General features: G+C 40.5%; 46 protein-coding genes and 7 pseudogenes (1 of these 53 running past the window's edge). 18 read left to right on the top strand and 35 right to left on the bottom strand.

Going from position 1 to position 57,671, the window contains the following annotated elements:
- Positions 1-562 precede the first annotated feature (562 nt).
- The 5 genes from PRIP_RS03140 (at position 563) to PRIP_RS03120 (ending at position 4,635) form a co-directional block, all read left to right on the top strand.
- Positions 563-1,732, top strand: a complete 1,170-nt coding sequence (locus PRIP_RS03140) for a betaine/proline/choline family ABC transporter ATP-binding protein (protein ID WP_036099417.1) — start codon at positions 563-565, stop codon at positions 1,730-1,732.
- A gap of 19 nt (positions 1,733-1,751) precedes the next feature.
- A complete protein-coding gene (locus PRIP_RS03135) occupies positions 1,752-2,405 on the top strand; it encodes an ABC transporter permease (protein WP_036085325.1) in 654 nt (217 codons plus the stop codon).
- A gap of 1 nt (position 2,406) precedes the next feature.
- Positions 2,407-3,327: an osmoprotectant ABC transporter substrate-binding protein gene (locus PRIP_RS03130; RefSeq protein WP_036099415.1), complete on the top strand. Its 921-nt coding sequence runs from the start codon at positions 2,407-2,409 to the stop codon at positions 3,325-3,327.
- 15 nt (positions 3,328-3,342) lie between these two features.
- On the top strand, positions 3,343-4,014 hold the full coding sequence (locus PRIP_RS03125; protein WP_036099413.1) for an ABC transporter permease: 672 nt from the start codon (positions 3,343-3,345) through the stop codon (positions 4,012-4,014).
- 114 nt (positions 4,015-4,128) lie between these two features.
- Positions 4,129-4,635 carry a kinase gene (locus PRIP_RS03120; protein ID WP_036099412.1) on the top strand — a complete coding sequence of 169 codons (507 nt, stop codon included), beginning with the start codon at positions 4,129-4,131 and terminating at the stop codon, positions 4,633-4,635.
- A gap of 15 nt (positions 4,636-4,650) precedes the next feature.
- On the opposite strand, the gene PRIP_RS03115 is transcribed toward PRIP_RS03120, so the two are convergent.
- Entirely contained in the window at positions 4,651-4,938 is a 288-nt protein-coding gene (locus PRIP_RS03115) for a hypothetical protein (protein WP_036099410.1), read from the bottom strand.
- A 341-nt stretch (positions 4,939-5,279) separates the two neighbouring features.
- Here PRIP_RS03115 and PRIP_RS03110 point away from each other — a divergent pair, with 341 nt between their 5' ends.
- The 7 genes and pseudogenes from PRIP_RS03110 to PRIP_RS03080 all read left to right on the top strand — a co-directional run bounded on the left by PRIP_RS03110 (position 5,280) and on the right by PRIP_RS03080 (position 11,939).
- Positions 5,280-6,119, top strand: a complete 840-nt coding sequence (locus PRIP_RS03110; RefSeq protein WP_036099408.1) for a hypothetical protein — start codon at positions 5,280-5,282, stop codon at positions 6,117-6,119.
- An 80-nt stretch (positions 6,120-6,199) separates the two neighbouring features.
- Positions 6,200-7,063, top strand: a complete 864-nt coding sequence (gene murB / locus PRIP_RS03105) for a UDP-N-acetylmuramate dehydrogenase (RefSeq protein ID WP_052008693.1) — start codon at positions 6,200-6,202, stop codon at positions 7,061-7,063.
- A gap of 144 nt (positions 7,064-7,207) precedes the next feature.
- Entirely contained in the window at positions 7,208-8,248 is a 1,041-nt protein-coding gene (locus tag PRIP_RS03100; RefSeq protein ID WP_036099406.1) for an AI-2E family transporter, read from the top strand.
- Between the two features lie 65 nt (positions 8,249-8,313).
- The gene (locus PRIP_RS03095; RefSeq protein WP_149023743.1) at positions 8,314-9,582 is read left to right on the top strand and encodes an alkaline phosphatase family protein; all 1,269 of its coding nucleotides are present in this window, start codon (positions 8,314-8,316) and stop codon (positions 9,580-9,582) included.
- Between the two features lie 18 nt (positions 9,583-9,600).
- Positions 9,601-10,867 (top strand): annotated as a pseudogene (locus PRIP_RS03090) (MFS transporter).
- The gene (locus PRIP_RS03085; RefSeq protein WP_036099402.1) at positions 10,868-11,344 is read left to right on the top strand and encodes an SRPBCC domain-containing protein; all 477 of its coding nucleotides are present in this window, start codon (positions 10,868-10,870) and stop codon (positions 11,342-11,344) included.
- A gap of 7 nt (positions 11,345-11,351) precedes the next feature.
- Positions 11,352-11,939: a hypothetical protein gene (locus PRIP_RS03080; protein ID WP_036099400.1), complete on the top strand. Its 588-nt coding sequence runs from the start codon at positions 11,352-11,354 to the stop codon at positions 11,937-11,939.
- A 306-nt stretch (positions 11,940-12,245) separates the two neighbouring features.
- Here PRIP_RS03080 and PRIP_RS03075 read toward each other — a convergent pair whose 3' ends face one another.
- The 22 genes and pseudogenes from PRIP_RS03075 to PRIP_RS02970 form a co-directional block, all read right to left on the bottom strand.
- Positions 12,246-13,130: a polysaccharide deacetylase family protein gene (locus tag PRIP_RS03075; protein ID WP_036099398.1), complete on the bottom strand. Its 885-nt coding sequence runs from the start codon at positions 13,128-13,130 to the stop codon at positions 12,246-12,248.
- A gap of 176 nt (positions 13,131-13,306) precedes the next feature.
- The gene (pflA, locus tag PRIP_RS03070; protein WP_036099396.1) at positions 13,307-14,053 is read right to left on the bottom strand and encodes a pyruvate formate-lyase-activating protein; all 747 of its coding nucleotides are present in this window, start codon (positions 14,051-14,053) and stop codon (positions 13,307-13,309) included.
- Positions 14,054-14,149: 96 nt separating this feature from the next.
- A complete protein-coding gene (gene pflB / locus PRIP_RS03065; RefSeq protein ID WP_036099394.1) occupies positions 14,150-16,381 on the bottom strand; it encodes a formate C-acetyltransferase in 2,232 nt (743 codons plus the stop codon).
- A 372-nt stretch (positions 16,382-16,753) separates the two neighbouring features.
- The gene (locus PRIP_RS03060; RefSeq protein WP_036099392.1) at positions 16,754-17,602 is read right to left on the bottom strand and encodes a ribokinase; all 849 of its coding nucleotides are present in this window, start codon (positions 17,600-17,602) and stop codon (positions 16,754-16,756) included.
- 10 nt (positions 17,603-17,612) lie between these two features.
- Positions 17,613-18,158 carry a glycerol-3-phosphate responsive antiterminator gene (locus tag PRIP_RS03055; RefSeq protein WP_036099390.1) on the bottom strand — a complete coding sequence of 182 codons (546 nt, stop codon included), beginning with the start codon at positions 18,156-18,158 and terminating at the stop codon, positions 17,613-17,615.
- Positions 18,159-18,174: 16 nt separating this feature from the next.
- A complete protein-coding gene (gene mutL / locus PRIP_RS03050; RefSeq protein ID WP_036099388.1) occupies positions 18,175-20,016 on the bottom strand; it encodes a DNA mismatch repair endonuclease MutL in 1,842 nt (613 codons plus the stop codon).
- A gap of 18 nt (positions 20,017-20,034) precedes the next feature.
- Positions 20,035-22,626 carry a DNA mismatch repair protein MutS gene (gene mutS / locus PRIP_RS03045; RefSeq protein ID WP_036099485.1) on the bottom strand — a complete coding sequence of 864 codons (2,592 nt, stop codon included), beginning with the start codon at positions 22,624-22,626 and terminating at the stop codon, positions 20,035-20,037.
- A gap of 124 nt (positions 22,627-22,750) precedes the next feature.
- Positions 22,751-23,107 carry a YlbF/YmcA family competence regulator gene (locus PRIP_RS03040; protein WP_036099386.1) on the bottom strand — a complete coding sequence of 119 codons (357 nt, stop codon included), beginning with the start codon at positions 23,105-23,107 and terminating at the stop codon, positions 22,751-22,753.
- A gap of 18 nt (positions 23,108-23,125) precedes the next feature.
- Positions 23,126-23,923 carry a TIGR00282 family metallophosphoesterase gene (locus tag PRIP_RS03035; RefSeq protein WP_036085353.1) on the bottom strand — a complete coding sequence of 266 codons (798 nt, stop codon included), beginning with the start codon at positions 23,921-23,923 and terminating at the stop codon, positions 23,126-23,128.
- Between the two features lie 62 nt (positions 23,924-23,985).
- Complete coding sequence (locus PRIP_RS03030; RefSeq protein WP_036099385.1) at positions 23,986-24,483, bottom strand: GNAT family N-acetyltransferase; 498 nt, start codon at positions 24,481-24,483, stop codon at positions 23,986-23,988.
- 103 nt (positions 24,484-24,586) lie between these two features.
- The gene (gene rny / locus PRIP_RS03025; protein WP_036099383.1) at positions 24,587-26,149 is read right to left on the bottom strand and encodes a ribonuclease Y; all 1,563 of its coding nucleotides are present in this window, start codon (positions 26,147-26,149) and stop codon (positions 24,587-24,589) included.
- A gap of 228 nt (positions 26,150-26,377) precedes the next feature.
- A complete protein-coding gene (gene recA / locus PRIP_RS03020; RefSeq protein WP_149023742.1) occupies positions 26,378-27,403 on the bottom strand; it encodes a recombinase RecA in 1,026 nt (341 codons plus the stop codon).
- Positions 27,404-27,708: 305 nt separating this feature from the next.
- Entirely contained in the window at positions 27,709-28,974 is a 1,266-nt protein-coding gene (locus PRIP_RS03015) for a competence/damage-inducible protein A (protein WP_036099381.1), read from the bottom strand.
- Positions 28,975-29,088: 114 nt separating this feature from the next.
- Positions 29,089-29,667, bottom strand: a complete 579-nt coding sequence (gene pgsA / locus PRIP_RS03010) for a CDP-diacylglycerol--glycerol-3-phosphate 3-phosphatidyltransferase (protein ID WP_036099379.1) — start codon at positions 29,665-29,667, stop codon at positions 29,089-29,091.
- 95 nt (positions 29,668-29,762) lie between these two features.
- Positions 29,763-30,715 (bottom strand): annotated as a pseudogene (locus tag PRIP_RS03005) (helix-turn-helix domain-containing protein).
- Between the two features lie 31 nt (positions 30,716-30,746).
- On the bottom strand, positions 30,747-31,481 hold the full coding sequence (gene ymfI / locus PRIP_RS03000) for an elongation factor P 5-aminopentanone reductase (RefSeq protein ID WP_036099377.1): 735 nt from the start codon (positions 31,479-31,481) through the stop codon (positions 30,747-30,749).
- Between the two features lie 87 nt (positions 31,482-31,568).
- Positions 31,569-32,852 (bottom strand): EF-P 5-aminopentanol modification-associated protein YfmH, encoded by a 1,284-nt coding sequence (yfmH, locus tag PRIP_RS02995; RefSeq protein ID WP_036099375.1) that lies wholly within the window; start codon positions 32,850-32,852, stop codon positions 31,569-31,571.
- Positions 32,845-34,129: pseudogene (gene yfmF, locus PRIP_RS02990) on the bottom strand (EF-P 5-aminopentanol modification-associated protein YfmF). The gene yfmH and the pseudogene yfmF overlap by 8 nt, the downstream one beginning before the upstream one ends.
- A gap of 215 nt (positions 34,130-34,344) precedes the next feature.
- A complete protein-coding gene (locus PRIP_RS02985; protein WP_036099374.1) occupies positions 34,345-35,295 on the bottom strand; it encodes an ABC transporter permease in 951 nt (316 codons plus the stop codon).
- Entirely contained in the window at positions 35,292-36,347 is a 1,056-nt protein-coding gene (locus PRIP_RS02980) for an ABC transporter permease (protein ID WP_036099372.1), read from the bottom strand. The genes PRIP_RS02985 and PRIP_RS02980 overlap by 4 nt, the downstream gene beginning before the upstream one ends.
- Positions 36,340-37,875, bottom strand: a complete 1,536-nt coding sequence (locus PRIP_RS02975; RefSeq protein ID WP_036099483.1) for an ABC transporter ATP-binding protein — start codon at positions 37,873-37,875, stop codon at positions 36,340-36,342. Before PRIP_RS02975 ends, PRIP_RS02980 begins: the two co-directional genes overlap by 8 nt.
- 383 nt (positions 37,876-38,258) lie before the next feature.
- The gene (locus PRIP_RS02970; RefSeq protein ID WP_036099371.1) at positions 38,259-39,326 is read right to left on the bottom strand and encodes a BMP family lipoprotein; all 1,068 of its coding nucleotides are present in this window, start codon (positions 39,324-39,326) and stop codon (positions 38,259-38,261) included.
- A 315-nt stretch (positions 39,327-39,641) separates the two neighbouring features.
- On the opposite strand from PRIP_RS02970, the gene proG reads away from it, so the two are divergent.
- The gene (gene proG / locus PRIP_RS02965) at positions 39,642-40,451 is read left to right on the top strand and encodes a pyrroline-5-carboxylate reductase ProG (protein WP_036099370.1); all 810 of its coding nucleotides are present in this window, start codon (positions 39,642-39,644) and stop codon (positions 40,449-40,451) included.
- A gap of 223 nt (positions 40,452-40,674) precedes the next feature.
- On the opposite strand, the pseudogene PRIP_RS02960 reads toward proG, so the two are convergent.
- Together PRIP_RS02960 and PRIP_RS02955 are read right to left on the bottom strand one after the other, a co-directional pair.
- Positions 40,675-42,948, bottom strand: a pseudogene (locus PRIP_RS02960) (DNA translocase FtsK).
- Between the two features lie 140 nt (positions 42,949-43,088).
- Positions 43,089-44,006 (bottom strand): annotated as a pseudogene (locus PRIP_RS02955) (YitT family protein).
- Between the two features lie 207 nt (positions 44,007-44,213).
- Between PRIP_RS02955 and trhO the strand changes: the two are divergent.
- Positions 44,214-45,173, top strand: coding sequence for an oxygen-dependent tRNA uridine(34) hydroxylase TrhO (gene trhO, locus PRIP_RS02950; RefSeq protein WP_036099368.1), 960 nt, complete (start codon positions 44,214-44,216; stop codon positions 45,171-45,173).
- A gap of 43 nt (positions 45,174-45,216) precedes the next feature.
- On the opposite strand, the gene fni is transcribed toward trhO, so the two are convergent.
- Together fni and PRIP_RS02940 are read right to left on the bottom strand one after the other, a co-directional pair.
- On the bottom strand, positions 45,217-46,275 hold the full coding sequence (fni, locus tag PRIP_RS02945) for a type 2 isopentenyl-diphosphate Delta-isomerase (RefSeq protein WP_036099367.1): 1,059 nt from the start codon (positions 46,273-46,275) through the stop codon (positions 45,217-45,219).
- A gap of 37 nt (positions 46,276-46,312) precedes the next feature.
- On the bottom strand, positions 46,313-46,672 hold the full coding sequence (locus PRIP_RS02940) for a DUF1033 family protein (RefSeq protein WP_052008692.1): 360 nt from the start codon (positions 46,670-46,672) through the stop codon (positions 46,313-46,315).
- Between the two features lie 160 nt (positions 46,673-46,832).
- Here PRIP_RS02940 and PRIP_RS02935 point away from each other — a divergent pair, with 160 nt between their 5' ends.
- The 3 genes and pseudogenes from PRIP_RS02935 (at position 46,833) to yidC (ending at position 48,346) form a co-directional block, all read left to right on the top strand.
- Positions 46,833-47,114: an acylphosphatase gene (locus PRIP_RS02935; RefSeq protein ID WP_036099365.1), complete on the top strand. Its 282-nt coding sequence runs from the start codon at positions 46,833-46,835 to the stop codon at positions 47,112-47,114.
- A 66-nt stretch (positions 47,115-47,180) separates the two neighbouring features.
- A complete protein-coding gene (locus tag PRIP_RS02930) occupies positions 47,181-47,459 on the top strand; it encodes a hypothetical protein (RefSeq protein WP_052008691.1) in 279 nt (92 codons plus the stop codon).
- Between the two features lie 43 nt (positions 47,460-47,502).
- Positions 47,503-48,346 (top strand): annotated as a pseudogene (gene yidC, locus PRIP_RS02925) (membrane protein insertase YidC).
- Between the two features lie 39 nt (positions 48,347-48,385).
- Here yidC and PRIP_RS02920 read toward each other — a convergent pair.
- The 4 genes from PRIP_RS02920 to PRIP_RS02905 form a co-directional block, all read right to left on the bottom strand.
- A complete protein-coding gene (locus PRIP_RS02920; protein WP_036099364.1) occupies positions 48,386-49,873 on the bottom strand; it encodes a HAMP domain-containing sensor histidine kinase in 1,488 nt (495 codons plus the stop codon).
- Positions 49,870-50,553, bottom strand: a complete 684-nt coding sequence (locus tag PRIP_RS02915) for a response regulator transcription factor (RefSeq protein WP_036099362.1) — start codon at positions 50,551-50,553, stop codon at positions 49,870-49,872. Before PRIP_RS02915 ends, PRIP_RS02920 begins: the two co-directional genes overlap by 4 nt.
- A gap of 224 nt (positions 50,554-50,777) precedes the next feature.
- On the bottom strand, positions 50,778-52,196 hold the full coding sequence (gene gndA, locus PRIP_RS02910; protein ID WP_036099360.1) for an NADP-dependent phosphogluconate dehydrogenase: 1,419 nt from the start codon (positions 52,194-52,196) through the stop codon (positions 50,778-50,780).
- Positions 52,197-52,326: 130 nt separating this feature from the next.
- Positions 52,327-53,409, bottom strand: coding sequence for a M20/M25/M40 family metallo-hydrolase (locus PRIP_RS02905; protein WP_036099358.1), 1,083 nt, complete (start codon positions 53,407-53,409; stop codon positions 52,327-52,329).
- Positions 53,410-53,524: 115 nt separating this feature from the next.
- On the opposite strand from PRIP_RS02905, the gene prli42 reads away from it, so the two are divergent.
- Positions 53,525-53,620 carry a stressosome-associated protein Prli42 gene (gene prli42, locus PRIP_RS16920; protein WP_114982877.1) on the top strand — a complete coding sequence of 32 codons (96 nt, stop codon included), beginning with the start codon at positions 53,525-53,527 and terminating at the stop codon, positions 53,618-53,620.
- Between the two features lie 442 nt (positions 53,621-54,062).
- Here the strand turns inward: prli42 and PRIP_RS02900 are convergent, their stop codons facing one another.
- The 4 genes and pseudogenes from PRIP_RS02900 to lpdA all read right to left on the bottom strand — a co-directional run.
- Complete coding sequence (locus PRIP_RS02900) at positions 54,063-55,301, bottom strand: dihydrolipoamide acetyltransferase family protein (protein WP_036099357.1); 1,239 nt, start codon at positions 55,299-55,301, stop codon at positions 54,063-54,065.
- Positions 55,302-55,314: 13 nt separating this feature from the next.
- The gene (locus PRIP_RS02895) at positions 55,315-56,298 is read right to left on the bottom strand and encodes an alpha-ketoacid dehydrogenase subunit beta (RefSeq protein ID WP_036099355.1); all 984 of its coding nucleotides are present in this window, start codon (positions 56,296-56,298) and stop codon (positions 55,315-55,317) included.
- 40 nt (positions 56,299-56,338) lie between these two features.
- On the bottom strand, positions 56,339-57,325 hold the full coding sequence (locus PRIP_RS02890) for a thiamine pyrophosphate-dependent dehydrogenase E1 component subunit alpha (protein ID WP_036099353.1): 987 nt from the start codon (positions 57,323-57,325) through the stop codon (positions 56,339-56,341).
- A gap of 21 nt (positions 57,326-57,346) precedes the next feature.
- Positions 57,347-57,671: pseudogene (gene lpdA, locus PRIP_RS02885) on the bottom strand (dihydrolipoyl dehydrogenase); it runs 1,102 nt beyond the window's last position.

Raw genomic sequence — 57,671 nt, 5'->3', positions numbered from 1 at the left:
GACGCGCTGAGGTTTGGAGAAACGGAAAGGTTTTTTCTTTTAAATATAGGTTTGCTATTGTCTGATGCGTAATTAGTTCCTGATTTCTCCAGAATATTACTCGTCTCTAGAGGTAGACGGTCTCATTATTATACCATACAAGTCTGGAAATTCCGTGCAAAAACACCCTAATATTTAACAGTGATTTACGTTTTTTTAACCCCTTATTATGCGGTTTTAGAAAGAAATTTTGAAACTTCCCTAAGTGCCTATGGGTAGTGCATTTGGGGGAGTTTTTTTATGTCTCATTTAGGTACTTATGAGGCTCACCTGTTCGCTTTTTTATTTTTGTTACGTTATAATAGTTGTCAGAGAGAACTGTGTTATTCGAAATGGAATCATTACTTTTGATTTTTGACTCAAATATAACGTCGGTTTCGAATATACACCTGTGAAAAGTTGAGAACTTCTGATGTCCCAACTTTTATTTCTTTTTTTAATAAGTTTTTCTGTTGAATTTGAAATCTTTCGTTATTTCAATGGAAATACATATTGCTGTTAACTAAACTCGGAGGTGTCTATATTGCTAAGATTTGAACATGTTTCAAAGATTTACAAGGGAGGTAAAACGGCGGTCAATGATCTGAACTTGGATATTGATCGTGGCGAATTTATTTGTTTTATCGGACCAAGTGGTTGCGGGAAGACAACAACGATGAAGATGATAAATCGCTTGATTGAGCCTACAGAAGGCCAGATTTTTATCAATGACAAAGATATTATGAAGGAAGATCCGGTAAAACTGCGTCGATCGATAGGCTATGTCATTCAGCAAATTGGTTTGATGCCACATATGACGATTCGCGAAAATATTGTACTCGTTCCGAAACTTTTAAAATGGTCGGAAGAAAAGAAAAATGAACGTGCAAAAGAACTGATTAAACTGGTAGATTTGCCAGAGGAATACTTAGATCGTTATCCGTATGAATTAAGTGGTGGGCAGCAACAACGGATAGGTGTGCTTCGTGCGCTGGCCGCTGAACAGAACTTGATTTTGATGGATGAGCCTTTTGGTGCGCTCGATCCGATTACGCGTGATTCTTTGCAGGAGGAATTTAAGAACTTGCAACGCGAACTTGGAAAAACGATTATTTTCGTAACGCATGATATGGACGAAGCGATAAAGCTTGCGGACCGCATTGTCATAATGCGCGGTGGTGAGATTGTGCAATTTGATACGCCTGATGAAATTTTGCGTAACCCAGCTGATAAATTTGTAGAAGACTTTATTGGGAAAGATCGCTTGATTGAAGCGCGTCCAAATGTGACGAATGTCGAACAAATTATGAATAAGGCGCCCGTTTCGATTACGGCGGATAAATCATTGCAAGCTGCGATTCAACTCATGAAGGATCGTCGTGTGGATACATTGCTTGTGACGGATGATCAGAATGTGCTAAAAGGTATCATTGACGTAGAGGCTATTGAGCATAATCGCCGGACTGCGACGTCTGTTGTTGATATTTTAGATAAAAATGTTTTTTATGTAAGAAAAGACGCGTTGTTGCGTGATACGATGCAACGGATTTTAAAACGTGGCTTTAAATATGTACCAGTGGTCGACGAGAAAAGGCGCCTTGTTGGCATCGTAACTCGCGCCAGCTTGGTTGACATTGTATATGATTCCATCTGGGGCGATTTAGAAGAGACAGAAGCAACTGCGGAACAACAAAAAGAGGAAGTACACGAATAAAATTAGGAGGTTATTTTAAATGGACGCGATTACGCAATTTTTTCAAGACAACGGCCATGACCTGCTAGTAAAAACGTGGGAACACCTGTATATCTCGCTTTCGGCGGTAATATTAGGTATTGTTGTGGCTGTGCCAGTCGGAATTCTTCTGACACGCTCGCCAAAAATCGCAAATTTCGTTATTGGTATTGTTAGTGTCTTGCAAACCGTACCTTCACTTGCGATATTGGCTTTCATCATTCCAATTCTGGGCGTTGGTAAAATACCAGCGATTGTAGCACTGTTCATCTATTCTGTGCTACCAATCATGCGTAACACTTTCATCGGTGTGCGTGGTGTGGACAAAAACTTAATTGAATCAGGGCGCGGTATGGGCATGACTTCTTGGCAACTCGTCAAAAATGTCGAACTACCAAATTCAATTTCGGTCATCATGGCAGGTATTCGCTTGTCTGCTGTATACATTATTGCTTGGGCAACGCTTGCTTCTTATATCGGCGCTGGCGGACTCGGTGACTTTATTTTTAATGGTTTGAATTTATACCGTCCGGATTTAATTCTCGGTGGTGCGATTCCTGTTACTATTCTAGCGTTATTAGTAGAGTTCTTCCTAGGTAAGCTAGAAGTTAAAATCACACCAAAAGCGATTCGCGCAGCAAAGGAGGGGCAGTAAGATGACATTCAAACTTGTAACAAAAATCACTGCCATCTTGCTTAGCATCTCTCTTTTATCTGCATGTTCCTTACCAGGACTTGGTGGAAGTACAGATGGCACTATCAAAATAGGAACGATGTCCACAACCGAATCACAAATTGTCGGGAACATCGTAAGGCAAATGATTGAACACGATACAGACTTAAAAGTAGAGATGGTCAACAACCTCGGTTCGTCTGTCGTGCAGCATCAGGCTATGGTAAACGGCGATATTGATATCTCAGCCACACGCTACACTGGCACAGATTTAGTGGGACCGCTTGGCGAAGACCCAATTAAAGACCCTGAAAAAGCTTTAGAAGCCGTGAAAAAAGGATTTGAGGATAAGTTTAATCAATATTGGTTTGATTCTTACGGTTTTGCGAACACATATGCCTTTATGGTACGTCAAGATACAGCGAAGAAGTATCATTTAAAAACAATAAGTGACATGCGCGCGGTAGAAAATGAGTTAGTTGCTGGTGTCGATAATTCATGGATGGAACGTGCTGGAGATGGATACAAAGCGTTTTCAGAGGAATACGACATCACCTTCAAAAAGATTTTCCCGATGCAAATAGGTTTGATTTACACCGCTTTAAAAAATGACCAAATGGATGTGGCCTTAGGTTATTCCACAGATGGTCGGATTCCAACATATAACTTAGTCGTTTTAAAAGATGATAAGCAATTTTTCCCACCATATGATGCATCGCCAATGGCCACCGACAAAATTTTAAAAGAGCATCCAGAACTGAAAACAACCATTAATAAGCTAGTCGGTACGATTTCTACGGAAGAAATGCAGAAACTAAACTACCAAGCAGATGGCGAACTTAAGGAACCATCCATCGTCGCTGAAGAATTTCTAAAAAAACATAATTACTTTGAAGATAAATAAGGAGGTGTCGACAAAATGGAAACATTCAAGCAACTCATAGACTACTATCAAACAAATGGAAGCTACGTAATGGAAGAATTCTGGCGACATTTCTTAATGAGTGCTTACGGCGTCATCTTTGCGGCTATCGTCGCGATTCCACTAGGCATTTATATCGCTCGCAAGAAAAAGCTAGCGGGCTGGGTCATTCAAACTGCGAACGTTATTCAAACCATTCCAGCTTTGGCATTACTCGCAATGCTCATGCTTGTGATGGGACTCGGCACCAATACGGTCGTGCTATCGTTGTTCTTATATTCGATCTTGCCCATCTTAAAAAACACATACACTGGTATCCAAAATGTAGATGGCGCACTCTTAGAATCAGGAAAAGCGATGGGAATGACAAAATGGCAAGTATTACACATGATTGAAATTCCGCTCGCATTATCCGTTATCATGGCAGGTATCCGAAATGCCCTCGTTATTGCTATCGGTGTCGCAGCAATTGGAACATTCGTTGGAGCAGGTGGCCTAGGAGACATTATCGTACGTGGAACAAACGCTACAAACGGTACAGCTATTATTCTAGCCGGAGCAATTCCGACCGCGTTAATGGCAGTAATGGCCGACGTATTACTAGGCTGGGTCGAACGAACATTAAACCCGGTGAAAAACAAAAAGAAAAGCCTGACAGAGGTCTTATAAACAAAAACGAACTATTATCCATATTAATGGCTGATAGTTCGTTTTTAATCTACATAAAATACTATTTCCCGTTTAAAAATAATATTGGTTCGCTTTTAGAAGGAGGAGAGAAAAATGCAAGCTATACTTATTATCATTCGAGGAAACTCGGGAAGCGGCAAAACAACCATTGCCCAGCAGCTACAAAAAGAACTTGGCCCAGGCACCATGCTCATTTCACAAGATGTTATCCGTCGAGATATCATGTACACTAAAGATCGAGAAGGCAATCCGAGCATCCAGCTCATTCAAAATATTGCAATTTACGGTAAAGAAAACTGCAAACACGTAATTATTGAAGGTATCCTAGGAAATAAAATCTATCAAGCCATGCTTCACGAATTAATCTCATTTTTCAACAATCGAGCTATTGTCTGCTATTTCGATATCCCATTCGAAGAAACCGTCAAACGTCACTTAACAAAACCTAATGCACATGAATTTGGCGTTCAGAAAATGGAAGATTGGTGGCTAGAAAAAGATTATCTGGGTGTTCCAAACGAAATCATCTGTACTGAGCAACACACACAAACAGACATTCTCCACACTCTCCAAGTACAACTAAAAAAACCATTCCAATAAAGGAACAGCAAGGTACTAAAACAACGCAATAAGGTAAACAATCACATAAATTACGCCAATAATGGCAGGAATAATTGAAGCCATTAATAAGAAAATCTGATACATTGGCTTGCGCTTCATCTGCATACCTTTAATACTTAGATAAAACCCAAGAAAGCCAGCACTTCCCATTAATATAGCAACAATAAATAGTAAACTTTCCGGCCAGCTAAAATTATATATCACATATAAACAAAGATAACCAAAAAGAATAAATAAAATAGCAACATCGACTAACGCTTTCCATCGTTCATTTTTAGGCATGTAACTTCCAACTCCTTACGTCACTTAGTATAGCTGATATAGAGGCAATTATGCAAGTGAACTTTTTTAGCTAAGGGCAGGGAGGAGACTCCTGTGATAAAAAAGAACATAATGCAACAAGGATAAGGTTATCATGTTTTGTCACCAAGAGACTTGTCTTGCTGAAAGATATTCAAGGGTAAGTTTATTTATCTAACAATGGCTATTCGCTGGTCTTTTTTTAATTACAATAATTTTATTATGTAAACTAATGCGACGTTTAATAACTTTCCCCTGACAATTTGATTATTTTCCTTTATAATAGGAGACAGGAATATAAATGCCGAATGAAGGTGATATAGATGGTAAACAAAAATCCAAAAGAATATAAAAAAATGCTCGAAAATAATCATACATTACCATATAAAGTTCGCATTGATAACCAGTGCTATAATGTCATCGTGTATTCGATGCTTGGCAAAATTACTGGTGTCATTGTAACAAATGAAAATGGTCTCACTGTAAATCGTGCAATTGCTGAAGAAGTCATCGCACAAGTGCAGAAATACAGCTTTTATTTTGATTACTTGAAAAAAAGAACGCAATTAGTGAAAGAAAGAGATAGTATTACTGCGGAAAGAATCGACGGTGTTCAGCGCATTTTAAATGAGAAAGGCTTGTTCGGTGAGAAGATGCAACTAGAAATTGACCAGCTGAACTTGGCATTAGAAGTTTACAAGCAACAACAACGCAAATTAGATATTTATCAAGAAGACATCGCACTACTTAATGAAAAAATTGAATCACAGCATGAAATATACGAAGAAGATTGGCACTACGCGGAAGATTTATCCCTTGCTTATGCGATTGCGGCTTATGGGCAAAGTCTTTATTTAGAGAGGACACGTGATACTCGCCGAAAAATGCTAAAATGGACCCAACTACATGGTAAAATGCTGTCATCCGAACATCGCAAAGCGCTGACAAAATTAGCATTTGTACTAAGTGATGCGCATGCTGGACACATTTTTGAGCAAATTATTTCACTTATTCCGATGCTTGAAATTGGTTTAGCACTGAATAAAGACCAAGAAATACCAGCTCAAGTAAAAGCATTTGGCAAAGCGTATGAGCTCCATCTGCGAAATTACGAATCACCAATGGAGCAAATTGCACCATTAATCCGAAATAAACAACGCTAAACAAAGCGAAAGAAAGGTTTTTAGACGTATGCAAACAACAGAAATAGAAGAACGATTAACGAAAGAAATACCGACACTTATTGTTAAAAAAAAACGAAGACTTGGCGCCCTATACATTCACAAAAACAGGGGGCTCAGCTGATATTTTTGTGATACCTACATCTCATGATTTAGCGGCTAGAACAATCGCTTTTACACAAGAACATGGCGTACCATTAACGGTACTTGGAAACGGCTCTAATTTAATTATTAAAGATGGTGGCATTCGTGGCATTGTCATGTATTTAGACGCCCTGCATGCCATTAAACGCGAAGGCACGAAGATTGTCGCTGGTTGCGGAGCTAAAATTATTGATGTATCCCGATTTGCCTTAGAATCATCACTCAGCGGATTAGAATTTGCGTGTGGCATCCCAGGGTCTGTTGGTGGTGCATTATACATGAATGCAGGCGCATATGGTGGCGAAATTTCCGACGTCTTAATCGAGGCAACCATCATCACACCATCCGGAGAAATCAAACAGCTCCAAAAAGACCAACTAGAAGCCAAATACCGCAAAAGCTCGATTGCCGATAAAAACTATATCGTATTAGAGGCTGTATTCGAATTACAGCTAGCAGAATCACATACGATCGCTCTTAAAATGGAAGAACTAACAACATTACGCGAAGAGAAGCAACCATTGGAATACCCATCATGTGGCAGTGTTTTCAAACGCCCACCAGGCCATTTTGCGGGAAGACTCATTCAAGACGCAGGACTTCAAGGGCATCAAATCGGCGGCGCACAAGTATCCACAAAACACGCTGGTTTTATTGTAAACATCGACAATGCGACGGCAACCGATTATATGAATCTTATTGATCATGTTCAAAAAACAGTCCTGGCACATTCAGGGGTCTTGCTAGAAACAGAAGTAAAAATTATTGGTGAAGATAAGTAAAATAAAAAAAGGCTAAATCAGCACTTATGGCTTTCTGATTGAAGAAGTCATAAGTGCTTTTATTTGTACCGGTTAAACGGTGCAACACGAAGCTTTTTTTGATACAATAGAGGAAGATTTAATACATAACTAGGAGGATTGATTTTGGAGGCTTTTATTAATTTGTTTTACAATCGTAGTTTTCGGCGAGTGCTGGTCTTTGTGCTAGTTGCCTTTGTACTATACTTACTGCGGAGTATGATCGACATTATTTTGCTAACATTTATTTTCTCGTTTTTGATTAATCGCTTAGAGAACTTTATTTTGAAGCGGATATCGATTTATCGGAAAATTATCGTTATTGTCTTGTACGCATTAATTGCGTTGGGCATTACGCTACTTATCGTGAAATATATTCCGATGCTAATTGAACAATTAGACCAGTTGATTCGCTCGATTAATGGTTTTTACACGAAGCCTGGGAATAATGAGACCGTCAATTACATTATGAATTTGCTAAAAGAGTTCGAAGTGACGAAATATGTGAATGATGGCGTGCAATTCTTATTTGCATACTTAGCCAATATCGGCGTTGTAGCGATGAATATATTTATTGCTCTGATACTAAGCTTGTTTTTCTCACTAGGAAAAGAAAGACTAGTCTTGTTTACTAGCAAATTCGGACATAGTAAGGTTGCTTTTATTTACGAAGAATTAAGTTATTTCGGTAGAAAATTCAACGAAACGTTCGGGAAAGTAATTGAAGCACAATTTATGATTGCATTGGTGAACTGCGTGTTAACAACGATTGCCCTATGGATTATGGGCTTTCCACAATTGTTCTCACTAGCCATTATGGTGTTCTTGCTAGGCTTGATTCCAGTTGCAGGGGTTATCATTTCAATGGTGCCGTTAACGATTATTGCCTATACGATTGGTGGCGTGAACTATGTCTTAATTATACTGGCGCTCGTCGTTGTGATTCATGCTATCGAGTCTTACATTCTGAATCCGAAATTAATGTCAGCTAAAACAGATTTACCTGTATTTTATACGTTCATTATCCTCATTTTCTCAGAACATTTCTTTGGCATTTGGGGACTGATTGTTGGTATTCCGGTATTCATGTTCTTGCTAGATGTATTAGGCGTAATTAATGAAGACGAAGTACTGGTGCACCCAGATAAAAAGGTGCTTGATAAATAATATGGAAGCTGAGAAAGTTGATAATGCGATTTTCTCAGCTTTTTTAATCAAAAGGGGATATGAGTGTGACACATTATTTAGTAGTTGTGTCATTAGACGCGTTGGGCGCTAGTGACTTGGATGATTTAGGTGAATTGCCAACGCTTGCTTTTTTGAAAGAGAATGGGGCGCATGTGAAGCGGGTGACGTCGATTTATCCTTCGCTTACTTATCCAGCGCATACGACGATTGTGACGGGGCATTATCCAGCAACACATGGTATCGTTAACAATACGAAGATACAGCCCGAAAAGGAATCACCGGACTGGTATTGGTATCGCGATGCTATTAAAGTTCCAACTTTATACGATATTGCTAAAAAGGCTGGATTAAAAACGGCAGCATTTCTTTGGCCAGTGGCGGCGCGAAGTTCGATTGATTATAATATTGCAGAGATATTCCCAAATCGGTTCTGGTTGAATCAGATAATGGTGTCTTTGTGGGGAAGTTCTCCAGGATTTTTGATAGATATGAATCGGAAATTCGGCCATTTACGGCGTGGGATTGCCCAACCAGAACTCGATGATTTTTTGATTGCGGCAGTAGAGGATACCATTGTTCGTAAAAAGCCAAATCTGACATTGGCGCATTTTGTGGATATGGATAGTATGCGGCATGCTTATGGTGTTCAGTCGAATGAAGCAAAAGCAGCGTTGAAGCGCCACGACGCACGATTAGCTAGAATTATTGCAGCGACAAAGCAGAATGGTACCTATGATGAAACAACATTCATTATATTAGGTGATCATTATCAATTAGATGTTCACACAGCGCTTCAATTAAATGTCTTATTTGCTGAGAAAGGTTGGCAAACTTTGAAAGAAACACAAATCGTGGCGTGGCACGTATATGCTAAAAGTTGTGACGGCTCTTGTTACATATACATGAAGGAGCAAGGATTGGCATCAGAGGTACACGAGCTTTTGAAAGGAATAGAAGGTATCGAGACGATATACAGCCAAGAAGAGGCTTCGCAATTAGGTGCAGACCAAACATGTTCCTTTATGTTGGAGGCAAAAGCAGGATACTATTTTAAAGATCAAGCAGTTGGTTCGCTCGCACAAACGATTAGCAAAGAAGCTATCGGGAGTCCTGATTATTATCGCGCGGTACACGGTTATTCGCCACAGAAATCAGACTATGCCACGACGCTTATTGCTTTTGGGAAAGGCATTCGAGAAGGTGTATCGATGGAGACGGGAAGGTTAATCGATGAAGCACCAACTTTTGCCCGAATTTTAAATATTGATTTACTTGATACAGAGGGGCAAGTACTTGAGGACATCTTGAAATAAAAAAGGGGAGACGTCACGATGAAACTAACAAAACAAGAGAAAAGCTGGGTTTTACAAGATTGGGGAAATTCGGTATATTCTATCATGATTACGACGGCCATTTTACCAATTTATTTTTAAAAGCGTTGCATCTAGCGCTGGCATTGCAGATAATGTCTCGACTGCGTACTGGGGTTATGCTAATTCGATTGGGACTTTATTGATTTCATTGCTCGCACCAATTTTAGGAACGATTGCAGATTATCAATTTTTCAAGAAGCGATTTTTTAGTTTGTTTACATGGATTGGCGTAGCCTTTACAGTTGCATTCGTATTTGTGCCAGGGGATCAGTGGCTATTATTGCTTGGATTTTATGTGTTATCTTTAATCGGCTTTGCTGGTGCAAACATATTTTACGATTCGTTCTTGGTTGATGTAACAACAAACGAACGAATGGACAAAATTTCTTCGTATGGCTACGCATTCGGGTATTTAGGAAGCTGCATCCCGTTTATCGCCTTCATTGTGTGTCAAGCAACAGGAATCTTACCAGTAAGTCAGACAACCTTGCTAAACGGTGCATTCTTGCTAACTGCTATTTGGTGGGTAGTATTTACGATTCCGCTGTGGCGCAATGTTCAGCAAGTTTACTACATTCCACATGACAAAAAGCCCGTTCGCAGTAGTTTTCTTCGTCTAGGCAAAACTTTGAAAAACATGAGGCAGTACCGAAATATTGTGTTGTTCTTAGTCGCGTATTTCTTTTATATCGATGGTGTTGATACGATTTTCCGGATGGCTTCCTCCTATGGGGTTGATTTAGGAATTTCGGATACTACGCTTATCATCGTACTTTTAGTCACGCAACTCGTTGCCTTTCCGTTCACGATTATTTACGGGCAACTCGCCAAAAGATTCGGTGGAAAATCGCTTATTCTCGTCGCAATTTCGATTTATATTATTATTTGTATTTACGCGATTTTCATGAAAACAGCTGCTGATTTCTGGATTTTAGCGATGCTGGTCGGCACATCACAAGGCGGGATTCAGGCGCTTAGTCGTTCTTACTTTGGTAAAATCATTCCGAAAACAAGATCTAATGAATTTTACGGTTTCTATAATATTTTTGGTAAATTTTCAGCCATTATGGGGCCCGCTTTGATGGGGGTGATCGCACAATTGACTGGACACACGCAATATGGCGTAGCAAGTCTCGTCGTTTTATTTATGATTGGCGGTGTGTTATTCTTATTTGTGAAAGAGACTCCAGCTGAGGAGAATTTAGTACGTCAAGGAGAGAGATAGATGCAAGAGACATACAACAAACAAACGGATAAAACAGGCGAAATGATATTTGAAATCGAATTAAAAGGTAACATTGAAACGGTATGGAATTTAATCGCAACAACAAAAGGATTTGAACAATGGTTTCCAGAAATAAGTATAGGCGAGCCTGGCGTGAACGGTCTCATCTTATTTGATTTCGGCGATGGCCAATATGAAGAATCAACAATTACAGCATATGAACCACCAACTTTATTACAATACGATTGGGATAAAAATACGGTTCGGTTTGAATTAACGGATCAAGGCGATATGACAGCATTACTGTTTACAGAAAGCATTGTTAATCTAACAACACATACACCACGTGATATTGCAGGATGGCATATGTGTTTACAACGCATCAAAGGAATCTTAGAATCGCGCGACGTATCATTTACAGAAGATGAATTTCTAGCTTTATTTGATAAATACCAAGCGTTATTATTTGAGAAATAGGTGACATATGCCAATATTCATCACGGTTATCATACTTATTTATTTCATCACTAAGCAATTTGAATACGAGAAAGTAAGCAGGTTAACATATGTAGCAATTCCGATTTATTCGATTTATCAAATCACGATAACCTTACCACATCGTAACACAGCTATTCCGACATGGATTATAGTTCTCGTTTTTGTAATCGGCGCATGTATCGGTATTTACCAAGCAAGCAAAGTTAAGATAAAAGATGCGAAAGTAACGACCGGATACACAGAAGTAGCAGGCGTAGAGCATGTTGTTTATAAGAAACAAATCATGGTAAAAGGTGGTGCTCGCTATTTAATCGGTTGGGCAGCCATCATCCTCGCAAAATTCTTACTAGCATTCTTGCTACACCTTGATGTGCACGAAAGCGTGATGGAAGCATTCGTTCAGGACGCGCTGAAAGATATGGTTTTTTTCCTATCATTCGCTGCAAAAGAAGGACCTACTGCCTGGATGGACTGGACACTAATTGGAATCTCAAGCGCTGTGTATACGCTACGATTAATTCAGAAGTCACCACTAGTCAAAATGGAACTATTACACCAAAAACATAAGAAATAAGCCAACCGAATAAAAAAATATAAATATAAAATAGTTAATCCTTTGGAAATGGCTATAAGAATGCTGTTTTCAAAGGATTTTTATATGTGTAGAGGCCACCAAGTGTGATTAATTTTTTCTAGTTTACATAATATATATTATAGGAAGTAAAAAATGATAATATCAAGTGGATTTTGATCCTCAATACTGTAAATAAAACTAAATTGCTTCCTTTGTTTATAATAATTCACATAAGATATATTTCTTGTTCTCAAAATAAACAAAGCCACTCGTAAGCAATTTCTAGCTGAGTGACTTCAATATTTACTATAAATTAGGATCTTTCTTAAAGTTTTCGTGTAAAGTTTCATTTTCGTGATATGCTTGGAATGTATAACCTTTATCACGTAGCATTTTAATTACTCTTGGCAATGCATCCAATGTGTTTTTGCGTTCGTGGAATAAGATTACAAGCGGTTCATTGCTACTAGCATATGCGTTTACTTGCGATAGAACATTTTGGTATACAGCTTTTGAATTACCTGTAGAGTAACGCCAATCGTTGCTATCGATGTTCCAGTCTACAAGACGAAAACCGTTCTGCTTTGTTTGCTCTACTTGCTGCTGAGATAGATAGGTACTACCATATGGAGCTCGAATTAGATTTGTTCGAATGCCACTAATTTCTTCAAATTTATCGCGTTCCTTGCTCATTTCTGCAATGAATGTAGGGTTATTCTTACGGTATAACTGCTTAGCATCGTGCGTATAGCTATGTAAGCCAATAACAAAGCCATTATCAATCATGCGCTTGTAAGTTTCTTTGTCTGCATTTTGAAGTTCGTTGCCAACAAAGAAAAAGGAGGAAGGCACTTTCTCTTTCTCCAATATATCTAAGAAACCTTTGAGATGTATGCTTGGGCCATCATCAAATGTCAAATAAGCGACTTTCTTTCCTGCTGCTGGACCTGGAGGCGTTTTTGGTACGGCTTTCAATGGCTGCTGCATGTCTGACACTTTCCAATGCTGTACGGTCACTGCTTCCGCCTTTAATTCTAATATGTCTTTCGATGAGGCGCTTTCTGAAAACAGGTTTTTCGTTATCACTAATCCCCCGATAGTTAAAACAAATGTCGCTATAACGATAGCAATGAGCCATTTGAGTCTGGATGTTTTCTGGCGAGTAGCTTGTGTTCTTCTCTTTTGTCTCATTTCCTTGCCTCCTTTTTTTAAAACTTCTACTCTACCATTTAAACATACATGAACATATTTTTCAAGCGTTAAATGTATTATTTTTAATTAAATTGAAATGATAACGATTACTTTGTAATTTCGTTGTAATAAAAGAAGACAACTCTCTCAATAGAAAGAAATTGCCTTCTTAATTATTAATTATATTTTTGCGTTTCCAAAATTTGATTTGCCATTGCTACAACATCTTCTGCTGGAGGTTCAATACCTTCTAACGGATAGCGAATTCCTAAATTTTCCCATTTGTAAACACCCATTGTATGGTAAGGTAATACTTCTACCCGTTCTACATTTGGTAAAGTTGTGATGAACTCATGAAGCTTCGTTAAATCATCAGGATCATCTGTTTTAGTCGGAATAAGCACATGACGAACCCAGATCGGTTGATTTTTGTCTGCCAGATATTGCGCAAAATCGAGGATTGGTGCATTTGGACGTGTTGTAAGCTTCAGATGTTTCTCTGGATCGATTTGCTTAATATCAAGTAAGATTAAATCAGTCACTTCCATTAAACGATCTAGTTTTTCAATAAATTCAGGGTCTCTTGTAAAACAACCACCGCAAGAATCGATTGTTGTATGGATTCCTGCTTTATGGCATAGCGTGAAGAGTTCAATCAAGAAATCAACTTGTAACAACGGTTCCCCGCCGCTTACAGTGATTCCCCCGCCTGAAGCATCCATGAAAGCTTTATATTTATAAGCTTCTTCAAAAACATCTTGAGCCGTTCTTTCTTCTCCAATACCAATTTTCCAAGTATCTGGATTATGACAAAATTGGCAACGCAATAAACAACCTTGCATGAAAACAATAAAGCGAATTCCTGGACCGTCTACAGTTCCCATTGTTTCCACGGAATGAACTCGACCAATAACTTCAGACATGTGACTCCTCTTCCTTTCAAGTAGTAGATTTACAACAGACAGGGATTGCGTAACTAACACAATCCCTGATTTGTTTCGCTAAACTTTGTTGCTATCTTACATAGATTCGTGCATTGTACGATGGATAACATCTAATTGTTGTTCACGAGTTAATTTAATGAAGTTAACTGCGTAACCTGATACACGAATTGTTAATTGTGGGTATTCTTCAGGGTGTTCCATAGCATCTAATAATGTGTCGCGATTGAATACGTTGATGTTCAAGTGATGACCCATCTTCGTAGAATAACCGTCTAGCATTGCTACTAGGTTATTGATTTGTGATTCATCTTCGCGACCTAATGCTTTTGGTACGATAGAGAATGTGTTGGAAATACCATCTTGTCCATACTCATATGGTAATTTCGCAACGGATGATAGAGAAGCAAGTGCACCTTTCGTATCGCGTCCGTGCATTGGGTTAGCTCCTGGTGCAAATGGTTCGCCAGCGCGACGGCCATCTGGAGTGTTACCAGTTTTCTTACCATAAACAACGTTCGATGTGATTGTAAGAACAGATGTTGTATGAACTGAGTCACGGTATGTTTTATGTTTCTTCACTTTCGTCATGAATGATTTTAGTAGGTTAACAGCGATTTCGTCTACGCGATCATCGTTGTTTCCGTATTTCGGATAGTCACCGATGATTTCAAAATCAACTGCGATACCGCTTTCGTCACGGATTGGTTTTACTTGTGCGTATTTAATAGCACTTAGAGAATCGGCTGCAACGGAAAGTCCAGCAATACCTGTTGCCATTGTACGTAAAATATGTGTATCATGTAATGCCATTTCTAAGCGTTCGTACGAATACTTATCATGCATATAGTGAATAACGTTTAATGTGTTCAAATAAAGTTCTGCAATCCATTCCATCATTGTATCGTATTTCGCCATTACTTCTTCGTAATCTAATACTTCTGATGTAATTCTTTGATATGTTGGTCCAACTTGAGCTTTAGATTTCTCATCTACGCCACCATTGATAGCGTAAAGCAATGTCTTCGCAAGATTAGCGCGTGCACCGAAGAATTGCATTTGTTTACCGATACGCATTGCGGATACACAGCAAGCGATTCCGTAATCGTCGCCCCATTTAGGACGCATTACATCGTCATTTTCGTATTGGATAGCACTTGTTTTGATAGACATTTTCGCACAGAATTTCTTGAATCCTGATGGTAAATGTGTTGACCAAAGTACTGTCAAGTTTGGTTCTGGAGCTGGTCCTAAGTTGTTTAATGTGTGCAAGAAACGGAATGAGTTCTTCGTAACAAGTGGTGCGCCTTCTTCTGAAATACCACCGATTGATTCTGTTACCCACGTTGGATCTCCAGAGAATAATTCATTGTAATCTGGTGTACGTGCGAATTTCACAAGACGTAGTTTCATGATGAAGTGATCCACGATTTCTTGTGCTTGTTCTTCTGTTAGAACACCATTGCGAAGATCACGTTCTACGAAGATATCAAGGAATGTAGATGTACGACCTAAACTCATTGCTGCACCATTTTGTTCTTTAATTGCTGCAAGGTAACCGAAGTATAACCATTGGAAAGCTTCTTGGGCTGTTACTGCAGGTTTAGAAATATCAAAACCATGTTGTGCTCCTAATTGTTTTAATTCGCCTAATGCACGAATCTGTTCATTTAGTTCTTCACGTAAGCGAATGATATCATCGCTCATTGTGCGAAGTCCAGTGTTTTTAAGATCGTTCTTCTTGTCTTCAATTAGGCGATCCACACCGTATAAAGCTACACGACGATAGTCACCGATGATACGGCCACGACCATAAGCATCTGGAAGGCCTGTAATAACTCCTGATTTACGAGCAGCACGCATTTCATCATTATAGGCATCGAAAACACCTTGATTATGCGTTTTACGCCAATCTCTAAAAATGTGTGAAATTTCTTCGTCTACTTTGTAACCATAGGCTTCGCATGCAAGCTCTGCCATACGAATGCCGCCAAATGGTTGTAGTGAGCGTTTGAATGGTTCATCCGTTTGCACACCAACTACTGTTTCTAAATCTTTGTTTAAGTATCCAGGATTGTGTGATGTGATCGTTGATACGATTTTTGTATCCATATCCAGAACGCCACCGTTTTCCCGCTCTTGCTTTGTCAAATCCATTACTTGATCCCATAATTGCGTTGTTGCATCAGTAGGGCCTGCAAGGAAAGTGTCATCACCTTCATATAATCTGTAGTTCTTCAAGATAAAGTCTCTTACATCAATTTCGTTTTCCCAATTACCACCTGTGAATTCAAACCATTGTTCTTTCATTTCGGAAACCTCCTACGTTTCAATTGTTCGTTTATGAGCGTTAAATATTGAGCAAAGCTACCCTAGTAACTTCTTATACTGTTATCATACCACAATTTAAAAATAATGCTACAGTTTTCACATAAAAATTTTATTATTTTTCAAATGAAATAAAGCACTTTCATTACTTTCATAACGCCAAGTGATTGGTATCACAATGTTTGTTAGTCTATTATAGCTATCATAAAAAAAATAAAAATAATTTATTTGACATATTGTAATATTGCTGTACTATTGAAAAACGATTCTATTGTTATAATACAGATTGATAGTTAGTATTCTGTATTAAATCAGTGTCGATACATAGAAAAAAGACTAACCACGACATTGAAATTAGTCTTTTATCTCATTTAATTTTGGCATGCCTTTTTGAGCACCAATTTTAGTTGTGCTGAGTGCAGCTGCTTGATTGGCAAATGTCACAGCGCCTTGCACATTTTTCCCAGATGCAAGCGCAACTGCAAAAGCACCGTTGAATGTATCCCCTGCTCCTGTTGAATCAACAGTATCAACTGGAAATGCAGGCACATGTGTAATACCTGTCTCGTCATGAATTTCTACCCCATGTTTTGCTTGTGTCACAAGTACTGCTTTTGTTTCTGCTTGGAGTAAGTCTTCGGGAAGCTGCTTAAATTCTGTTTCATTAGGTGTCAAGTACGTGATTTTTCGTAAAAAAGAAAGTGGAAAGTGATCAACTGGTGCCGGGTCAAAAAGGATTGGAACATTATAGAGATTTGCAATGTTTACTGCTTTTTCAGTAACTACGAATGGAATTTCGTTCTGTAGTAACAAGATGGAAGCATTGGCAATAATTGTTTCCAGGGGTAAATCGACTGGCCACGCATTATTTGCACCTGAAGCTACGATGATACGATTGTCGCCATTTTCGCGCAAAATCATCGCCAATCCAGTCGTTTCAGAGGCTGTCCAGACATTGGTTACATCAATACAATGACTGTTTAAGTTTGCTAAAGCGTCTGCTCCAAAGGCATCTTCGCCAATCATACCGACCATCATGACATCGCCACCAAGTTTTGCCGCTGCGACTGCTTGATTAGCGCCCTTACCCCCAGGCGAAATACTGACATTGCTTCCCTTTATCGTCTCACCAATCTGTGGTAAGTCATTTAGTTCAGTAGAAATATCCACATTAATGCTTCCAATAACAACAATTTTTCCCATGCTTAATCCCTCATTTCCAAAGTGATTTTTGAGATGTCGTAATCGCTGTTGCTTTTGCCGCTAAAATGTCATCTACTTGTTGGTGCGACGTGATAAGGCCTCCTGCAATAACAGGGATGTGAAGCATTTCTGTCATTTGTTCGACCATCGTTGGCAAAATGCCTGGTAATAGTTCAATAAAATCCGGCTTTGCTTTTTGGACGAGTGCAGTTCCTTTTGTAAAGGCACTTGAATCTAACATAAACAGGCGCTGAATCGCGATGACTTTATTTTGTTTTGCTTTTATAATGACATTGCCTCGTGTGGAAATAATACCTGCTGGACGAATTTCTTGGCATAGGAAATCGACGGCATATTCATCGTTTTTTAAGCCATTGATTAAGTCGGCATGCAACAATACTTTTTTACCGCCAGAAGCTGCTAAGTTGATGAGTGATTTGAGTTGCCCGACTTGGGTTTCCAACATCACCATGTACTCCGCATCTAAGCTAAGAATTTTCTCGACGTCTCGGTGATTATGCGCGGCTGGTATGATAGTTTGACCATTAAACGACATTTTTTTCGCTCCTTCATTACATAATGCGTTTGAACATTTTTTCTAATTCGTAGGTGGAGTAATGAATAATGACTGGACGACCGTGCGGGCATGTGAACGGATCGCTTGCTTCGCGCAATGTATCCAATAATGTCTCCATGTCTTCTTGTGTTAAATAATGATTAGCTTTAATCGACTTCTTACAACTCATCATAATCGCCGCGTCTTCACGTAATTTATGAATGCTGATTTGCGGCTTTTGCAAGGCTTCATCCAAAATATCGCGTAAGGTGCTTTCTTCTTCGCCTTTTGGAAGCCATGTCGGATGCTCTCGAATAATAAAGCTGTTTTGTCCAAAATTCTCAAGAAAAACGCCTACTTCTTCTAGTTTCGCTTTTTGATCGCGTAATTTGATAAATTCATCGGTTGAAAAGTCCAGCACGATTGGGACGAGTAGTTGTTGTAACTCGCGATCCACTTCCCCGATTTTTTCACGGAAAAATTCGTATTTGATGCGTTCTTGCGCTGCGTGTTGATCGATTAAATACATACCTGTTTCGTTCTGCGCCACGATATAGGTTGCGTGGACTTGCCCGACGGGATACATTTTTGGCATGCGTTCTTTTTGTGGTTCTTGTTCGGCGGCTTTTATTGCTGGTGTTACATCGTAGCTAGCCAGTTCTTCATTGATAAACAGTGGTGGTTCGTCAGGTAAATCGGCACTTGTTGGTAAGTCTGGTTTTGTATAGGTATGTTGGTAGGTTGGTGCATCATTCTGTGGTGCTTCTTTCACTTCTTCATTGGTCTTCACCTTTTCTTCTCCGTCAAAATTGATAGCTAACTGTTCGGAAGCTATTTTTTGTCGTTTGGAAAGTGTCGCGTCTGGGATGAGTTGTTCTTTATGGAATGCGGTTTTGAGTGTGTCTGCAATGAATTGGCCGAGTTCGACTTCTTTGCTTAGGCGGACTTCAAGTTTTGCTGGATGCACATTGACATCGACGATAAGCGGATCCATTTCAATTTGTAAAACTAGAATGGGAAAGCGACCAATAGGCAGTAAGGTATGATAGCCTTCTTGAATGGCGCGAACTAAGGCGTAGTTTTTAATGAAGCGACCGTTCACGATGGTAGAAATGTAATTGCGATTAGAGCGATTCACCTCTGGCAGCGCTGCGTAGCCTTTAATTTTGAAATCAAGTGATTCGGCTTGAATCGGAATCATTTTTTTTGCCACAGCAAGCCCATAAATAGATGCCATTACTTGTTGCAAGTCACCGTTTCCACTTGTTTTCAGTAGACTTTTTCCGTTATGTGAAAAACGAAAGCTTACTTCGGGATGAGATAGTGCCAAGCGGTTCATAATGTCTGTAATATTGCCTAGCTCGGTATGCAGGCTTTTTAAATATTTTAAACGAGCCGGCGTATTGAAAAAAAGATTAGAAACTTGTATTTCGGTTCCTTTTCGTGCTTGGGCATTTTGCTTTTCCAATTCTTTGCCGCCTTCTACGACGATTTTTGTGCCGGCGCCATCACCAGTTGCCGTTGTCATCTCTAAATAGGAAACCGATGCGATACTTGGCAAAGCCTCTCCTCGAAAACCTAGTGTATGAACACGAAATAAATCATGTTCGTTCTTGATTTTGCTTGTTGCATGACGTTTGAAGGCAACAGAAACGTCTTCTGCTCTGATACCAATACCATTATCGATAATTGTGATTTTATTTAGTCCACCTTCTTCAACTAAGACATCAATAACGGTACTTTGGGCATCGATTGCGTTTTCGACAAGCTCTTTAACAACCGAAGCTGGGCGTTCTACTACTTCACCGGCTGCTATTTTATTGGATAAGGCATCAGTTAGTTCGATTATTTTAGGCATTTGACTCCACCTTGCTTTCTATTGTTTCACTTTTTTCTGTAAATCGTATAGTGTTGCCATCGCGTCCATTGGTGTCATGTGCATTAAATCAATGTTTTTAATAAGCTTGATGAGTGATTGTTCTTGCTTTGTACGTACGTTTTTTTCTTCGATTGGGAACATCGATAGTTGGACTTCTTCTTGTAATTCAGGAACGCGCGCTTTTTCTGCTGGAACGATAATTTTTTCTTCAGAGCTTTCTAATTGTTCGAGAATATCGCGTGCACGATTGATGAGTTTGGCTGGTAAATTCGCCAGTTCGGCAACATGAATGCCATAGCTTTTGTCGGCTGGTCCATTCTCGATTTTGTGCAAGAAGACGACTTTGCCATTTTCTTCAACAGCACTAACATGAACATTATGCATACCAGTTAATGTTTCGTCTAAAATGGTCAGTTCGTGGTAGTGCGTTGAGAACAATGTTTTAGCATGAACTTCTTCGTGAATGTGTTCAATAATGGCTTGCGCCAATGCCATACCATCATAAGTTGCTGTTCCACGACCGATTTCATCGAATAAAATCAAGCTTTGTGAAGTCGCATTCGCAATAGCATTTCTAGCTTCTAACATTTCCACCATGAACGTACTTTGCCCAGCAATTAAATCATCGGCCGCACCAATCCGCGTAAAAATTTGATCGAAAATTGGTAGTGTTGCTTGTTCGGCAGGAATGTAACAACCGACCTGCGCCATAATCGCAGTCAAGGCAATTTGTCGCATGTACGTGCTTTTACCAGACATATTTGGTCCTGTAATCAATAACATATTGCGGTTATTATCCATCATACAGTCGTTAGCAACATAACTTTGCGCGCCCATCACTTTTTCCACAACCGGATGGCGTCCTTGAATAATTTCTAGTTCGCCCGTTTTGTTCATTTCTGGCTTGACAAAATGATTATTTTCACTGATATTCGCAAAACTTTGGAGGCAATCAATCTCGCTAATAACTTTCGCTAAATGTTGCAGGCGTTCGATGTATTGTTTGACTGTCTCGCGTACTTGAATGAACAATGTGTATTCTAATTCCATACTCTTTTCTTCAGCATCTAAAATGAGTCGTTCTTTTTCTTTTAGTTCGGGCGTGATGTAACGCTCGGCATTGGTAAGTGTTTGTTTGCGCTCATAGCGGTTTTCCGGAAGTGCTGCGATGTTGGCCTTTGTCACTTCGATATAGTAGCCGAAAACACGATTAAAGCCGACTTTTAGTGATTTAATGCCCGTCAATGCTCGTTCTTGCTGTTCGAGCTCCGCGATCCACGTTTTTCCGTTACGGCTGGCGTCTCGATATGTATCTAACTCTGCATTGTAGCCATCTTTAATAATGCCACCCTCGCGAATCGAAATTGGCGGCGATGTATTAATCGCGCGTTCCAGAACATCAGCTAGCGTATCACAAGGATCAATACTCTCAATAATCCGCATCAAATTTGGCTGATTCATTGACTTAAGGGTCTCTTTCAAAAGCGGCACTTGGTACAGCGAATGTTTCAACTGAATCAAATCACGCGCATTTACATTCCCGTAAGCCACACGTCCAGCAAGTCGTTCCAAATCATACACTTGCTTCAACTGCTCCATCAATTCCATCCGCTCAAAATAATGATTAATAAAACTGTTCACATCTTGTTGGCGCGCCCTAATCGCATCCAAGTGAATTAACGGCCGATCAATCCACTGCTTCAGCAAACGTCCACCCATCGCGGTTTTCGTCTGATCCAGCAACCATAATAATGTCCCTTGTTTTCCTTTTCCACGTATCGATTCAGAAAGTTCCAGATTACGTTTCGAATAATAATCCATTTTCATATATTGGCTTGTTTCATAATGAACTGTTTTTTGCAGATGTGACAAATCACGTTTTTGCGTATCAATAAAATAATTTAATAACTTGGCGATAGCTTTCTTCTCAATCGGATGAATCGTGTTCGTCACTAGCGACTCATAGCCATCCGGCAATTCATTATTATTCTCATACGAAATAAATAGGCCGAGCTGTTCACGTACTGCCTTTGGAAATGCCTCGCTAAATTCAATCCCAACAACCATTTCCTTCGCGGAAAGTGTCGTCAACTCATTTAGTAAACGATCTTCCCCCATCGGAAGCACCGTCGATTTCAGCTCGCCCGTCGACAAATCGCAGTAAGCAAACCCATATTCCTTCTCCTCATGCTGAAAAACCGCCGTAATAAAGTTGTTTTCTTTCTCCTTCAATCCTTTTGATTCCATCATCGTTCCTGGAGAAATCAACTGTACGACTTCACGTTTCACCATGCCTTTCGCCAATTTGGCATCTTCCACTTGTTCACAAATCGCAACCTTATGCCCTTTTTCAATCAATGTATCAATATATCCCGCAGCAGAATGGTACGGCACCCCACACATCGGAATCGGATTATCACTATTACTAGCGCGAGCCGTCAACGTTATTTCTAAAAGTTGCGAGGCTTGAATGGCATCCTCAAAAAACATTTCGTAAAAATCTCCCAATCGGAAAAATAGAAAAGCATCCTTATAATTTTCCTTAATCGCTAAGTATTGCTTCATCATCGGTGTTACTTCTGTTGCCATTTTCATCAGCCCTTTTTCTCTTTGTATATATAGTCTTCCGCTTTATTATAGCATAAGTGAATTCATGAAGAAAAGCGAAGCAAAGAAACGATACAGCATTCCAAATAGCCGCACCGTTTCTCACTTATTTCTTTAATTCCGATGTTACTTTATGGCTAATTTCACGTGTAATGGACTGCAACAAATCATTGGCCTCTTCTTGAGAACGTTTAAATTCCTGCACAATTGGCAAATGGTCAATTTCAGCCATCAACGCGTCAATGTTGTCCTCAGTTTGCTTGACTGCACCAAATTTTTGATAATGTTCTAAGTTTACCGCTTCTTTCTGTAATTTCTTGATGGAGCCAACTTTTGCGGCTACTTTTTGATTGGTGTTTATTTTTTCTTCGGCGGCGCGATAGAAAGTCACTGCTTCTGTAGCTTGCAACGCTTCCTTGAGTTCGTTCGCCTTAGCAATAATTGCTTCTTTTTGATATGTCAAAATTGGAACCTCCTTCGCTTACATTGTGAACGGATGGTCTTCGTTAATTAAAATACGCTCGATTTTGGAAGCACGTCCAGTCGTGTCATTAATGCTAATCATACAACCCGACAGCAAACCACGACCCGCTTTAGGCACTTCAAAACGCGTCGGCATCGCTGTTAAGAAACGTCGCAAACTAGCATCTTTGTCCATTCCTAGAATGCCATCATAAGGACCAGTCATTCCAACATCTGTTAAATATGCTGTCCCTTTCGGTAAAATACGATTATCTGATGTTTGCACATGGGTATGCGTCCCAACAATCGCTGTCACACGGCCATCAACATACCAACCCATCGCTTGCTTCTCACTCGTCGTCTCCGCATGAAAATCGACAAAAATAATATTCGTTCTAGCCGCAGCTTCTTCAATGAGCTCGTCCATCTTGCGAAACGGATCATCCAAATCTGTCATAAATGCCCGTCCTTGCATATTAATCACAGCCACTTCCAGCTGATTGCTCTTAATAAAAACAAGTCCTGTGCCTGGTGTACCTTCTGGGAAATTTGCTGGGCGCACTAAATATTTTGCGTCATCAATAAACTCAAAAATATCGCGATTATCCCACGCATGGTTGCCTAGCGTCACCGCGTTCGCTCCTTGTTCTAAAAACTGTTTGTAAATTTTCTCCGTAATACCCCGTCCCGCAGCGGCATTCTCCCCATTAATGACCGTCACCGTTGGGCGGTACGCTTTCTTTAGTTGTGGCAAGTACTCCGTAATCATATCTCGTCCAATCGAGCCAACAACATCACCAATAAATAATAATTCCATTACTACGCCTCACTCTCTATATACACTACTATTATAACGCGAAACGTAAAAAAATACCCGTCCTATTTCCCAGCAACCAAACTTCGACGTTCTAAAAGGGCCACATCTCGAAAAACACCTTCCATTTCACCTAGCTTCTCATGCACACACAGCGTTTTAAAACCAAATTTCTTATGTAACGCAATACTTGCCTTATTCTCCGGAAAAATCAAGGACTGTAGCGTCCAGAAGCCCGCCTTCTCGCTTTCCGTAATCGTATGCCCCATCAAAGCACTACCAATCCCTTTTCCCGCTGCGCTCGGATCAATATAAATACTTAACTCGGCAACTCCACGATACGATGGCATCCCTGAGAACGGCAGCAACGCCGACCAGCCAATTACCGTTCCGTCCTCTACTACTACAAAACGACATGCATCTAAATATTTCGCATCCCACGCCTCAAACGTAGGCACCTCTTTTTGAAACGTCGCATTCCGACTATCAATCCCGTCTTGATAAATACGAGCCACATCTGAATAATTATTTTTTTCAAAATTTCTGATTTTCCATGTTTGCATTGCGTCCAACTCCTTACATAAAGGCTTCCCAATATTATAGCAAAATTTCGAGGAAAACAAAACACGTAGCTTACCGATATGGCTAGCTACGCGTTCCTAGTGATTACTTCGCGTATTCGACTGCGCGAGTTTCACGTATAACGGTCACCTTGATGTGACCAGGGTATTCTAATTCTTCTTCAATCCGTTTTCTAATGTCTCGTGCTAGGCGGTACGACGCCAAATCATCAATAGAATCAGGTTCTACGATGATACGTACCTCACGTCCAGCTTGAATGGCGTAAGATTTCTCAACACCTTCATAAGACTCGGAAATCTCTTCTAATTTCTCAAGACGGCGAATGTAGTTCTCCAATGTTTCACTACGAGCGCCTGGCCTAGCAGCTGATAATGCGTCTGCGGCTGCTACTAATACAGCAATAACAGAGGTTGCTTCTGTGTCACCGTGGTGAGAAGCGATACTATTAATGACAATATCATTTTCTTTGTATTTTGTCGCTAATTCGACACCAATTTCAACGTGGCTACCTTCAATTTCATGATCAATGGCCTTCCCAATATCATGAAGAAGTCCAGCCCGTTTTGCCATTGTCACATCTTCACCAAGTTCACTCGCTAGAATTCCTGCAAGTTTCGCAACTTCAAGGGAGTGATTTAAGACGTTCTGACCATAACTTGTACGGTAGCGTAAGCGTCCCAAAATCTTGATTAAATCTGGATGGATGGAGTGAATACCAACTTCAAATGTCGCCTGTTCTCCGACTTCACGAATATGTTCATCGACTTCTTTACGAGCTTTGTCCACCATTTCTTCAATGCGTGCGGGGTGAATTCGTCCATCTTGCACGAGTTTCTCCAAAGCAATGCGCGCGATTTCGCGACGAACGGGATCAAATCCGGAAAGAATAACCGCTTCTGGCGTATCATCAATAATTAAATCAATACCTGTAAGCGTTTCAAGAGTACGGATATTACGACCTTCACGACCAATAATCCGCCCTTTCATCTCATCATTCGGTAAGTTCACAACGCTGACTGTTGTCTCAGCAACATGATCTGCAGCAGAACGCTGGATTGCTAGTGAAAGAATGTTCTTCGCTTTCTTGTCCGCCTCTTCTTTCGCACGTGTTTCGTAATCTTTCACCATAACAGCTGTGTCGTGTGTTAGCTCTTCTTCCACTTGGTTTAAGATAACGTTCTTCGCCTCATCTTTCGTAAGGGCAGATATTCTTTCTAGCTCACCTTGTTGTTTCTCGATCATCTCTTCAACTTTGCTTTCCTTTTCTTCAATATGTTGTTGACGTTTACTGATACTCTCCTCTTTTCTTTCAAGAGTTGCTTCCCTTTTACTTAAAGAAGTATCTTTTCTGTCGAGGTTTTCCTCCCTTTGCAATAAGCGATTTTCTGATTTTTGTAGTTCCCCTCTTCGCCCACGAAGTTCATTTTCGATTTCAGTACGTAACTTATGATTCTCCTCTTTGCCTTCAAGTAACGCCTCTTTCTTCAAGGTTTCTGCTTCTTTCTTTGCATCTTCCATGATTAATTCCGCTGTACCTCTGGCTGCTGCCAATTTTCGCTGGGAGCTTGATTTATAGATTAGAGAACCAACAACTAGACCGACGATTAAGAAAAGCAAGCTGGAGATGATTATGAGTACGATGTTCATCCTTACACCTCCTTTGCTATTCAATTCTTTTTAATGGTTATGTCGGTTGTCAAGAAAACAATTCCTGACAGCGTGTATTTTTCATTTTGACATGTAAAATATACAACTTAATTCTATAGTTCTATGACGCTAATGTCAAGGAAAGCGAAAAGATGTAAACGGAATCAAAAAATGTTCTAAAAATGACTAGAAAACCAGCCAAGGCATGCAAGCCTTGGCTGGTTCATCTTATTCTTCGTCTAGCAAGTTAAATTCTTCTGGTGCTGTATCTTCTTGCATGTTAGGTTTCACATCAATTTCGTACTCTTGACGCACACGTTGCGAGATTTCATCACGGATTTCCGGATGCTCTTTCAAGTATTGCTTCGCGTTCTCACGGCCTTGACCAATGCGTTCTCCATTATAAGAGTACCATGAACCACTCTTATTGATAACATCGATTTCTGATGCCATATCAACAAGCTCACCTTCACGTGAAATACCTTGACCATACATCACGTCAACTTCAGCAACGCGGAATGGTGGCGCTACTTTGTTCTTCACGACTTTAATCTTCGTCTTGTTACCGATAACGTCTGTCCCTTGTTTCAATTGCTCTGCACGCCGTACTTCTAAACGAACAGTAGAGTAGAATTTAAGGGCACGTCCACCTGGTGTTACTTCAGGATTTCCAAACATAACGCCGACTTTCTCACGAATTTGGTTAATGAAAATCGCGATTGTCTTCGATTTATTAATCGCTCCTGATAGTTTACGCAATGCTTGTGACATAAGACGCGCTTGCAAACCGACATGGGAATCACCCATTTCGCCTTCGATTTCCGCACGTGGAACTAATGCCGCAACAGAGTCAATAACTAGGATGTCAACAGCACCACTTCGTACAAGTGCCTCTGCAATCTCTAATGCTTGCTCTCCCGTGTCTGGCTGTGATAACAACAATTCATCGATATTAACACCTAAATTCTTCGCATATGCTGGATCCAATGCATGCTCAGCATCAATAAATGCTGCTGTTCCGCCTTGCGCTTGGACTTCTGCAATAGCGTGTAAGGCAACTGTTGTTTTACCTGAACTCTCTGGGCCGTAGACTTCGATAATACGGCCTCGTGGGTATCCTCCTACTCCAAGTGCGATATCTAATGCTAGAGAGCCACTAGAAATTGTGGAAATGTTATGGTCTGATTGCTCTCCTAATTTCATAATGGAACCTTTACCGAATTGTTTCTCAATTTGTTTTAAAGCCTGATCTATCTAAGGCCGCTTGACGATCACTCACATTATTGCCTCCTAGTCTTTATCTATACTATCTATTTTCTATAAAAACAGCACTCTGTTTTCCTGCTGTTTTTATTGCCTATAGATACTATACCTTATTTTTTAGAGATATACAAGCAAAAAGCGAATATTTGTTCGCGTTTTTTAAAAACAGCTATTTCGCATGAAAATTGGACGTCCGACATGCCTAACTATCATTTTGTCTTGATGCCTTTATTATAGCGGGTTTAGAAGGATTCGTCTAATCTTTTTTTAGGAATAAAACAGCGTATTTCAACCCCTTATTTAGAGGTTTTATTTGTTTTTTCATCCAAAAATGCTTTAATGAGCGCAAAACCTTCTTTCACAGCTCGGCGCCGGTTGTAATTACGGTCGCGTTGGAAGACATAACGATAGGCAAGCGTCGGTTTTCCAACGATGCTAAGTCCAATCCAAACAGTTCCTACCGGATGGCCTTCTAGTGATTCTGGGCCAGCTACTCCAGTAAAACTAATGCCGATATCTGTATGGCAAATGCTACGGACATTGTCGGCCATTTCCATAGCACATGCTTGACTGACAACTCCTTTATTTTCAATCGTTTCGGAAGATACGTGTAACAGTGTTTGCTTCATTTCATTGCTATATGTCACGACGCCACCTTTGAAAATTTTTGAAACACCTGTCGTACCCGCTAGTTCCGCCTGGAAGAGACCTGCTGTAAGGCTCTCTGCTGCAGAAATCGTCATGTCGGCATCCATTAGCTGTTGAATCACCAAATCGACCAGTGTAACCTCTCCTGTGCCGTATATATAAGCACCATCACGCTTGATTATTTCTTCCTCTGTCTCCGCGATTAATCGTAATGCTTCCTCGCGGGAATTGGCGGAGGCCGTCATTCGGATAGTTACTTCATTTTCTCCAGCGTAGGTTGCGATTGTTGGATTTGTTTGTGTGGCAATTAAGTCTTTTAAATCATCAGCTAGCTTGGATTCCCCAATACCGAAAAAGCGCAGAACTTTCGACTCTAAAATTAAATTTTCAGCATCATTTTGGCGTAATAATACAGGTTTGGCATATTGCACGAACATTGGTTGCATTTCAGAAGGTGGACCCGGCAAAAGCATATATGTATGCGCTTTTTGTTGAAATACCATTCCCGCCGCGAAACCGAAATCATTCATCAAAACAGTGGAACCTTCGATGATTTCTGCTTGTCTCTTATTGTTTTCAGACATAGTGTCATTTCTTGTGGCAAAATAAGCTTCGATTTTCTGTAAATGTATGTCGTCATATACAATTTCTTTCGATAAATACTTCGCTAGAATTTGTTTCGTAATGTCGTCTTCCGTTGGTCCAAGGCCACCTGTAAAAATCAAGATATCACTTCTGCTCTCAGCGATTTCAATAATTTGCTGCAAGCGTTCTGGATTATCGCCGACGACTGTATGATAATAAACGTAGACACCACATTCTGCGAGTTCTTTCGATAGAAATGCGGCATTTGAATTCACAATTTGCCCTAATAATAGTTCTGTTCCTACTGCAATAATTTCTGCACTACGCATTGACAACACGTCCTTTCACTTCTCTATACTACAACTTCTTCCTCCAAATTACGAATAGTTGAGTCTAAGCAAATAAAAAACGCACTGCTAAATTAGCGGTGCGCATAATGAAAGTTACATTGATCCTTTAAAAATATTTCGGTTCTTGTAGAAATAATCCCAACCTGACCAAACAGTGAAGAAAGCACATACATAAAGGAAAATCAAATCGATACGAATCCCGCTCCATTCAAAGGGCCAGTTATGTAGTAACATCAACGGGATAGCAATCATTTGGGTGAATGTTTTAATTTTGCCAAGCTGACCTGCCGCCATGACTTCGCCACCTTCGACAAGTAGTAAGCGCAATCCTGTTACAGCGAACTCACGGCTGATGATAATGATAACTACCCAAGAAGGTGCGATATGCTGCTCTACCAGAACGATAAAAGCGGCCGCTACGAGTAATTTATCTGCTAATGGATCGGCAAATTTACCGAAGTTGGTAATCAAATTATGCTTCCGTGCTAAATGTCCATCAAACCAGTCTGTTAAAGCGGCTACAATGAAAATCACTGCAGCAATAACATTCGATACTGGTATTGTAGAATCAAGCCATGTTACCGTGCCAAGACCAAGTGGCGCCACACAAAGAATTACGAAAATCGGAATCAAAATAATCCGAGCAACCGTTATTTTATTAGGCAAATTCATTTATTTATCCCCATTTCTAAAAAAGTATGTAATGCAGCGTGACAACGAATGCCTATCGATTAGGTACATTCATCACCACGCTGTAAAATCCTTACTTATTGTGCGCTACTAGAAGAAGTTCCAGTATCTGTACTTGTTGAATCTGTAAGATTAATCGTTAATTTCTGTGTTATCGCATCTTTTGCTAAATCAGCAACTTGATCATTGATTTTGAAAGTCACAGGCGTTGCATTTCCGATTGTTACTTTCGCCGACTTACTGCCTGCTAAATCGATGGTTTTGGTTTCACCGTCAGCAATTAGTCCGCCGAAAAGACTAGAACCGCTTGCATTGGTTACTTGAATCCAACTTTCCCCACCTGATACGACAAATGTTAATGCTAATTTATCAGCATTGGAGACAGTATATGTCGAAGCACTACCAGATGTTTCAGTTTTGATTTCCATTTTTCTTTAGGTTCCTCTTTTTTTTTGTATTCTGTTGTTGTGTCTTTTTTTGTCGTATCTTTTTTCGTTGTTGTATCTTTGTCTTTCGTGTCGGAGCTTCCTTTTGTTGAATCATCTACTTTCACTGTTTGGTCGCTGTCTGTTGTTGTTTTTACTTCGTTGCCAGATCCACCAGCACTGTAAATTGCGAAATACCAAATAACGAAACCGATAATAACAATAAAGAGTCCAATCAAAATCTTAGGCATAAGCCCAAAAACAGAGTGTGCTTTATGCGGATTATCATTGCTTGGCTGGCTTGCCGCAAGTGGTGCACGGCGTTGCTGCGCTCGGGTAATCTGTTCGTTCACCGTCGCTTCTTGGCTTGTTGCGGGTACCTCGTTCTCAAATTCTTGGAAAAGTTCTTCGCTGTTTAAATCAACTGCTTCTGCATATTGCTTAATAAAAGCGCGCGCATAAAATTTTCCTGGCATTACTGCGTAGTTACCTTCTTCAATTGCGACAAGGTAGCGTTTTTGAATTTTTGTTATTTGTTGTAGATCGTCAAGGCTCAGTCCTTTTGCATGCCTTGCTTGTTTGAGTTTCTCACCTAGTTCGGTCAATTTTAAACACCTACCATTATAAAATCTTTTCTTACCTCATAAACCAGCCGCCGTTTAGTCGCAGTGTCTGTCCTGTCATGTAACGCGCGCCATCGCTCACCAAAAAAGCAACAGCTTTCCCAACTTCTTCCGACTTTGCAAAACGATTCAGTGGAATTTCGGTTAACAGTGCGGACTTCTCTTCTTTACTAAATAGCTGATTCATCTTTGTATCTACCATTCCAGGAGATACTACATTGACGGTTGTACCTGATAAGGCTATTTCTTGCGCCAAAGCTTTACAAAAAGCAATCTGCGCTCCCTTTACAGCCGAATAAGCCACTTCCATCGCTGCCCCAACTTCTCCCCAGATGGAACTAATAAAAATAATTCGTCCAGCCGTGCTCCTTTGCAACTTTGGAAGCAAAACCTGCAATAGTTGCATTGGAACATGCATATGGATATCCCATAAATGCTTCATTTCTAGTTCAGGCATATCTTGAAACAAGCCATAATAACTAGTACCTGCCGCATGTACAAAAACATCTACTTGAAAAATAGATTCTTGCAATGTTGCAATAGCTTCAGAATTAGTAAAATCAGCTTGAATAGGGATAATGTCCACATCGAAATGTCGTAACGCTTCTTGAAGTAACTTTATGGCGGCATCGTTACGATAATAATGTAAATATAGGTGATAACCTTGTTTCGCAAGCGATAACGCGATTTCTTTTCCTATATCTCCACTCGCTCCAGTAATTAGCGCGTATTTCGTATCTTGCATCAAGACGGCAAACTCCTTCTATCCATTTCTTTCATCATAGCATGACTTAACCATAATTGCCATTTATTTTGTTGAAAATTTACCAAGATTTTATTCCGGAATGATTTGGAACGTTGTTACTCGGTCTTCTAAATAAATGCGTTTCAAAAAGTTCTCGACATCAGCAACGGTAATAGCTTCAATCATAGGCAAAATATCAAACAGTGACGCTTCTTCAAAAATATACTGTGAAAATTGATTCGCAATAAATTCAGGGGAATTCAACGAGCGCAAGAACTGCCCCATTTTCTTGCGTTTAATCAGTTCTAAATCGGCTTCGTTAAAACCAGTTTGAATCGCATTTTCCAATGTTTCTTTGATTTTTGATTCTTGTAAATCAGGATCTTTCGCATCACCACCGATGAGTACGAAAGAGAAGCTGTCTTGTAAACTATAATCAAAACCGAACGTATCGTCAATAATACCTTGGTCGTATAAATCTAAATAAGCCGCAGATGTTGTACCAAAAAGTAGTTCTAACATAATATCGCCTGTCATTTCGTGTTGTACGGCTTCTTTGCCGCGTAGCAAACCGATATCTTCTTTAATCGCAACTAGGTTTTTAGCGATTTGGACGGGGAACTTCAATGTCTTTTTAGGAACGGCAACGGATTTTGGTTCGTCTGGGAAATGTCGTTCGATAGCTTTTGCAGGCGCGAAAGTCTTCTTGGCCTGATTGGCACGGACTTGGTCAATCGCTCGTTCTGGATCTACGTTACCAACGATAAATAAAATCATATTACTTGGATGATAGAACGTGTTGTAGCAAAGATATAGCAAGTCCTTATTAATATCGGCGATAGATTCGATAGTACCAGCAATGTCGATTTTTACCGGATGATGGTGGTACATGTTTTCAATTGCACCGAAATAGACGCGAAAATCAGCATCGTCATCATACATTTGGATTTCTTGACCAATAATACCTTTTTCTTTTTCGACAGTTTCTTCTGTAAAATATGGTTCTTGTACGAAGTCCACTAAAGTTTCTAGGTTTTCTTCGACATTTGATGTGCTAGAAAACAAATAAGCGGTACGAGTGAATGACGTGAAGGCATTTGTAAAAGCTCCTTTTTCGCCAAATTTGAAAAAGACATCGCCATCTTCTTTTTCAAATAATTTGTGCTCTAGGAAATGCGCGATGCCGTCTGGAACACGTGTAAAGGTATCTTGACCAAGTGGTACGAATTCGTTGTCAATCGAACCATAATTCGTTGTGAAAATCGCAAATGTTTTACTGAATCCATGTTTCGGTAAGACATATACTTGCAAACCGTTATCTAGTGTTTCGTGGTAAACGGCTTCTTTTAATTGATCAAAGCTTTGTTTATGCATGTGAATCCGCTCCTTTGCTTAAGAAATAAATGGTGTCAAGTTCAAAGGATGCCGCTGCCTTCACAACTTCTTCTTTCGTTACTTCGGAAATGCGTTTTAACCAGTTCGGTAAGTCGAGATTCGCTTGTTTCAATGTGTTATTGTACGCCAACTCGATTAGACCCTGCGCTTGGTCGTTTGCTTCTAGTAATTGATTGGTTAGCATTGCTTTTGTTTGCGCAAGTTCTTCCTCAGTGAAATCACCAGCTTGCATCGCCGTTACTTGTTCTTTGATAATGGCTAACGCCTGCTCGTAGTTTTTCTCATCGATTCCTGCAGAAATGAGCATGAAACCTTGGAATGAGTCCAACCTACTGTGTGCATAATAAGCAAGACTCGCTTTTTCGCGGACGTTGATAAAAATTTTAGAGTTGGAGAATCCACCTAACAAACCGTTTGCTAATTGTAATGGAACGTAAGCGTCATCGCCGAACAAAATGTTTGTGCGGTAGCCAAGTACTAGTTTTCCTTGATTAATTGGTTGGTTTTCTTTTACTGTATTGACTTCTTTTGGATGAACCAGTTCAGGCGCTTCAATCGGACGATACGCGCGGTCGATAAATGGTAAAGCTTTTACGTGTGGGATAACTTCTTCTTTCGCCACATCGCCACAAATAAACAAGTCAATCGTGTCTTCTGCTAAAAGCTGTTGGTAATACGCAAACAACTCCGCGCCTGTAATAGCAGGAATGTCTTCTAAAACACCAGCGGCTCCGTATTTGAAATTCTCATTAGCAAACATGATTTCCGTCAAGCGTTTATTAGCATAGCGGATTTTGTCATCGTAGACACTTTCTAGTCGTTGTGCTAAATTTTCTTTCTCACGCGCTACCGTTGCTTCATGAAAAGCTCCGTCTGTCACATTTGGTTGGAAAAGAATTTCTTGTAATAATGTAAAGGCTTGTCCTAATAAACCGTCACCATCAGGAACGAACTGACCATCCACCATGTCTAATACAGCAGTAAGCACATGCTCATCGCCCTTTTTATCCACGGAAGTATAGAAATTCGCACCGTAAAGACTCGCTAACTCTTTGCGAAAAGCTGTTTGTGTTGGATATTTCTTCGTATTTGTTTCAAGTAATGCCGCAAGCAAGGCCCGCTTTGTAGATGTCGCCCGATCAAGTGGCGCTCTGAATTTTAAAAACAATTTTATTGGATTTGTATTTATCAGAAGGAATAAGTGTGAGTTGAACCGCACCGATTTGTTCTTTGTATTCCTGTTTTTGAGTCGTCATAAAAAAATCCCTCCTTATTTTCCTAAGCTCTGTATATTGTACCGTATACCTGCATATCTACACAAAGAAAAACATCCGAGTTCGGGACATAACCCAAGTAAATCGGCGACAAGCGCTCGATTTGTGTAAAGCGAAATTTTCCATCCTACCCAAAGTAACGGGATAGATGATTTCGCTTTATCTTGAGTTTTATCCAAACCTCGAATGTTTTCGCCTTATTTTCCTTTAATATAGTTGATACCATCTGCTTTTGGAGCTTCGGATTTACCGATAAGTCCAACAAGTGCTAAGATGGTTAGAACGTAAGGCGCTATTTGTAGGTAAACATCTGGGATACCGCTGAAGAATGGTAATTGACCACTGATAATGCTCAAACACTGCGCAAATCCGAAGAAGATTGCAGCACCCATTGCGCCAAGCGGGTTCCATTTACCAAAAATCATCGCGGCAAGTGCCATGTACCCTTGTCCTGAAATCGTTGCATGACCGAAGTCTAGCGTAAATGATTGGGCGTAAACAGCACCACCAAGCCCACCTAGAATACCAGAGATGATAACCCCTTGATATCGCATCCAGCGAACTTTGATTCCCATTGTATCCGCCGCTAGAGGATGTTCCCCAACAGAACGAAGACGCAGACCGAATCTCGTTTTGTAAATAATAAACCAAGAAGCTATCGCCACTAAAATCGCGACATAACTCATAACTGGAACGTTTTTGAAGAAAATATCGCCGATTACTGGAATATTTTTTAGGACTGGAATATCTGGTTTACCGAAATAATATTTGATTTGATCCGTTTGCCCCTTATCATAAAATACTTTGACAAGGAATAATGAAATACCCAATGCTAAAAAGTTAATCGCCACACCACTAATCACGTGATCTGCGCGGAAATTAATCGTTGCTACAGCATGTACCAATGAGAATAGCCCGCCAATAAACATACCCGCAAAAAGAGCAATCCAAGGCGTCCAATCACCAAAAACATGTGCAAATGTTAAGTTAAATACGATGGATGAGAAGGCTCCCATAATCATCATACCTTCGAGTCCGATATTAACAACTCCGGCTCTTTCTGAATAAACGCCGCCGAGCGCCGTAAAAATGAGCGGTCCAGCCATTAACAATGTACTAGAAACAATAATCGCTAACGTTGAAATCATTTTGTTTTCGCTCCCTTCTTCGCAAATTTATCCATTGCCCAGCGAATAATGTAACTGGATGCTACAAAGAAGATAATAAGCGCGATAACCACGTTTACTAACTCATTTGGAACTCCAGCAACAGCAGGCATGTTGAGCGATCCTACTTTTAATGCTCCGAACAAAATCGCGGAGAAGATAATGCCAATTGGTGAGTTACCACCTAGAAGTGCAACGGCAATCCCATCAAAACCAGTACCTGGTGATGTTGGCAAGACGTAAGCTGTTCCATAGTTGCCAAGCCCTTCCATCGCGCCTGCTAAACCAGCCAAGCCACCAGCAATAATCATCGAAATCACGATGGTTTTCGCGACGCTCATACCAGCATATTTAGAGGCGTTTTGGTTAAAACCAACTGACTTCAGTTCATAACCGAATGTTGTCTTGTCAATAACGAGCCACATAATAAGCGCGCAACCAACAGCGATTAAAATCCCCCAGTGAAGCGAGGAGTATTGTGTCATCTCTTGCAAAAATGGAGATTGCAGTGATGCAGAGGCAGGAATTTCTTTTGTTTTGTCCAATTGGTCTGTTAAAATGTTTTGAACGATATAATTGAAAATATAAAGAGCGGTATAGTTCAGCATAATGGTTACGATTACTTCGTTCACGCGTAGAGTTGCTTTTAAAATCCCTGGAATGAACGCCCATACGGCACCAAAGAGGATACCAGCAAGCAGGGCCATTGGTAAGTGAATCCATTTGCTTAATCCATCAAAAGAAAGAGCGACAGAAACGGCACCGATCCAGCCCATTAGTAATTGTCCTTCCGCACCGATATTGAAAAGACCGGCTTTAAAGGCAACAGCGATGGATAAACCGACTAAAATATAAGGAGTTGCTTGACGAATTGTTTCCCCTAAGTAGAAAGAATCTCCAAACGCCCCTTGGAAAAGTGCAATGTAAGCGTCCACAGGATTGTAGCCAAAGAGTAACATGATGAGTGCTCCGAAAAGCAAGCCGAGAATAACGGCTGTAATCGGAATAACAAGGGCTTGTATTTTTTTAGACATGCGATTTCTCCCCCGTTTCCGCTTTTCCTGAACCCGCCATCAGCAGACCAAGTTCTTGCTCAGTTGTTTCTTCTGGCTTCACGATAGCCACAATTTTACCTTCGTAAATAACGGCAATGCGATCGCTGACATTCATAATCTCATCTAGCTCAAAAGACATTAGTAAAACGGCTTTACCTTCGTCGCGTTGCTCGATAAGGCGTCTATGAATAAATTCGATAGCTCCGACATCAAGTCCGCGTGTTGGCTGTGCTGCGATTAGAAAATCAGGATCACGGCTGATTTCGCGAGCAATAATAGCTTTTTGTTGATTACCGCCGGATAATGCTTTTGCCGCTACGTATTCGCTACTTGTACGCACGTCGTATTCTTCTATTAGTTTGCGTGCAAAGCTATACATTTCTTTATGATTCAGAAAGCCTTTACTGGAAATCGGCTTTTTGTAATATGTTTGTAGGGCGATATTCTCCCCAAGTGACATTTCGAGTACAAGGCCATGTTTGTGGCGATCTTCTGGAATGTGACCCAAGCCAGATTCTGTAATGCGACGTGGTTTTTTGTTCTCAATATTTTCTCCTTTTAGAAGAATCGAGCCAGATGTTGTTTTTGTGAGGCCGGAAATGGCTTGGATAAGTTCGCTTTGTCCATTACCATCAACGCCCGCAATACCAACGATTTCTCCAGCACGGACAGTAAGGTTAAGTCCACGAACGCTTTCCACACCACGTGCTTCTTTAACAACCAGGTCTTTTACTTCTAGGACATCTTTGCCAGGATTCGCCGGTGTTTTTTCTGTTGTGAAAACAACTTCGCGGCCGACCATAAGATTCGCTAGTTCTTGCGGATTCGTTTCTGGTACGTTTACAGTTCCCATGCCTTTACCGCGACGGATAACCGTTACACGATCACAAACATCCATAATTTCTTTTAGTTTATGCGTAATCAAGATAATCGATTTACCTTCTTTAATCAAAGTGCGCATAATCGAAATCAGCTCTTTTATTTCTTGCGGTGTTAAAACGGCAGTAGGTTCGTCAAAGATAAGAATATCTGCGCCGCGATACAAGGTTTTTAGTATCTCAACACGTTGTTGCATACCAATCGAAATATCGCTTATCTTTGCATTTGGATCTACTTTCAATCCGTAGCGATCCGAAATCGCTTGAATTTCAGCGAGGGCTTGTTTTTTCTCGATGACACCAAATTTACTAGGTTCTTTTCCTAAAATAATATTTTCAGCAACGGTAAATTTATCAACGAGCATAAAATGTTGATGCACCATGCCAATTCCGAGATCATTTGCTTTATTAGGGCTATGAATCGCTTCTGTTTTACCGTTGACGCGAATTTCGCCACCATCAGGCTCATAAAGTCCGAACAAAACATTCATCAGTGTTGACTTTCCAGCACCATTCTCACCTAGCAACGCATGAATTTCGCCACGCTTTAGCTGCAAGGTAATGTTATCGTTTGCCACAAACCCAGAAAATTCCTTTCTGATCCCTAACATTTCAATAACATAATCCACTGTCTCACTCCCTTTATACAACTAGTTATCCATCTTTATGGACACATTGCTTTTTTTGATGTAAACCGTTTTACAAGACTGAATTCTATGTAAAATAGTCGCTTTTTCTCCTAGCGTTTTTGAAATATGTAGTTTGATAAAAAAGTCATCACCTTATTCTATTTCGAAATGCGTCGTAATGCAATTCATTTTTTGAAAAAAAGTGTAAAAAAAGCGATAATAGTTTAAAAATATGCTTTTTGACCTAATTTGTGCGAAATTAATCCCAGGTCTGTTGACTAAAAACGCTTACAAACCGAACGAAAAAAATAATCACTAATGAATCATTCAGCTATTAATCATAATAAAAGCCGGAAGAAACCGGCTTTTATCGGAAGACATCATCAAGGTTTTTCTGGAACTTTAATGTCGCCATTGATAATTTTTTGTTTGTACTCATCGACTTTTTTTAGAACTTCTTGTGTTAAGTTATCTTGGCTTGGAGAAAGACCTACTGCATCTTTATCAAGACCATATTCGATTTTCTCACCGCCTGGGAAGTCCCCAGCTTTTGCACGTGTTGCTAAGTCATCTACTGCAATATCTACGCGTTTGATTTCAGATGTTAATGTTACGTTATATTCTTTGCCGTCGTTTGCAGTGACAGCACCTTCGTCCCATTGGTCACGGTCAACACCGATTACCCAAACGGCACGTGATGGATCTTTTTTCTTCAAGTTCTTAGCTTCCGCGAACACACCATTACCAGTTGCGCCAGCCGCGTGGAAAATAATATCTACGCCGCCATTATACATACCAGCTGCGATTTGTTGTCCTTTATCTGCTTTTGCGAAATCATTCGCGTATTGCACTTTCACTTCTGCTTTAGGATTAACTGCTTTTACACCTTCTGTGAACCCAGCTTCAAAGCGATCAATTACTGCACCTTTAACGCCGCCAACAAACCCAACTTTATTTGTTTTTGTCGTTAATCCAGCAACTACACCAACCAAGAAAGAACCATCGTTATCTTTGAAACCAATGCTTACAACGTTATCGCGGTCCGTGATTGTGTCATCTACTAATGCGAAATGGTTTTTGGGTTTTTGTTTAGACACATCTTCAATCGCATCTTTTAATTTGTAGCCAATGCCGTAAATAAGGTCATAGCCACTACGAACTGCTGTGTTTAAATTTGTTTTAAAATCTGCTTCAGAAGCGGACTGTAGGTAATTATATCCGTCAGTTCCTTTTTCAAGGTCGTTAGCTTTGCCAAACTTCTGTAAACCTTCCCATGCTGATTGGTTAAATGAACGGTCATCTACCCCACCAGTATCGGTTACCATGGCCACAGTAAATTTATCACTGCCTCCACCACTCTTCTTACTGTCATCTGATGATCCACATGCGCTAAGTACAACACCTGTCGCTAAAATCATAGATAGCGCTAAAGCAAATGTACGCTTTTTCACCTTAAAACCCCTCCCAAGAGATAAAATTATAGCTATTAGCACCCTATAAACGAACATTTAGATATTATGTATGAATTATGTTCCCCTTTTGGTGTATCTAAGCGTTGGTCCTGAAAACGGATACTATAACTACGTTTAATATAACATGGAAAATCAAATAAATAAATATCGAAGCTTAAAATAAATATTCAAAATATATTCGGACTATTCTCACTTCTATGAATGTATAACGCTTGCCAGATGAAAAAAAGATTTGCATAATAGGACTATGTGTAAGAAACGCATAATTTTAAATTAGAGACGAGATGATTTTAGATGAGGATTGGTTTTATTGGTTATGGTAGCATGGCAGATTTATTGACACGTCAATTTTTGGCGCATTCAGATGTGGCAGCTTCAGACATTATTGTATACGCTCGTTCGGCGAATGACAAATTGCAGGAAATGCATGATTTATTCCCTGAGTTGACAATTGCGGCAACGAGCCAAGAAGTGTTTGAGAAAGCTACGCATACATTTATTTGTGTCTTACCACTTGGTGTTTTGCCAGTTTTATTGGATGCAAAAGATTCACTGTCAGCGGATAAACATGTGATTTCGATTGCAGCTGGTGTGAGCGTCGCAGATTTGGCTCACGTGTCGAATCAAGTGCAGTTTAGTAAATTAATTCCTTCTTTAACAACTTCTGTTGGTATCGGGACAAGCTTGGTGAACCATGGGGCGAATGTTTCAGCCGAAAATCAGACCTGGCTTTCGGATATGCTAGGAACGTTCAGTTCAGTTATGGAAGTCCCCGAGGAAAACATCGATTTAGCAAGTGACCTGACGAGTTCTTCTCCGGGCTTTATCGCAGCGATTTTTGAACAATTCGTACAAGCTGCCGTTCGTAAATCAGATTTGGCAGAAGCAGAGATTTTCCAAATGATTAGCCATTCATTAGCTGGTACGGCAAAATTATTGGCAGAACAAGGTTACACATTCGATTCATTGATCAAGCGCGTGGCTACGAAAGGCGGAATTACTGCTGAAGGCGTAGAATTAAGCGAAGCAAAGTTACCTGCTTTCTTTGATGAATTATTAGCCCGCACAGAAAAAAAAATACGACCACCATCACGCAGAAATTAAAACACAAATAGATGAATTGTTTTAAAAATAAGACGCAGGACCTGCAATTTGGCCTGCGTCTTATTTTTATTTCAAATGAAAACCCTGTCCGTGTCTCTGAACATCAGCGTGGGGGCAAATGCCCGTTTTCTAATCCTTTACTTCGTTCACGCTTATATTGGAACTGTAACTCGTTACACGTCGAACAGTTCCAACAAAATGAGCATTTGTCGCCACGCTAAGCCTATTCCGGGGTATCAGTGATGTTAACTCGGCGCGGTTTACTACCTTCATGTGGACCGACCACGCCGCGTTGTTCCATTTCATCGATGATTCGGGCAGCGCGATTATAGCCGATGCGAAATTTCCGTTGTAACATCGAGACGGAGGCTGTTTGCATTTCGCGAACGAGTTCTACAGCTTCGTCATACAATTCATCTTCTGCTTCGTCTGCTACATCAGGAACTTCATCGGGAATCATTTCTTCGTTATACTGTGCTTTTTGTTGCGCAACAACGAAAGATACGATGTCCTCTACTTCTTGATCTGACAGAAAGGCACCTTGAATTCGAACCGGTTTGCTTGCTCCAACTGGTAGGAAAAGCATATCACCACGGCCGAGTAGCTTCTCCGCGCCTCCCATATCCAAGATTGTTCGCGAATCAATCGCACTAGATACGGCAAAAGCGATTCGTGACGGGATATTGGCTTTGATTACACCGGTGATAACGTCTACAGATGGACGTTGTGTGGCAATAATTAAATGGATTCCAGCGGCACGTGCCATCTGCGCTAAACGAGTAATGGCATCTTCGACATCATTGGAAGCTACCATCATCAAGTCGGCCAACTCGTCAACGATGACAACGATGAATGGGAGTTCTGCTTGCTTCGCTTCATTTTGCTCGTTATGTTGGCGAACATGTGCGTTATAGCCTGCCATATTACGGGTTCCTGTATGTGAAAATAAATCGTAACGTCGCTCCATTTCGGATACTACTTTTTGTAATGCTTGGGCAGCTTTTTTGGGATTGGTTACGACGGGGGCTAGTAAATGTGGAATACCATTGTACACATTTAGTTCAACCATTTTGGGATCAATCATCATCATTTTCACTTCATGTGGCTTCGCTCGTAAAAGGATACTTGTGATAATACCGTTAATACATACAGACTTACCACTACCCGTCGCACCTGCAACTAGCATATGTGGCATTTTGTCTAGGTTTGCGACAATGGCATCACCAGAAATATCGCGCCCTAAGGCGATTTGTAACTTCTCATCAGGTCGGTCGTTTGGATTGTTCTCCAACACTTCACGGAGTGCCACCATAGCGACCGTTTGATTGGCGACTTCTATCCCGATAGCCGATTTTCCTGGGATTGGCGCTTCAATGCGGATATCTTTAGCGGCGAGTGCCAAGGCAATATCATCACTTAAACCAACGATTTTACTTACTTTCACGCCGACAGATGGTTGCACTTCGTATTTCGTTACCGCTGGGCCTAGATGTACTTGCGTTATTTTTGCTTTCACGCCAAAGCTTTCGAATGTGGACTCTAATTTTTGCGCGTTCGCTTTGATCTGGTCGTATTCTTTGCTTTGGTCAGTTGGTTTTGCTGGAGTTAGGAGGTCGATTGGTGGCAACTGATAGATTTCATTCTCGAATGATTCTTGCTGGAATGTTATCGGTGCGACTTCTTCCTCTTCTTTCGGTTCTACTACTTCTTTCTTCACGGGTTCTTGCGCTTTCTGGAAATTCGAAATGATTGGTGGCAAGCCCGATTCTTTCTGCTCTTTCACTTCTTCTACGATTGGTTCTGCTTCAATGACTGGTTGTTTTTTCGGTTTAGGTGCTTTTTTTGGGTTTTTGGCTTGCGGTTCTTCCCTTTTTCAAATAAGTGTTGTAGTTGCTCGAATGCGTGTGTTAGAAAGGCACCAACTTTGGAAAAAGCTGTTTTTAATGGGATTCCGGTTAGTAGCGATAAGCCGTAAAGCACGATGATTGTTGCTAAAATATTCGTGCCGATTCGGTCGACTAAAAAATATGTAATGGCTACAATGCCCGAACCGATAATGCCTCCGCCAACATTGTCAATTTGACTTGGATGCAAAATGTTCTGCGTTAATAACTTCCACATCGTTGCAAAAACAGCGGAGCCATCAGCCATCACGTGTGAGACATACCACATTTCTATAAATGTAAGCAAACCAATAAAAATCAAATAACAGCCTAAAAGCCGCCTTGTAAACAATTGTGGAAATTTTCCTTTGAACACAAAATACACACCTAAGATAGTTAATCCGGCAAGCAACACGATTGCCAAATTACCTGCGACAAACTCACCTAGTGCATAGACTAGTCGACCGATAAAACCAAGATGAAATATGCCAATGAGACTTAGTCCTGCCATAATAACGCCGCTTATTTCAAAGGAGTAAGATTTTGCTGTTTGTTTTTTTCTTTCTCGTCGTCTTTTTTGAACGCGAGGTTTTTTTCTTCGTTTGATTTGCCAATGTCTCCACCCTATCCTTTTTTTGCTCGTTTTATTATAGCACAAACGAGACGATTATTCCTCCACCTTTAGTATGAAATACGAAAATATGTTCTTATTAAAAAAAGACATTTCCGGTAATGGAAATTGTCTTTTTTGCAATTATAGGTGTGGTGTTCGCTTTTTCATCATTTTTCCGCCTCGCACTTCGGACATACTATTACCGACTGCATGAAGGCTTCGGGATCAATGTCATCTAAGATGGAAATAAGCTTAGGTTCTTCAAAACGAGATATAATAACAAAAATCACTTTTTTTTATGTCGCCTGAATAGCCACCGGTTGCATCGATATATGTTACTCCTTTACCAAGTTGCTCGATAATTTCATTACCAATTTTTTTATGATGATGACTAATAATAAAAGCGCTTTTCGACTCGTCTAAGCCGCTAATGACGATGTCGATTACCTTGTATGCCAGGAAATAAGTGATAAGCGAGTACATCGCTCGATCCCAATTAAATACAAGTCCTGCAATTAGGAAAATAACAATATTAATCGCCATAATAATTTGTCCTGTGGAAAAAGGCGATTTGCCATTAATAATAATCGAGACAATTTCCGTACCATCAAGCGCTCCGCCGTTACGAATGACAATGCCCACACCTAGTCCCAAGGTCACACCACCGAACACGGTTGCCAGTAGTAAGTCGTCGGTTACAGGTTCAAAATCATGCAAAATTAATGTGACTGCTGACATGACTGCGATACCATACAGAGTAAACAATGCGAAGTGCTTGCCAATTTTGCGATAACCGATAATGAAAAAGGGAATATTTAAAACAAAAGTTAGCACACCGAGTGGCGCTGGGGTCAGTTGGGAAATAATGATAGAAATACCAACAATGCCGCCATCTAAAATTCGGTTATTTACTAAAAAAAGTTCTAAACCCACACCCATCAAAATGGCACCTAAAGTAATCATCAAAATTTTGTAGATAAGCCATTTTGTTTTGTTCCTTCTTTTTTGAAATACATCATGCACTACTTTTTCTTCTAGTGTAGCATCTGCTGATTGCAATCCCCTTCACTCCCATGCTGTTTTCTCATTCTTAAATTATACCATACAATAATGGTCGGCAAAATAATTATTTCATAAATTGAACTACTTTTATGGCTAAATTGCTCAATTTTTCTTGCATATGTAGCGATATGTATAGTATCATAGACAATGCGCAAACTAGGAAATTCACTTTTCCAATAAAATTTAATTAAGGGTGGTTAGAACATGAACAGCTATCAAGTGTTGTTATATTACAAATACACAACGATTGATAATCCTGAACAATTCGCAACCGAGCACCTCGCTATGTGTAAAGAAATCGGTCTTAAAGGGCGGATTTTAGTGGCAGAGGAAGGCATTAATGGTACGGTTTCAGGAACAGTAGAAGAAACGGAAAAATATATCAAAGCAATGCACGCAGATCCACGTTTTGCAGATATGGTATTTAAGATTGATGCAGCAGACAAGCATGCGTTCCAAAAAATGCACGTTCGTCCACGCACAGAAATCGTCTCCCTTTCTCTAGAGAATGACGTCAATCCTTTAGAAGTAACTGGTAATTATATGGAACCAGAAGAGTTCCGCGAAGCTTTAAAAGATGAAAACACAGTGATTTTAGATGCACGAAATGATTATGAGTTTGATTTAGGTCATTTCCGTGGCGCTATTCGTCCAGATATTACAGCATTCCGTGATCTTCCTGACTGGGTAGAAGAGAATCGTGATATGTTTGAAGATAAGAAGATTGTAACGTATTGCACGGGCGGTATTCGTTGCGAGAAATTCTCCGGTTGGTTGAAAACGGCTGGTTTTGATGATGTTTCTCAACTACACGGCGGTATTGCAACGTACGGTAAGGATGAAACCGTAAAAGGCGACCTTTGGGATGGCATGATGTATGTATTTGATGAGCGTATTGCCGTGCCGATTAATCGTGTGGATCATACGATTGTTGGTAAAGATTATTTCGATGGTACACCATGTGAACGCTACATCAATTGTGCGAATCCATATTGCAATAAGCAAATATTAGCTTCTGAAGAAAACGAAGAGAAGTATTTACGTAGCTGTTCTCACGAATGTCGCGTACATCCAGCCAATCTTTACGTGAAAAAACACGCGTTAAGTCAAGAAGAATTAGAAGCGCGAATCGCTCATTTAGAAGACACGGTGAGTGCAAAATAAAAAAATGAGTGGTTCCCGTCAAAATTGGGCAACCACTCATTTTTTAGTTATCTCGATTAGCGAGTCTTGCAAAATCGACATGGCGCAGTTCTGCAAAATCTCGAAGTTCCCCTTGCACTAAAAGCGATTTTCGTGTTAATGCTGCGATATTTTTAGCACCTAGTAGTGTCATGATGCTTTGTAATTGCTCCTTCCAGCTCCGCAAAAATTGGATGGTTGTCTCGACATCAGTTGTTTTTAATTGATGTAAAATGGTGCCTGCAATCCCGGCTGATTTTGCGCCAAGGGCTAGGCATTTCACGACATCAAGTGGTGTTCTAATTCCACCAGAAGCTAGCAAAGTAACCGCCGTATTTTGACAGTCCAGCAAAGATTCCGCCGTCGTTAAGCCCCACTGTTCTAAGAATGTATACGCCCCGTCACGCCTGCGATCATTTTCAATCTTGGCAAAATTAGTTCCGCCTTGTCCGCCTAAATCAATCGTTTCAACACCGATATCCTGTAGTTGTTGCATAAGTTCGCGGCTTATTCCAAAACCAACCTCTTTTACAATAACCGGAAATTCTTGTAGTGAAACGATTTTTTCAATTGCATGTAACCAATTCGAGAAGTCACGATCGCCTTCTCGCATAACAAGTTCCTGCGCCACATTAATATGTATTTGTAAAGCATTGGCCTGCAACATGTCTACAGCTTTTCTAGCGTTATACACTGAAGTGTCTGCACTCATATTAGCGAAAATAACACCATCTGGGTTTTCCGCTCGAACGATGCTATACGTCTCTTCCATACCTATATCTTTCAGTGCAGCCGATTGGGAACCAACTGCCATGGCTATTCCAACTTCGCGTGCAACTATTGCCAGTTGTTGATTCACATATTTTGTCCGCGCGCTACCGCCTGTCATCGCATTAATATAAAATGGTAAAATAAAACGCTGATTTACAAAAAACGTTTCTAACTGCACCTCATCTTGTCTAAAATCCGGTAAAGCCTGTGGTACGAAGCGAATCCCATCAAATGCTGACTGTGCTCCATCATATTGCTGATACGCCAATGTAATATGCTCATCTTTCCTACGTGACCGCTTATTTTCCGTCACACTCTTCTCCTCCCTTCCATAAAAAAACACCTATAAATCAGGTGCTTTCTTCGACTTCGCGCCCCAAAAACGAAAAATATAAGTCTCTCTCTTCCGTCGTCGGTTCATAAACTTCCGCATTTTGAAATAGAATTAACCCGTGAAAGGTTTGAATGTCATCCTCACATTCCTCACAATACTGTGTTTCATCCTCCGACCATGTGGCAAGTAGCACCGTTTTTTTTGCGGCATGGTGCGGATAAGTCCCTACTAATTCGCGCGCCATTTCTAAATACTTTGTCATCGCTTCTGTTTTCTCTGTATAAGTAAACGACACCTCAATATCACTTTGCCAATCCTCAAAAAACCACCAAGGTTCATATTCACCTTTTGTTTTAATCACTTGAAATTCATTCATCGAAAAAACTCCTAACATTCGTTCACTTCGTGTATGTAAGTCATTATAACACAGCCGCACCCAATCTCATTCTATCTTGCTTCGTTTATGTTATTTTTTGAAAAATAATAGGAAACACGGTACACTATTGATAACGATACTAAAGGATAGGTGATGAATCATGGCTCGCAAAACTGTAATAATGCGTGTGACTGGTATGGTGCAAGGCGTTGGCTTCCGTTACACAACGAAACATTTAGCGTATAAATTAAACATTAACGGCAACGTAAAAAACTTGGAAGATGGCTCCGTCGAAATTCAAGCGATTGCAGAAGAAGACGATTTGGAAAAATTCATCGAAGCGGTCAAAAAAGGACCTTCTCCTGCTGCTAGAATCGGCGAAGTTTATATTTATAAAGATGCTCCTGTCGAAGAACGCAAAACATTTGATATTGAGTATTGATTAAGCGCTACTTTTCGATTATAGTTAAGGCTGTAGTTATTTTTATGAAGGAAGGAGTGGTTGCGTGTGTTTGAGTCATTAATCCAGATGGCTTTAGGTCCAGAATATATTTCGCTTTATGTCACCTTCTTTATGACGATGGCTGTGTTGCGTTACTGGCCAATTTTAGCGATGGTGAAGCCAACAATGGTATTGCATACGAAACATCTGTGCATCACGCCACTTCCTGTTATTCACTTGAAGCCTGTAGCAGCTTATCCGATGCGCTTTATCATCATATGGCTTGTCCAAGCAATAACACGTTTTTCCAGTACCGATGACGAAGCTTCTCTGTCTTTTTCCTAATAACATATGAATACGAACTGAAATTTTAGGAGGAAATAAGACATTGAAAAAGAAAAATATATTATTACTAATTATGATTGCAGCATTATTTTTTGCGCTGGCGGGTTGTAGCATGGACCCTTCGCAAAACACGGATGGCTTTTTCTACATCTATCTGATTAAGCCGTTCACTACATTTATTGAATGGATTGCTTCTCTGTTTGGTGGTAATTATGGAATCGCGATTATCGTTACCACACTTATTATCCGCGCGGCTATCATGCCTTTAAATTTACGCACTGCAAAAGCACAAATGGGCATGCAGTCAAAAATGGCCGTTGCCAAGCCAGAAATCGACGAAATCCAAGCACGCTTAAAAAGAAGCAACTTCTAAAGAAGAACAAGTAAAAATTCAGCAAGAAATGACAGCTGTATATTCGAAATACAATATCAATCCACTACAAATGGGTTGTTTGCCGCTCTTAATTCAAATGCCGATTCTAATGGCGTTTTATTATGCAATTCGTGGCTCATCCGATATCGCGCACCATACATTCCTATGGTTTAGTCTGGGTAGTCCAGATATGATTTTGGCGTTTATTGCAGGGGCTGTTTATTTACTTCAATATTTCGTATCACTTATCGGCTATACACCTGAACAAAAGAAACAGATGCGTATCATGGGCTTGATATCACCAATGATGATTTTATTCGTTTCCTTCTCTGCACCTTCTGCGCTCGCACTTTACTGGGCAGTCGGCGGGCTTTTCCTAGCCGGACAAACATTACTAACGAAGAAACTATATATGAAGAAACATCCAGAAGTTGAGATTATGGAAAAAGAAGAGAAAGAAATCGAGAAATTAGAACACGAACAAAATAAAAAAATAAAAAAGACGTTTCGATGATTCGCATCTTGTATGCGCGGATTATCGAAACGTTCTTTTTTATTTATCAGCTTGTTTTTCAATGAGCGGTAATGTGATGGTGATAGTTGTTCCAATATTATCTTCGCTCTTTGCTTGGATGGAACCTTGATAACCACTTACTAATTCTTTAGCAATCGCCAACCCAAGACCATTACCACCAACTTCACGGCTTCGTGCTTTATCTACACGATAAAAACGATTGAATATCTTATCAATTTCCTCCACTGAAATACCCACGCCATAGTCTTTTACAGAAACTTTAATTTGTTCATTTTCTTGATAGATGTGCATGTCGATTTGTTTGCTATCACCAGAATACTTCACCGCGTTATCAGCAACAATAATAAGAATTTGTTCTAGGTGATTATGCTGAATCATAGCGTGCAGGTCCTCGCTATCTTCTTTTAGCGTAAATAAAAAGTCCTCGTGCATCACCTCAAAATTACGTCTGACTTGCTCAACAACGTCATTTACACAAACAATTTGCAATTCTTTTGTTTGCGATATTTGTTCTGCACGCGATAAGTCTAACATTTCTTGCACTAATTTCTTCATACGCTCTAGTTCAGTTAGCGACGCATTCAATGACTCGTCAAGTACTTCTGGATCATCTTTGCCCCATCTGTTTAGAAGTTTTAAATGCCCTTCCATAATTTGTACCGGTGTCCGTAACTCATGTGAGGCGTCTTCTACAAATTGTTTCTGTTGCTCAAAACTACGCTCGATTTGGGCCATCATGTCGTTAAAAACAAGTGTTAATTCGCCAATTTCATCTTTAGTAATTGTCGTTGCTTCAATGCGCTTTTGGAAACCATTATTACGGATATCGTTCATTGTTTTAGCCATTCGCGTCAATGGATTTAGAAAGTTTTGCGCAAGTAGATACCCTAACATACCACTAATAAATAAAGCGACACCGCCAAGTAAGAACATCGTCGCTAGCAATTTACTCATCATGCTGTTATACGATGTCATTGGATTGATTACTTGTATATAGCCAATCACACTCGCATTATCTTGACTGTTAAAAATTGGAACTTGCGAGATAACCATTTGCTGGCCGTTTATTGTCGGCTTAGAAAGTGTGCCAACTTGTGTTTGCCCTGTGCTAAGATACGTGCTGTAGTCATATTTGGCGTAAGCTTTGTCATTGTACGGAGTTCCTGTATATTGTTCAATGCGCTTGCCTTTTTTGTCGTAAAATACCAGTACTTGATCTTCCATCCGTTCTCTGATTGTCAAACTGCTTTTTACGACTGCATCCACGTTTTCTTTTGTCAGACTATCTGAGCTTGCTGTTAACCCCGCATTGGATAGAGCATTACTCGCAGAAAGTGCGGTAGATGTGACCGTTTTATCTTTCTCATTGAGTAACATGCTCCCAATACCTTGATAAATCGCAAATGAAAACAAAAAGAATGTTAGAAAAATGGCTGCACTAGCGCCAAATGTCCATTTAAATTTGAGTGATCTACTTTTTAGGGAGAATGTGTTTGGTTTTGTCATGTACGCATCACATACCCAGTACCACGAACGGTTTGAATGTAACTCTCGTCGTCATCTTTATTATCAATCTTATTACGCAAATACCTTACGTATACATCGACAACATTTGTTTCTACTTCTGTCTCGTACCCCCATACTTTATTCAAAAGCACTTCACGGGTTAATACGATATTAATGTTCTCCATTAGTGTTAGGAGTAGCTCGTATTCACGCTTTGTTAAATCGATAATGTCTTCTCCGCGTTTCACGATACGACTTTCTTTCTCTACAACAATATCGCGATATTCCAGTGTCGTTTGCTTTGTTTCATTTTCACTCGTTTCGATACGACGAAGTAAAGCACGCAGTCTTGCTAATAGTTCTTCGATAGCGAATGGTTTCACAATATAATCATCCGCACCATGATCCAAGCCAGAAACGCGGTCAATCACGGAATCACGCGCAGTAATCATAATAATTGGTGTTTCTTTCACTTGACGTACACGACGACAAACTTCTACACCGTTTAGTTGCGGCAACATTAAATCTAGCAAAATGGCATCCCACTCTTCGGTAATCGCAAGTTCTAAACCTGTACGACCATCGTTGGCAACTGCCGTTTCATACCCTTCATGCTGTAATTCTAGTTCTATAAAACGTGCTAAGTTCTTCTCGTCTTCTACTATTAATATTCTATTCATTTACCATCCCCACCTTCAGACCCAGTTATATTCCTACTACCATTGTAACTAAAATCGTCGTAAAAACAACTAATAACAGTCTTGTTTCGCAATTTATTCACTTATATTCATCTCTTCTTCACATTAGGGTAGAAATTCTCATTGGTTTATCATTTAGACTATGTAAAAGCGAATGGAAGTTTATCCTAGTCATTAGGCAAACTTCCATTCGCTTTGTATTCCTCTTATTCGTCGATTTCTGGCCATTCAGTATGGAATGTCCCAGCTTTGTCAACACGTTCGTAAGTGTGGGCACCGAAGTAATCGCGTTGTGCTTGGATTAAGTTCGCTGACAATACTTCTGAACGATAGCTATCGTAATAGCTGATTGCTGCAGTGAATGTTGGTACTGGAATTCCCGCTTTAACAGCTTCTGAAACCACTTCACGTAGCGCACCTTGGTATTTATCCGCAATGTCTTTGAAATACGGATCTAATAACAAGTTGTTCAAGTTCTTATCGTTATTGTACGCGTCTGTAATTTTTTGTAGGAAACGAGCACGGATAATACAACCAGCGCGGAAAATTTTCGCGATTTCCCCGTATTGTAAATCCCATTTATATTCTTCTGACGCAGCTTTCATTTGAGCAAAACCTTGGGCGTAAGATGCGATTTTACTGAAATATAGAGCGCGACGTACAGATTCAATGAAGGCTTTTTTGTCGCCGTTGAATGAGTAATTGCTTGGACCAGATAAAACAGTGCTTGCATGCACGCGTTCGTCTTTTAGCGCCGAGATATAGCGAGCAAATACGGATTCAGTAATTAGGGAGAGTGGTACACCTAAATCAAGCGCACTTTGACTTGTCCATTTACCAGTTCCTTTTTGGCCAGCTTTATCTAGGATAACGTCTACGATTGGTTTTCCTGTTTCTGGATCTTTTGTTTTCACGATATTTTTCGTGATTTCGATTAAGTAGCTGTCTAGCTCGCCGTCGTTCCACTCAGTGAACACATCAGCAAGTTCGTCATTGGTTAAACCACCGATTTGTTTTAAAATCGTGTAGGCTTCGGCGATTAGCTGCATATCACCGTATTCGATGCCATTATGCACCATTTTTACGTAGTGACCAGCGCCATCTGGGCCGATATAGGTGACACAAGCTTCTCCGTCAGCAACAGCCGCAATTTCTTGCAGAATAGGAGCTACTAAGTCATAAGCTTTGCGTTGCCCACCAGGCATGATGGAAGGTCCTTTTAATGCGCCTTCTTCTCCACCAGATACACCAGTTCCGATAAAGTTGAATCCTTCTTCGCTTAGCATTTTATTACGGCGAATCGTATCTTTAAAGAATGTGTTTCCGCCATCGATTAAGATATCACCTTCTGATAGAAATGGTTTGACTGCATCAATCATCATATCGGTTGCTTCCCCAGCTTGTACCATTAATAAAATTCGACGGGGCACTTCGATTGAGTTTACAAATTCCTCTAAATTGTACGTAGGAACCAATTTTTTGTCGCTATGTGCTTCTGCAACTGCTTTCGTTTTTTCGCTAGAGCGGTTAAAAATCGAGACCGAGTAACCACGACTTTCAATGTTTAGAGCCAGATTACGACCCATTACGCCCATTCCGATAACGCCAATTTCTTGTTTTGCCATTTTTTACATTCGTCCCTTCTTCTTTCGAGTCATTCGTTAAATGAATGCTGCCATTTTCTCAACACTAATAACTATATCAAAACTTGGGCTCTACGGCAATGAAACAAACCCAAATTTAGCGAATTTATTGTTAGTTTGATGTCACTTTAATGATTTCAACGACTAGTTCTGTTAAATGATGCAATTCGGTGACAGCGATTCGCTCACTAGTAGTATGCGGATTTTCATAGCCTGCTGCTAGTACTAGGAATGGAATGCCACGATCGTTGAATACATTGGCATCCGTCCCACCTTCCATTTGGACAGTTTGCTGCGATAGTCCTAGGTTGGCCATCGCTTGTGTGGCGATAAGGCAAGGCTTACTTGTTGATGCCAGATGGAAGTGATGATAATTCATGTGCGTTACGTCTTGTACGTCAGCTTTGTGTGCGACACCGATTTCGATGAATATTTGCTTGATTTGTTCGACACAGGGCAAGCAGTGTTCCAATGGGACATCTGCTGACAACTCAGATAAAATGGTGACTTTTTCGTTTCCATTTTCTAGTACTTCTCCACCGAAATGATAGACTTGCCAATGCACCTCTGTTGGAAATTTGTGTTTATGAATTTTTTTCAAGGCTTCGCGAGCAATTTGAATCGCGGATTTTTCAGGCGATTTACCTACTTCTATCCAAAAATCTAATTGTAAATGCGTACGACTTGTACGAGTCATGTTGCCAACTGGGCCTGGAGCGTCTAAGCAAAAACCAAAGTCTGCTTCTACTAAATCGAGGTCGAATAGTTTTGCTCCGATGAGGCCTTCTTCTTCTTTTGTTGTAAAGATAAATTCGATTTGACCGTGGGGTTCGGAATTTTGTGTTAATTGGTCAATCGCAGCAAGCATGGCTGTGATTCCTGCTTTATCATCGGCGCCTAGGAGAGCTAGATTTGTCGTTTCAATATAGCCTTTGGTTAAAGTGACTTCTGGTGCGTTTGGCGTTTTAGCTGTGTCTAGGTGGGCTGAAAATGCAATGATTGGCGCTTTTTCCATGGCTTCATCGCTTGCTGATACTGTCGCTACTAAGCCGGATTGTTGTTTGCTCGGCTTTGATGGAATGTTTCTTTGTTTCAGAAAGGTTTGGATATATGTGATAATTTCTTGTTCTTGACCTGATTCGGACGGGATTGCCACTAATTCTAAAAAAAGGTCCTGTATGATATCTTGTGTCATGGGATTCACCTCTGTCTTTTTTAATCTTTTTTTTGCTGATTTCACTTGAAAATCTTATGTAAAGCAAGTATGATGGAGATAACGAGATTTTATTTGGAAGGAGCCATCCAATTTTATGACTAACAAAAAAGTTGCCAGAGTTATCGTTATTTTGATGCTTGTTGCGATTGTAGCCTCTTCTGTTTTAACCGGGGTCTTGATGTTTTTATAGGTGATGATGTATGGAAAACCACATTGGATGATGTGGTTTTTTTTGTTTTTGTAGTGTTATTAATTATAGGTTATTTTTAGAGGGATGTCTTGTTTGATGTGTTGTGTTTTTTTATTAATTTATTTTGATTTAAGGGAGGTTTGGTGTTCTTTGGTTTTGGAGGCTCTTTTTTGTGTTTAGTGCGTATTAGATTCGATAGTTAGTCACGCCAGCTTAAGGATACAACGCTCCTCTTCGATACGCCTTGTATTGGGGCTGTAACGCATGGAATGCGTAACAGCCCCAATAAAAAGAGTGATACCGTATTTTTATATACGTACCACTCAAGACATCTAGGGAGTTTAGGGGTATGGATCTAGATGTATTATTTTTATACCCGTTGCATTTTTTTGTTAAACATCTGGGTATTTTGGTCACGCTTGTTATTTTTTCTCCCTATTTTTTAATAAATTGGTGTGTTTTCTTTTGTGATTATTTCTACATTTTCTCTGATTTTTTGCAGGAATCTGCCGGCAACGAGACCGTCTAGTATGCGGTGGTCAATGGACAGACATAGGTTGACCATATTGCGAATGGCAATCATATCGTCAATCACAACTGGGCGCTTCACGATAGATTCTACTTGTAAGATCGCTGCTTGTGGATGGTTAATGATGCCCATCGATTGAACGGAGCCAAATGAACCTGTGCTGTTTACTGTGAATGTTCCGCCTGACATGTCGTCTTGTGTTAGTTTGCCAGCGCGTGCTTTTGCGGCTAGTTCGTTGATTTCGCGTGCAATACCTTTGATTGATTTCTCATCGGCATGCTTGATGACAGGTACGAATAAATGATCGTCGGTTGCTACGGCGATAGAAATGTTGATGTCGGCTCGCTCGATGATTTTATCGCCAGCCCATGTACTATTTAAAATTGGGAATTCTTTCAGCGCTTGTGCGACTGCTTTTACGAAAAAGGCAAAATAAGTAAGCGCATAGCCTTCTTCGGATTTGAATTTATTTTTTAAGCCGTCGCGGTAACGGACTAGACCTGTGGCATCTGCTTCGACCATCATCCATGCGTGTGGAATTTCATGTTTACTTGTCACCATATGTTTCGCGATTGCTTTTCTAATACCGTCAATTGGTGTTTCGCGGTCGCCTACTTGACTAGTTGGCATTGGTACTGCTTTTTGTGGTGCAGTACTACTTGCTGGTTCTGTTGGTTTCGTTGTAGCTGGTGCGCCATTTTTTACATAAGCAAGAACATCTTTGCGTGTAATACGACCGTCGCGTCCTGAACCGGTGACTTGGCCTAAATCAATGTTATGCTCGGCTGCCAGTGTTAGAACTGCAGGTGAAAAACGACCGGTTGGTGCGCTTTGTTGTGCTGGCGCTTTTTGTGGTGCTTCGGGTGCTGGCGCTTCTTCTTTGACTGTTTCTGCTGGCTGTTCACCCTCTCCTTCTGTTTCTAAAATACAGATGACAGCGCCGACTTCTAGTGTTTCATCTTCTTCAGCGATGAGTTCTTTTACCGTTCCCGTGAATGAAGATGGGATTTCGGCTGTTACTTTATCGGTTAACACTTCTGCAAGTGCATCGTATTTATTGACGTGGTCACCTGGTGCGACTAGCCATTGGCTGATGGTTCCTTCTGTTACACTTTCACCAAGTTGTGGCATTGTAATTTTTTCAAGTGCCATTTTTTTCACTCCTTTAAAATTCCGCTAAGTCACGCATTGCTTTTTCTACTTTATCGGGGTTGATCATGAAATATTTCTCCATAGTTGGTGCGAATGGCATCGCTGGCGTATCTGGACCTGCTAAACGCTTGATTGGTGCGTCTAGGTCGAATAGGCAGTTCTCTGCGATGATTGCGGCAACTTCGCCGATAATGCTACCTTCTTTATTATCCTCCGTAACAAGCAGGACTTTTCCGGTCTTTTTGGCTGCGGTAATAATGGCTTCTTTGTCGAGCGGATAAATTGTTCTTAAGTCTAAAATTTCTGCTTCCATGCCGTCACTTGCTAATTTCTCAGCAGCTTGTTGGGCAAAGTGGACAGCTAAACCATAGGTAATCACCGTAATATCATCGCCTTCACGAACAACATTGGCTTTTCCAATTGGAACAGTGTAGTCCGCTTCTGGCACTTCGCCTTTAATGAGGCGGTACGCGCGTTTATGCTCTAAGAAAAGAACGGGGTCATTGTCGCGGATAGCGGCTTTTAGAAGACCTTTTGCGTCGTATGGGCTAGATGGCATCACGATTTTCAAACCGGGTTGGCCAGCGAATACTTTCTCAATTGACTGGGAATGGTAAAGGGCACCGTGGACGCCACCACCATAAGGCGCACGAAAAACAATCGGACAGTCCCAGTCATTGTTGGAACGGTAACGAATGCGTGATGCTTCTGAAATGATTTGATTCACTGCGGGCATAATAAAATCGGCAAACTGCATTTCAGCAACCGGACGCATACCGTACATGGCAGCACCGATACCAACACCAGCAATCGCAGACTCAGCAAGTGGCGTATCCAGCACGCGTTCTTCCCCAAATTGCTCGTATAAACCAGCTGTTGCTTTAAAAACGCCACCTTTTTTACCGACGTCTTCTCCTAAAATAAATACGTTCTCATCGCGCTCCATCTCTTCACGAAGCGCGGCCGTAATGGCGTCAATATATGAAATGACAGGCATCTTTATTCCTCCTAAATTAAAGCTTTCTTAAAAGTCGCGATTATTTTTCTTCGTAGACGTGCAGTAGTGCTGATTCTGGATCAGCGTAACTAGCCGCTTCTGCGTAGTCTGTTGCTTCGTTTACTAATGCCATGATTTCTTTTTCATAGGCTTCTTTTTTTGCATCGTCTAGTAGGCCAAGCTCTTCTAGCTCTTTTGTATAAATGGCTAGTGGATCGCGTTCTTTTGCTGTATTTACTTCTTCTAGTGTGCGGTAGCTTCTGTCGTCATCGTCTGAGGAGTGAGGTGTGAAACGGTATGTCATTGTTTCGATTAATGTTGGACCTTCGCCACGGCGAGCACGGTCTACAGCTTCTTTGAATGCGAGGTACACTTCAGCCATGTTATTGCCGTCTACGCGAACGCCTGGAATACCGTAACCTAATGCGCGGTCTGATAGTTTTTTGGCGGCATATTGTTTTTCGATTGGTACGGAAATGGCGTATTGGTTGTTATGAATAACGAATACGACGGGTAATTTATGCACGCTGGCAAAGTTGATACCTTCGTGGAAATCGCCTTGATTGGATGAGCCTTCTCCTGTAGAAGCGTAGGCTACGATTGGATCTTTTTTCATTTTTGCGGCTAAACCGATTCCTGCTGCGTGCGGGAATTGTGTCGTTACCGGTGAACTTTGTGTAACGATGCGATTGGACTTTTGACCGAAATGGGCTGGCATCTGACGGCCGCCCGAGTTCGGGTCCTCTGCTTTGGCAAAAGCGCTTAACATGATGTCACGCGCGGTCATGCCAAACGAAAGAACAACTGCGAGATCGCGATAATACGGCAAGCAATAGTCTTTCTCTAAATCAAAGGCATAAGCTGCACCAATTTGTGCGATTTCTTGTCCTTGCCCTGATATAGTGAACGGTATTTTCCCAGAGCGATTAAGTAACCATAAACGCTCATCAACCCGTCTTGCTAACACTAGTTTTTGATACATTTCTAATAAGGTTTCATCTGATAAACCTGTTTCTTTTAATCCCATTGCCAAATTTCCTCCTTATTTTTAACCATGAATCGCGAGTCCATCGACTGCTAGTGCTGCTTCACCGAATGCTTCTGCTAATGTCGGATGCGGGTGAATAGTATTGCCAATTTCAAATGGTGTAGCGTCTAAAACGTGTGCCAAGGCGGCTTCAGAAATCATGTCTGTCACGTGCGGACCAATCATGAAGACCCCAAGCAAATCGTTAGTTTTCTTGTCGGCTACTACTTTGATGAAACCTTCCGATTCACCGTATACTAAGGCTTTACCGATACCACGGAAAAAGAATTTCCCTGTCTTCACGTCAAACCCTTCTGCTTTTGCTTGTTCTTCGGTGATACCAACG

The sequence above is a fragment of the Paenilisteria riparia FSL S10-1204 genome, from assembly GCF_000525995.1.
GTDB lineage: Bacteria > Bacillota > Bacilli > Lactobacillales > Listeriaceae > Listeria_A > Listeria_A riparia.
This window is presented reverse-complemented; position numbering and strand designations above follow the sequence as displayed.

What these genes read in the sequence shown, in the direction of transcription:
- proG (WP_036099370.1), top strand. Translation starts at nt 39,642, where the DNA reads ATGAGGATTGGTTTTATTGGTTATGGTAGCATGGCAGATTTATTGACA.
- PRIP_RS03110 (WP_036099408.1), top strand. Translation starts at nt 5,280, where the DNA reads ATGGTAAACAAAAATCCAAAAGAATATAAAAAAATGCTCGAAAATAAT.
- rny (WP_036099383.1), bottom strand. Translation starts at nt 26,149, where the DNA reads ATGAACATCGTACTCATAATCATCTCCAGCTTGCTTTTCTTAATCGTC.
- PRIP_RS03080 (WP_036099400.1), top strand. Translation starts at nt 11,352, where the DNA reads ATGCCAATATTCATCACGGTTATCATACTTATTTATTTCATCACTAAG.
- PRIP_RS03125 (WP_036099413.1), top strand. Translation starts at nt 3,343, where the DNA reads ATGGAAACATTCAAGCAACTCATAGACTACTATCAAACAAATGGAAGC.
- PRIP_RS02900 (WP_036099357.1), bottom strand. Translation starts at nt 55,301, where the DNA reads ATGGCACTTGAAAAAATTACAATGCCACAACTTGGTGAAAGTGTAACA.
- PRIP_RS03060 (WP_036099392.1), bottom strand. Translation starts at nt 17,602, where the DNA reads ATGGGAAAAATTGTTGTTATTGGAAGCATTAATGTGGATATTTCTACT.
- PRIP_RS02985 (WP_036099374.1), bottom strand. Translation starts at nt 35,295, where the DNA reads ATGATTTCAACGTTAGCGATTATTGTTTCTAGTACATTGTTAATGGCT.
- pflB (WP_036099394.1), bottom strand. Translation starts at nt 16,381, where the DNA reads ATGAAAGAACAATGGTTTGAATTCACAGGTGGTAATTGGGAAAACGAA.
- PRIP_RS02915 (WP_036099362.1), bottom strand. Translation starts at nt 50,553, where the DNA reads ATGAATAGAATATTAATAGTAGAAGACGAGAAGAACTTAGCACGTTTT.
- mutS (WP_036099485.1), bottom strand. Translation starts at nt 22,626, where the DNA reads ATGGCAACAGAAGTAACACCGATGATGAAGCAATACTTAGCGATTAAG.
- pflA (WP_036099396.1), bottom strand. Translation starts at nt 14,053, where the DNA reads ATGTCTGAAGTTATTGGTCGAGTTCATTCCGTGGAAACAATGGGAACT.
- PRIP_RS03120 (WP_036099412.1), top strand. Translation starts at nt 4,129, where the DNA reads ATGCAAGCTATACTTATTATCATTCGAGGAAACTCGGGAAGCGGCAAA.
- PRIP_RS02935 (WP_036099365.1), top strand. Translation starts at nt 46,833, where the DNA reads ATGGCTCGCAAAACTGTAATAATGCGTGTGACTGGTATGGTGCAAGGC.
- PRIP_RS03085 (WP_036099402.1), top strand. Translation starts at nt 10,868, where the DNA reads ATGCAAGAGACATACAACAAACAAACGGATAAAACAGGCGAAATGATA.
- pgsA (WP_036099379.1), bottom strand. Translation starts at nt 29,667, where the DNA reads ATGAATTTGCCTAATAAAATAACGGTTGCTCGGATTATTTTGATTCCG.
- PRIP_RS02890 (WP_036099353.1), bottom strand. Translation starts at nt 57,325, where the DNA reads ATGGGATTAAAAGAAACAGGTTTATCAGATGAAACCTTATTAGAAATG.
- PRIP_RS03075 (WP_036099398.1), bottom strand. Translation starts at nt 13,130, where the DNA reads ATGAGACAAAAGAGAAGAACACAAGCTACTCGCCAGAAAACATCCAGA.
- PRIP_RS02920 (WP_036099364.1), bottom strand. Translation starts at nt 49,873, where the DNA reads ATGACAAAACCAAACACATTCTCCCTAAAAAGTAGATCACTCAAATTT.
- PRIP_RS03035 (WP_036085353.1), bottom strand. Translation starts at nt 23,923, where the DNA reads ATGGAATTATTATTTATTGGTGATGTTGTTGGCTCGATTGGACGAGAT.
- PRIP_RS03115 (WP_036099410.1), bottom strand. Translation starts at nt 4,938, where the DNA reads ATGCCTAAAAATGAACGATGGAAAGCGTTAGTCGATGTTGCTATTTTA.
- PRIP_RS02980 (WP_036099372.1), bottom strand. Translation starts at nt 36,347, where the DNA reads ATGTCTAAAAAAATACAAGCCCTTGTTATTCCGATTACAGCCGTTATT.
- PRIP_RS03130 (WP_036099415.1), top strand. Translation starts at nt 2,407, where the DNA reads ATGACATTCAAACTTGTAACAAAAATCACTGCCATCTTGCTTAGCATC.
- mutL (WP_036099388.1), bottom strand. Translation starts at nt 20,016, where the DNA reads ATGCCTAAAATAATCGAACTAACTGATGCCTTATCCAATAAAATAGCA.
- gndA (WP_036099360.1), bottom strand. Translation starts at nt 52,196, where the DNA reads ATGGCAAAACAAGAAATTGGCGTTATCGGAATGGGCGTAATGGGTCGT.
- PRIP_RS03030 (WP_036099385.1), bottom strand. Translation starts at nt 24,483, where the DNA reads ATGCAAACATGGAAAATCAGAAATTTTGAAAAAAATAATTATTCAGAT.
- PRIP_RS02940 (WP_052008692.1), bottom strand. Translation starts at nt 46,672, where the DNA reads ATGAATGAATTTCAAGTGATTAAAACAAAAGGTGAATATGAACCTTGG.
- yfmH (WP_036099375.1), bottom strand. Translation starts at nt 32,852, where the DNA reads ATGCATAAACAAAGCTTTGATCAATTAAAAGAAGCCGTTTACCACGAA.
- PRIP_RS03135 (WP_036085325.1), top strand. Translation starts at nt 1,752, where the DNA reads ATGGACGCGATTACGCAATTTTTTCAAGACAACGGCCATGACCTGCTA.
- prli42 (WP_114982877.1), top strand. Translation starts at nt 53,525, where the DNA reads ATGACTAACAAAAAAGTTGCCAGAGTTATCGTTATTTTGATGCTTGTT.
- PRIP_RS03015 (WP_036099381.1), bottom strand. Translation starts at nt 28,974, where the DNA reads ATGCGTAGTGCAGAAATTATTGCAGTAGGAACAGAACTATTATTAGGG.
- PRIP_RS02905 (WP_036099358.1), bottom strand. Translation starts at nt 53,409, where the DNA reads ATGACACAAGATATCATACAGGACCTTTTTTTAGAATTAGTGGCAATC.
- PRIP_RS03055 (WP_036099390.1), bottom strand. Translation starts at nt 18,158, where the DNA reads ATGTCGTTTAATGGTCAAACTATCATACCAGCCGCGCATAATCACCGA.
- PRIP_RS02895 (WP_036099355.1), bottom strand. Translation starts at nt 56,298, where the DNA reads ATGCCTGTCATTTCATATATTGACGCCATTACGGCCGCGCTTCGTGAA.
- trhO (WP_036099368.1), top strand. Translation starts at nt 44,214, where the DNA reads ATGAACAGCTATCAAGTGTTGTTATATTACAAATACACAACGATTGAT.